31 protein-coding genes and 1 pseudogene (1 of these 32 running past the window's edge) are annotated in these 57,671 nt (G+C 42.3%); 12 read left to right on the forward strand and 20 right to left on the reverse strand.

The window, feature by feature from the left end; all coding sequences use genetic code 11:
* Positions 1–379 precede the first annotated feature (379 nt).
* Both RRG12_RS06690 and RRG12_RS06695 read right to left on the reverse strand, forming a co-directional pair.
* Positions 380–766: a response regulator gene (locus RRG12_RS06690; RefSeq protein WP_069074817.1), complete on the reverse strand. Its 387-nt coding sequence runs from the start codon at positions 764–766 to the stop codon at positions 380–382.
* Positions 738–3,839 carry a response regulator gene (locus RRG12_RS06695; RefSeq protein ID WP_420758751.1) on the reverse strand — a complete coding sequence of 1,034 codons (3,102 nt, stop codon included), beginning with the start codon at positions 3,837–3,839 and terminating at the stop codon, positions 738–740. The genes RRG12_RS06690 and RRG12_RS06695 overlap by 29 nt, the downstream gene beginning before the upstream one ends.
* Positions 3,840–4,169: 330 nt before the next feature.
* Here RRG12_RS06695 and RRG12_RS06700 point away from each other — a divergent pair, with 330 nt between their 5' ends.
* The 3 genes and pseudogenes from RRG12_RS06700 (at position 4,170) to ptsP (ending at position 13,083) form a co-directional block, all read left to right on the forward strand.
* The gene (locus RRG12_RS06700) at positions 4,170–6,116 is read left to right on the forward strand and encodes an amino acid transporter (RefSeq protein ID WP_420758752.1); all 1,947 of its coding nucleotides are present in this window, start codon (positions 4,170–4,172) and stop codon (positions 6,114–6,116) included.
* A gap of 504 nt (positions 6,117–6,620) precedes the next feature.
* Positions 6,621–9,563 (forward strand): annotated as a pseudogene (locus RRG12_RS06705) (beta strand repeat-containing protein); the annotation flags it as partial.
* Between the two features lie 955 nt (positions 9,564–10,518).
* On the forward strand, positions 10,519–13,083 hold the full coding sequence (gene ptsP / locus RRG12_RS06710; RefSeq protein ID WP_420758828.1) for a phosphoenolpyruvate--protein phosphotransferase: 2,565 nt from the start codon (positions 10,519–10,521) through the stop codon (positions 13,081–13,083).
* A 429-nt stretch (positions 13,084–13,512) separates the two neighbouring features.
* On the opposite strand, the gene RRG12_RS06715 is transcribed toward ptsP, so the two are convergent.
* From RRG12_RS06715 to RRG12_RS06725, 3 genes are all read right to left on the reverse strand, one after another.
* The gene (locus RRG12_RS06715) at positions 13,513–13,902 is read right to left on the reverse strand and encodes a hypothetical protein (protein ID WP_420758753.1); all 390 of its coding nucleotides are present in this window, start codon (positions 13,900–13,902) and stop codon (positions 13,513–13,515) included.
* Between the two features lie 455 nt (positions 13,903–14,357).
* Positions 14,358–14,654: a hypothetical protein gene (locus RRG12_RS06720; RefSeq protein ID WP_420758754.1), complete on the reverse strand. Its 297-nt coding sequence runs from the start codon at positions 14,652–14,654 to the stop codon at positions 14,358–14,360.
* A gap of 261 nt (positions 14,655–14,915) precedes the next feature.
* Positions 14,916–17,000 carry a TonB-dependent receptor plug domain-containing protein gene (locus RRG12_RS06725; RefSeq protein WP_420758755.1) on the reverse strand — a complete coding sequence of 695 codons (2,085 nt, stop codon included), beginning with the start codon at positions 16,998–17,000 and terminating at the stop codon, positions 14,916–14,918.
* Between the two features lie 430 nt (positions 17,001–17,430).
* Between RRG12_RS06725 and RRG12_RS06730 the strand changes: the two genes are divergently transcribed.
* On the forward strand, positions 17,431–17,829 hold the full coding sequence (locus RRG12_RS06730) for a hypothetical protein (RefSeq protein ID WP_420758756.1): 399 nt from the start codon (positions 17,431–17,433) through the stop codon (positions 17,827–17,829).
* On the forward strand, positions 17,822–19,456 hold the full coding sequence (locus tag RRG12_RS06735; RefSeq protein ID WP_420758757.1) for a caspase, EACC1-associated type: 1,635 nt from the start codon (positions 17,822–17,824) through the stop codon (positions 19,454–19,456). Before RRG12_RS06730 ends, RRG12_RS06735 begins: the two co-directional genes overlap by 8 nt.
* A 129-nt stretch (positions 19,457–19,585) precedes the next feature.
* Here RRG12_RS06735 and RRG12_RS06740 read toward each other — a convergent pair whose 3' ends face one another.
* From RRG12_RS06740 to RRG12_RS06755, 4 genes are all read right to left on the reverse strand, one after another.
* The gene (locus RRG12_RS06740) at positions 19,586–21,388 is read right to left on the reverse strand and encodes a dynamin family protein (protein ID WP_420758758.1); all 1,803 of its coding nucleotides are present in this window, start codon (positions 21,386–21,388) and stop codon (positions 19,586–19,588) included.
* 8 nt (positions 21,389–21,396) lie between these two features.
* Positions 21,397–22,365, reverse strand: coding sequence for a M48 family metallopeptidase (locus RRG12_RS06745; protein WP_420758759.1), 969 nt, complete (start codon positions 22,363–22,365; stop codon positions 21,397–21,399).
* Positions 22,366–22,446: 81 nt separating this feature from the next.
* A complete protein-coding gene (locus tag RRG12_RS06750) occupies positions 22,447–24,477 on the reverse strand; it encodes a dynamin family protein (protein WP_420758760.1) in 2,031 nt (676 codons plus the stop codon).
* Positions 24,478–25,061: 584 nt separating this feature from the next.
* The gene (locus tag RRG12_RS06755) at positions 25,062–27,134 is read right to left on the reverse strand and encodes a dynamin family protein (protein ID WP_420758761.1); all 2,073 of its coding nucleotides are present in this window, start codon (positions 27,132–27,134) and stop codon (positions 25,062–25,064) included.
* An 820-nt stretch (positions 27,135–27,954) separates the two neighbouring features.
* Between RRG12_RS06755 and glgX the strand changes: the two genes are divergently transcribed.
* Entirely contained in the window at positions 27,955–30,081 is a 2,127-nt protein-coding gene (glgX, locus tag RRG12_RS06760; protein WP_420758762.1) for a glycogen debranching protein GlgX, read from the forward strand.
* Positions 30,082–30,115: 34 nt separating this feature from the next.
* Here glgX and RRG12_RS06765 read toward each other — a convergent pair whose 3' ends face one another.
* From RRG12_RS06765 to RRG12_RS06795, 7 genes are all read right to left on the reverse strand, one after another.
* Entirely contained in the window at positions 30,116–31,651 is a 1,536-nt protein-coding gene (locus tag RRG12_RS06765) for an iron uptake porin (RefSeq protein ID WP_420758763.1), read from the reverse strand.
* A gap of 178 nt (positions 31,652–31,829) precedes the next feature.
* A complete protein-coding gene (locus RRG12_RS06770) occupies positions 31,830–32,810 on the reverse strand; it encodes a phosphotransferase family protein (RefSeq protein ID WP_420758764.1) in 981 nt (326 codons plus the stop codon).
* A 43-nt stretch (positions 32,811–32,853) separates the two neighbouring features.
* Positions 32,854–34,650, reverse strand: a complete 1,797-nt coding sequence (locus tag RRG12_RS06775; RefSeq protein ID WP_420758765.1) for an ABC transporter ATP-binding protein — start codon at positions 34,648–34,650, stop codon at positions 32,854–32,856.
* Positions 34,651–35,811, reverse strand: a complete 1,161-nt coding sequence (locus RRG12_RS06780; RefSeq protein WP_420758766.1) for a glycosyltransferase family 4 protein — start codon at positions 35,809–35,811, stop codon at positions 34,651–34,653.
* Between the two features lie 13 nt (positions 35,812–35,824).
* Complete coding sequence (locus RRG12_RS06785; protein WP_420758767.1) at positions 35,825–37,090, reverse strand: glycosyltransferase; 1,266 nt, start codon at positions 37,088–37,090, stop codon at positions 35,825–35,827.
* Positions 37,091–37,140: 50 nt separating this feature from the next.
* Positions 37,141–38,412 (reverse strand): glycosyltransferase family protein, encoded by a 1,272-nt coding sequence (locus tag RRG12_RS06790; protein ID WP_420758768.1) that lies wholly within the window; start codon positions 38,410–38,412, stop codon positions 37,141–37,143.
* Between the two features lie 363 nt (positions 38,413–38,775).
* Positions 38,776–44,430 (reverse strand): PAS domain S-box protein, encoded by a 5,655-nt coding sequence (locus RRG12_RS06795; protein ID WP_420758769.1) that lies wholly within the window; start codon positions 44,428–44,430, stop codon positions 38,776–38,778.
* Between the two features lie 929 nt (positions 44,431–45,359).
* On the opposite strand from RRG12_RS06795, the gene RRG12_RS06800 reads away from it, so the two are divergent.
* The gene (locus RRG12_RS06800) at positions 45,360–45,905 is read left to right on the forward strand and encodes an Hsp20/alpha crystallin family protein (protein ID WP_181931545.1); all 546 of its coding nucleotides are present in this window, start codon (positions 45,360–45,362) and stop codon (positions 45,903–45,905) included.
* A gap of 122 nt (positions 45,906–46,027) precedes the next feature.
* On the opposite strand, the gene RRG12_RS06805 is transcribed toward RRG12_RS06800, so the two are convergent.
* Complete coding sequence (locus tag RRG12_RS06805; RefSeq protein WP_069074375.1) at positions 46,028–46,387, reverse strand: Rieske (2Fe-2S) protein; 360 nt, start codon at positions 46,385–46,387, stop codon at positions 46,028–46,030.
* A 279-nt stretch (positions 46,388–46,666) separates the two neighbouring features.
* On the opposite strand from RRG12_RS06805, the gene RRG12_RS06810 reads away from it, so the two are divergent.
* The 5 genes from RRG12_RS06810 to RRG12_RS06830 all read left to right on the forward strand — a co-directional run bounded on the left by RRG12_RS06810 (position 46,667) and on the right by RRG12_RS06830 (position 52,933).
* A complete protein-coding gene (locus tag RRG12_RS06810) occupies positions 46,667–48,511 on the forward strand; it encodes a vWA domain-containing protein (protein ID WP_420758770.1) in 1,845 nt (614 codons plus the stop codon).
* Between the two features lie 6 nt (positions 48,512–48,517).
* Positions 48,518–48,685, forward strand: a complete 168-nt coding sequence (locus RRG12_RS06815; protein ID WP_420758771.1) for a histidine kinase — start codon at positions 48,518–48,520, stop codon at positions 48,683–48,685.
* A gap of 127 nt (positions 48,686–48,812) precedes the next feature.
* Positions 48,813–49,850 carry a type I glyceraldehyde-3-phosphate dehydrogenase gene (gene gap, locus RRG12_RS06820; protein WP_420758772.1) on the forward strand — a complete coding sequence of 346 codons (1,038 nt, stop codon included), beginning with the start codon at positions 48,813–48,815 and terminating at the stop codon, positions 49,848–49,850.
* 384 nt (positions 49,851–50,234) lie between these two features.
* Positions 50,235–51,665, forward strand: a complete 1,431-nt coding sequence (gene pyk / locus RRG12_RS06825) for a pyruvate kinase (protein WP_420758773.1) — start codon at positions 50,235–50,237, stop codon at positions 51,663–51,665.
* A gap of 263 nt (positions 51,666–51,928) precedes the next feature.
* The gene (locus RRG12_RS06830; protein ID WP_069074392.1) at positions 51,929–52,933 is read left to right on the forward strand and encodes a transaldolase; all 1,005 of its coding nucleotides are present in this window, start codon (positions 51,929–51,931) and stop codon (positions 52,931–52,933) included.
* 173 nt (positions 52,934–53,106) lie between these two features.
* Here the strand turns inward: RRG12_RS06830 and RRG12_RS06835 are convergent, their stop codons facing one another.
* The 3 genes from RRG12_RS06835 to gyrA form a co-directional block, all read right to left on the reverse strand.
* Positions 53,107–53,481 carry a hypothetical protein gene (locus RRG12_RS06835; protein ID WP_420758774.1) on the reverse strand — a complete coding sequence of 125 codons (375 nt, stop codon included), beginning with the start codon at positions 53,479–53,481 and terminating at the stop codon, positions 53,107–53,109.
* Between the two features lie 208 nt (positions 53,482–53,689).
* The gene (lnt, locus tag RRG12_RS06840) at positions 53,690–55,351 is read right to left on the reverse strand and encodes an apolipoprotein N-acyltransferase (RefSeq protein WP_420758829.1); all 1,662 of its coding nucleotides are present in this window, start codon (positions 55,349–55,351) and stop codon (positions 53,690–53,692) included.
* On the reverse strand, positions 55,332–57,671 hold the 3' portion of the coding sequence (gene gyrA / locus RRG12_RS06845; RefSeq protein WP_420758775.1) for a DNA topoisomerase (ATP-hydrolyzing) subunit A. Its footprint extends 291 nt past the window's final position; 2,340 of the gene's 2,631 nt are visible here — the last part of the coding sequence; the start codon falls outside the window, past its right edge; its stop codon occupies positions 55,332–55,334. The genes lnt and gyrA overlap by 20 nt, the downstream gene beginning before the upstream one ends.

Genomic DNA, 57,671 nt, shown 5'->3' on the forward strand with positions numbered 1-57,671 from the left:
GCTATTTTTGGCTTAAGTTGACACTAATGGTTCCCTACTCCCTACTCCCTCTCCCATACTCCCTCTGAACAAGGGGAGGGGAGCGTTTGCTTCAGCAAATGCGGCGTGGGGTTCTTTATCGAGGATGTTGGACGCAGAGGGCAGGATAGCGCAGCGTTAGCGAGTCCGCGAGCGTCGGCAGGAGGAAAACTGCCCGACGCTCCAGAGGGTCTTGGGTTTAAGACAAGAACTCCAAAAATTCTAGTTTTGTGGCTCTTTTTCAGGAGGGGTTTGAATCCCCAACTGAGGTAAAATCTCCTGCCTCCTGCCTCCTGCCTTCTGCCACCTGCCTCCTGCCTCCTGCCTCCTGCCTCCTTCAATTTTGATTTATGCAAGAGGTCTACTTTTCAAGATTCCAGCCTAACGCTACAGCTATTTCAGCAGCTAATTCTAGGGGATTGAATGGTTTAGCGATCGCACTGATCATTCCCATCTGGGTATAACGACGGCGATCGGAAGCCTGGATTTTGGCGGTTAACAAAATTACCGGAATCGCTTTGGTTAATGGATTGGCTTGTAACTTTTCAAAGGTAGTGATGCCATCCATCTCTGGCATCATTACATCTAGTAAAATTGCATCTGGTTGGTAAGTCTCAGCTTTAATTATCCCCTCTTGACCAGAACTCGCTGTCTCGACTTCCCAGCCTGCGACTGTTTCCAAGCAAATCTTGGCAACTTCTTGAATATACTGTTCGTTATCAACCACTAGAATTTGCTTTGTTGTCATCACTGCTATCCTTTTGTTGGTTGTAAGTAATTCGCTGAAGTAACTCCATCACCTGTTGTTCAGATTCCTGAGTGCTAACACGCCCTTTAGTCAAAAATTCTGTATTTGGATTTAGTTGGCTATTTATACTTGGATCGTAACAATTATGAATCACGGGAATATTGCAAGAGTCTTCTGAAACAGTATTTTGGAAAGTCTCAAATAACGGCAGAGTAACGTAAAAAGTGCTACCTTCGCCCAATGTGCTTTCAGCCCAGATGCGTCCACCGTGCTGTTCCATAATGCTCTTACAAATTGCCAAACCTAAACCAGTACCATCATGATTGCGTGAATCTGAAGAGTCAACTTGTTGAAAACGCTCAAAAATACTCTCAAGTTTGTCAGCTGGTATACCGCGTCCAGTATCTTTAACTGTCAATAAAATTTCATTCCCTTGTTGTTGCGCCCCTAAACAAACCGTAGATCCAGCAGACGAAAATTTAATCGCGTTACTGAGTAAATTAGTCAAGGTTTGGACAATGCGATCGCAATCTGCCAATACTTGACCAGATACGGGACAAATAGATACTTTCACGCCTGCTTTGTCAGCTAGAGGCTGCATGACATTTACTGCTTGAGCAATCAAGTCAACAATATTGCAGATTTCTGGTTCCATCTTCGTCTTACCCGACTCTATCCGCTCAATGTCTAGGATGTCGTTTATTAAGCGTACTAGGCGTTCGGTGCTATCAGTAGCAATTTGCAGCAGACGTTTTCCCTGTTCTGAGTCTGTTGGTAGCAAACCACTGGTTAGCATTCCTAGAGAGCCGTGAATCGAAGTTAAAGGCGTGCGGAGTTCATGACTAACAACAGAAATAAATTCATCTTTCATCCGTTCAATTTGCTTACGCTCTGTGATATCCCGCAAGATAACCGTATAAAATATTTCATCACTCATATCTATTTTGGAGATGGAAGCCTCCGCAGGAAATTCAGTCCCATCCTTACGGCGACCGTAGATTTCACGCCGTTCTCCCATCCGTCGGGCAATATTCGGAGAATGACCAAAGTCAAGCACATGTTGACGATGTGCTTGGAAAAAACGCTGCGGTAAAAGTAAATCAAGCCCCTGTCCAATCACTTCCTGGGCAGAGTAGCCAAAAATCTTCTCTGCTCCTTGATTAAACAAAGTAATGCTTTGGAACCCGTTGATGGAAATAATTGCATCATCAGCAATATCTAAAATCCGTGCAAATCGAGCTTGAGAAAACCGTAATTCTTCCTGTGTCCGCTGACGCTCATCAAGTTGTGACTGCAACTGTCGATTCACGTTAATCAACTCAGCAGTACGCTCTGCAACTCTCAATTCCAATTCGTTAATAGCTTGTAAATTGGGAGAAGCAGGGGGTAAAGGGGACAAGGAGGACAAGGAGGACAAGGAAGAATTTACTTCCCCTGCTCCCCCTACTCCCCTGCCCCTCTGCCCCCCAACCTCCCCACCCTGCGTCACGCGCTGCCGCAATTTCACCCGTTCTAAGCGATTGACAATCCGGGTTACAAGTTCTGGCCCGACAATGGGCTTGCTTACAAAGTCATCAGCACCAACACTAAATACCTGATTTACCATCTCGGCATCGCTATGCACAGTTAGAAATAGGATAGGTAACTCACTCCAGCGCGAATCGTTGCGTACCAATCGGCAAAGCTCTATACCATTTGTATGAGGTAATTCCACATCCAGAATCAGCATATCTGGCGCAACTGCTTCTAAGGTTTTCCAGAACTGAAGTGGATCTTCAAGAGCGATCGCCTTGAGTCCCCAAGGACTAAGTAAGGTTTGCAACAATGCCTGAATTTGCGGATCGTCATCTACAACCAATATTTTAGTTTCTGTATGGGGTTCATTTTGCCGCGGTTGCGTTACTGTTTCTAATACCTGTGGGGTTGACGATGCAGATATTACCGCTGTGTTGTTTCCCTCAATTTCCCGACGCAATAACCTTACCCAACTTTCGAGGTTGCTAATCTCAAATTTACTCAAGGTTTGACCAGAACTTAACAGCAGTTCAATATTGCGTGCCAATTTTGAGCCAAGAGGTAAGCCAAAAGTACCTAAAGATCCTGCCAAAGTATGGGCCTCTTTGGCTGCGCTAGAGAGCAATTTGGGACTTGAAGTATTTTGATTTAAAGTTGCGATCGCTTCCTCCAGCAACCTCAGCTGCTCATCCACCCGCCCTTGAAATCGTTGCCAAATTTCCGCAACTGCCATTAGTGCTTGCTGCTGTGATTTGAGATTAGGCGCTGGGGAAGGAGAAGAAGCAGAGGGGCGGGGTGAAGGATGCAGAGGAGAGGAATTTTCCCCCTGCTCCCCTACCCCTCTGCTCCCCTGCCCCTCTGCCCCCCTGCTCCCTACTCCTTCTTCCAGTGATTTCAGACGATAGCCAATACCATAAACTGTTTCAACCAAATCACTGGGTGCTCCGACAGCTTTAAGTTTGTGTCGTAATCCTTTGATATGGGTACGAACAGCTTCTTCTTGTGGAGTATCTTCATAAGACCAAAGATGTTCTAAAATCATGCCGCAGCTAAATACCCGCCGAGTATTTCGCAAGAATAGCTCTAACAGAGCATACTCTTTTGGAGTAAGTGGCAGCAGATTGCCAGCGTAGATCACTTCACAACTACTAGGATCTAGTTGCAACTTACCATATTCCAGCACAGGTTTCGAGTTTACGCCCTTGCGACGCAACAGCGCCCTAATACGAGCAATTAACTCTTCTTGGTCAAAGGGTTTAACTACATAGTCATCTGCACCAGCATCTAATCCGATCGCTTTCTCATGACCACTATCGCACCCTGTCAATAACAATATTGGCATTTGCAGACCATTAGACCGGATTTGACGACAAAGACTAATGCCATCTAGCTTGGGCAACACTACATCCAGAAGGATTAAATCATAATCGTAAGTTTGAATAAAATCCCAAGCCGCATCACCATCAGTAGCAATTTCAACCGCATAGTTTTGGTTAGTCAAAATGGCACTGAGTGAGTATGCATTTAACTCATCATCTTCTACAACTAATATTTTCATGTTAGAAGCTTTCCAAATTAAAATGGGTACAGCAGTTAATAAGCAAGCAACTTAAATTGCAAAATTAATCTAATATCAATGCAAGATTTTAAAACATCTTCCAAAAGGTTCATCTTTCCGGTTCATATTCATTAACAAATATCAATATTGATTAATTTTTAATTGATTTGTTATATGCTAGCTGCTACACTATTCAGGCGTCAGGAGTCCGAATGAACCCTGTACAACTCTAAGCAGAATGCTATATATTTTTAACTCAAAATTTTATTTAATCAATCATAAAGGCTTAAAAAAATCACAAAGCCGAATTCTGCAACACAATCGTATTTAATGGCTAAATCAATTGTTTCAACAAAACGGGTTGGCAGCCAGTTAATCCACTGGTTGCTTGAAGAAGATCGAGGAGAGAAGGAAGGCCCTTACCGCAAAGAAGAATCACATCGTCAGCATCCTTGGTGGCAGGTGATGTGCTTGACTGGTGTAGATTATTTCTCGACCCTTGGCTATCAACCTGGGATTGCAGCACTGGCGGCTGGCGCTCTTTCTCCTATAGCAACCCTGATTCTGGTTTTGCTGACGCTCTTTGGAGCATTGCCAATCTATCGACGCATTGCAGCCGAAAGCCCTCATGGTGAAGGATCGATCGCAATGTTAGAGCGTTTGCTCCCCTGGTGGCAAGGCAAATTACTTGTGTTGTGTTTACTCGGTTTTGTGGCAACTGACTTTATTATTACCATTACTCTTTCAGCAGCCGATGCCACAGCCCATATCATCGAAAATCCGCTGACGCCAAATTGGCTTCATAATCAGACGATCGCAGTAACCTTAATATTAGTTGCATTACTAGGTGCAGTTTTCTTGAGAGGTTTCCGAGAAGCTATTGGTATTGCAGTAGTTTTGGTAGGAGTTTATCTGCTGTTAAACTTCATTGTCGTTGGTGTCGGTTCGTATCAGATCCTAACTCACCCTGGAGCGATCGCTAACTGGCAGACTGCACTTTTTGCCCGCCATTCCAACCCTTTGCTCCTAATCGGGATTTCTCTGCTTATATTCCCCAAACTAGCACTGGGATTGTCAGGCTTTGAGACTGGTGTTACCGTTATGCCGCTGGTTAAAGGCAGCAGTAACGACACTCCGCAGCATCCCAAAGGGCGGATTCGGAATACACGCAAGCTGCTTACCACTGCTGCTCTGATTATGAGCTTCTTTTTACTTACCAGCAGCTTTATAACTACTCTACTGATTCCAGTGGCAGAATTTGCATCTGGGGGCAAAGCCAATGGACGCGCCCTTGCTTATTTAGCACATCTATATTTAGGCGATGGCTTTGGCACAATTTACGATTTAAGTACTATTTCGATTTTGTGGTTTGCAGGTGCATCTGCAATGGCAGGACTGCTGAATATCGTGCCTCGCTACCTACCACGTTATGGCATGGCACCCAATTGGGCACGAGCAACACGACCTTTAGTGTTAGTCTACACAGCGATCGCTTTTGTAGTCACAATTATCTTCAGAGCAAATGTGGAAGCCCAAGGCGGGGCTTATGCAACTGGCGTGCTTGTGTTGATCACCTCAGCCGCCTTTGCCGTCACCTTATCAGCCCACCGTCACCGACAGAAGCAGGCAAGAGCCGTTTTGGGGATCATTACACTGTTATTTTTATACACCACTATTGTAAATATCATCGAAAGACCAGAAGGGATTAAGATTGCGGGCTTCTTTATCGGCACAATCATTTTTACCTCACTGGTTTCTCGTGTTTGGCGTTCAACGGAACTGCGAGCAGAACGAATCGAAATTGACGAACTTGCTGGCCAATTCCTTGCCGAAGAGAGCCAAGGAACAATACGACTGATTGCAAATCGGTTGAATATGGGCGATGTCCTAGAGTATTTTATGAAAGAGAAAGAGGTACGCGAAGACAACCATATTCCACCCAACGATCCAATTCTGTTTCTTGAAATTATGGTATCGGATGCTTCGGAATTTGCCGATGTGATCAAAGTAAAAGGGGTGCAAGTTGGTGATTATCGCATCCTCCGGGCTGAAAGTGCAGCAGTACCTAATGCGATCGCGGCTTTACTACTTTATATACGTGACCATACAGGTAAAATCCCCCATGCTTACTTCGGCTGGGTTGAGGGAAATCCTATACAATACTTACTGCGTTTTATCTTGTTTGGTGAAGGTGATATTGCTGTAGTCACCCGTGAAGTACTCCGTCGGGCTGAAAAGAATCCCCATAAGCGTCCTGGTATTCATGTTGGGGGTTGAGTCAAAAGTCAGTATTTCTTCTCCTAAAAGATGCTCTGTAGTAATATCCTCCAAAAAACCCTTAAGATACACCACTCTCAATACGGTTCGGTTAAGTCAAGAGACGCGATAAATCGCCGTCTCTACAAAAGATTGATCCTTGTAGAGACGGCGATTTATCGCGTCTTTGGATCTAGAATTTTCATCAAAAAACCTTAACCGAACCGTATTGACACCACTCTCTCTTTCCATTCTTGGAAACAATACTTAGATTTACATCACTTTCAGCCTTAACTGAACCGTATTGGAATGTAAAGAATATACAAAGCTCAGTACTTATATATACATTTCTCAGCAAATAATGTGAAGAGTATACAAAGATGCTTATTTAAGCATAGACATCTCCTCAAGGTTGACGTATAAAACATGTCGAAAACGCCAAAATTTGGCGGTTTCTTTATGCTCTAAAACAGCAGTTTGAGAACTTAAAATTACTGAGAAAATCGATTTAGGAAAGTAAGAGTTATGGCAAATATCATTGGAACAAACGGTAATGATACCCTACTCGGTAGTAACGGTGCGGACACTATTAACGGTAAAGCAGGCAACGATATCATCACACCTACCTATGGCAGCGATACGATCACAGGTGGAGGCGGCAAGGATAAAATTGTCTACAGCTTAAACAACTTACCCAACTACGACACCGATATTATCACTGATTTCAATGGCATAGGTAAAGGAACAAACCCTACGGCAGCAGTCATTGCGGAAGTGGATATCATAAAATTCCAAGGCGATATTTTAACTGCCAAAAATCTGCTGCTCACCCAGAATGGTAACAACCTGGAAATCACTTTTGAAGGAGAGCTTGGTAATGCCAAACTGATCCTGCAAAACTTTGCCCTGGAAAACCTGGAAAACCTCAGCAAATCTACAGGAGCCACTGTAGACTTGGGCAATATTTTGTTTGATGGGCAAACTACCATTACTGACAGCTTTGATGTCTTCGATGCCAACTCCACCCAAAGTACTATCTTCAAGAAGAATACAGTCACCTTCCTTAACGACCTAAACAACAATGTTATCGGCTTTGACAACTCAGATGATGTGATCAATGGTCAAGGGGGTAATGACACAATAGATGCTTTAAGTGGCAACGACTTGCTGCGGGGTGGTGCAGGGAATGATATCCTCAATGGCGGTGCGGGGAATGATACCCTCAATGGCGGTGCGGGGAATAACACCCTCAATGGTGGCGCTGATGACGATTACTTGAATGTTAATAATTTAAGAGGCGATAACCTGCTTTCTGGAGGTGATGGCAATGATTCTCTTAGTACCTTTCGCTCCTCTGGCAAAAACACCCTCAACGGTGGCGCTGGTGACGATACCTTACATGCTGAATTTTCATCAGGCGATAAGCTACTGAATGGGGGCGATGGCAATGATTCTCTCTCCATCCTTGACTTTGAGTACTACGAACCCGGTGTCCCCTCGTCTGACAAAAACACCCTCAATGGTGGTGCTGGTGACGATACCTTGAGTGCTAGTGGCTCATCAGGTGACAACCTGCTCTCTGGGGGCGATGGTAACGATTCTCTTAGTGCCTTTGGCGCCTTTGGTAATAATACCCTCAACGGTGGCAAGGGCGATGATATTCTCATAGGTGACGGTACCAGTGGCTATGGCTTTGATATCCTCACAGGTGGCGGTGGCAAGGATAAATTTGTTTACAGATCCTTAACCTACAGCAGCACTGATATTATCACGGATTTCGGTGGAGTAGGTAAAGGAACAAATCCTTCGGCAGCAGTCATTGCCGAAGTGGATACTCTAAATTTCCAGTCCAATGGCTTCACTGCCGAAAATCTGCTGCTTACCCAGAATGGCAACAATCTGGAAATCACTTTTGAAGGAGAGTTTGGTGGAAGCAAACTCATCCTGCAAAACTTTGCCCTGGAAAACCTGGAAAACCTCAGCAAATCTACAGGAGCCACTGTAGACTTGGGCAATATCTTGTTTTATGGGCAAACTACTATTACTGACAGCTTTGATGTCTTCGATGCCAACTCCACCCAAAGCACTATCTTCAGGAAGAACACAGTCACATTCCTTAATGACTTAAATAATAATGTTAGCGGCTTTGATAACTCAGATGATGTGATCAATGGTCAGGGTGGTGATGACATAATAGATGGCTTAAGTGGCAATGACTTGCTGCGGGGTGGTGCGGGCAATAATACCCTCAACGGTGGTACTGGTGACGATCGCTTGTTTGTTGACTATTTAGTAGGAAATAACCTGCTTAATGGGGGCGATGGCAATGATTCTCTCGTTGCCTCTGGCTATGAGTTCTACAGCAGCTACATCCAAAAAGGCGACGATCTTCGCCCAGAGGGCAATAATACTCTCAACGGTGGTGCTGGTGACGATACCTTGAGTGCTAGCGGTTCAACAGGTGATAACCTGCTCATTGGAGGCGATGGCAATGATTCCGTCTCCGTCTCTGGCTATTACTTATCACTTGGCGGCGACTACTTCGAGCCCTACGACAATCGCTCCTCTGGCAATAATACCCTCTACGGTGGCGCTGGTAATGATACCTTGAGTGCTAGCGGTTCATCAGGTGATAACCTGCTCTCTGGAGGCAATGGTAATGATTTTCTTGATATCTCTGGCTTTGCCGAACCAAATTACGACTCCTACTACAACTCTGTATCCTCTGGCAATAACACCCTCTATGGTGGCGTTGGTGACGATACTTTAAATGCTAGCGCTTCAACAGGCAATAACCTACTGGATGGAGGCGATGGCAATGATTCTATCTATGTAAGCACCCCATCCCCATATCTTGCCTTCTCTTCTTTAGTAACACAAACGGTAGATGGGGGAACAGGTGACGATTTGTTGTCCGTCGATTACCGCGATGCTACAGGGGGAATCACTTCGACTTTTGATGCCACTACTAATACTGGATCAATTACGGCGGGTACGAATCAGGTTAACTACAAGAATATAGAACGATTCAATATCTTAGGGACAGCCTATGACGACAATATTGTGGGGAGCAATGGCAACGATAGGCTCTCTGGGGGCTACGGTTATACTATTTATACTGACAGTTTAGATAATGACACACTTTATGGAGGGGATGGTACTGATACCTTTGCTTTCAATAGTTCCAATGAAGGTATTGATACTATTTCTGATTTCAACGCCACTAATGAACTTATTCAAGTATCGGCTGCTGGTTTTGGTGGCGGGTTATCAAGAGGTTCACTTTCAGCTAGCCAGTTTACCCTCGGAACATCTGCAACGACGATAGCTCAACGATTTATCTATGATAATTCTACAGGTGAACTGTATTTTGACCAAGATGGTAGTGCGTCTGGGTTTACTCAGGTAAAATTTGCACAACTTTTGGGTGGTGTGACACTAACCGAAACCAATTTTGTAGTTGTTTAGCGTTCCACCATCATTCTAGACACGGAATGCAAGGTTCTCTCATAAGCACCTTGCATTCGATTGTTCAATGCAATCTCTGTGTTATGTAGGAATCCGCTTTGATTTCTGAACTAATTTGCATAGGCAGGCAATAGGCAATAGGCAATAGTCAAGAAGGCTTCTTGGTTGTACTGAGTTTTTTCAGAAATCAAATATGCGTCCTATATAGATAGTAAATGTTGAATTTTTTCCTGAACTTTCGGCATTTTCTTGTTTTGTGGCTCTTTTTCAGGAGGGGTTTGAATCCTATAAGTGAAAAACCTCCTGCCGACGCTCGCGGACTCGCTACCGCTGCGCTATCCTGCCTCCTGCCTCCTGCCTCCTTCAATGGCTAAATCAGATCATGTCTGCGTTTGTTATTCTTGCTTATATGGAGATGTCTAGTATAGCGGTAGCCACATAGGTTAGGACATTTTAAGTCAGGACATTTTGAAAACCCCAAGGCTAGGAATAGTAATACTTTTACCTCCTGCCTTCTGCCTCCTGCTATATATGGTCATGCGATCGCAACTCATTAGCCTTAAACAACTTTTTGGGGAATTGCGGTCAAGCAAGGATAAATCCTCTAATCAATTTTTTGCTTTTTTTGCTTCCGATTCTGAGTAGTTTTTGGATTGTCCAAACTTTTAACCGAAGGATCAGCCTTTTTTAATATTGTGGCGGGATAATTTTGATGGTGATGTCTCGATTAAGTTGTACGATGGGAACAAACTTATCCAAAACATTTCTTCCCCTACTGCTAGCGATGGAGTTTATGAGTGGACACCACTTATTTCAGTAAAAGAAGGCTATTTTATTCGTATTGATAGCTGGAAAGACCGGAATATTTTCGGGCAGTTGCAATTGTAGCAGAATGGGAAAATGAAACGGATAACTAGCTAAACGCAAACCTCTCAACAAGGTTGACGCTGTGGCATTGATCGGAATTGTTATTGTTTCTCACAGTAAACAACTAGCCTTGGGTGTGCGGGAACTTGCCGCGCAGATGGTTCAGGGCCAAGTTTCCATTGCTGTTGCAGCAGGTATTGAAGATCCGGAAAATCCATTGGGTACAGATCCCATTCAGGTTTATGAAGCGATCGCTTCTGTATTTTCTGATGATGGTGTTTTGGTGTTAATGGATTTGGGTAGCGCTTTGCTGAGTGCAGAAATGGCAATCGAGTTTCTGCCAGAAACACAGCAGCAAAAAGTGTATTTGTGTGAAGCACCTCTAGTAGAAGGCGCGATCGCTGCTGTAGTAGCTGCGGCAGCTGGTAGAGATATTCACCAAGTTATGGCGGAAGCACGCGGCGCACTCTTAGCCAAAGCGACTCAATTGGGTGTAGTTAGTAGGCCGTTGTCAACTGTCACCCCAGCAACAACTAATGTAGAATCACCAACGCGAGAAATCCGGCTGATTGTCAATAATCGCTTAGGATTACACGCCCGTCCCGCAGCGCAGTTTGTCGCAACCGCCGCCCGGTTTCAATCGCAAATTTTGGTGCAAAATTTAACCAGAAATACTGAACGAGTTAGGGGTGACAGTATTAACCAAGTCACAACTTTAGGGGTGCGTCAAGGACACGAACTGCTGATTACTGCCACTGGTTCTGATGCAGATGAGGCGATCGCAGCATTACAGACATTATTCACAAATAATTTTGGTGAGGCAGCCCGGTCTTGTTGTTCCAACAAAGAGGGACTGCCGAACCCGGAGGGTGAAGATAATGTTGTCTTCAATTCTCCGCCAGCATTTCACCATGAAGTTACCCCAGCAACTCACGGCGAACTTTCAGGAATTGCAGCTTCTCCAGGAATAGCGATCGCACCTGTTATTCATTATCAACGCACTCACATTTCTATTACGGAATATCACGTAGATGATCCTGATGCAGAGTGGCAACGACTACAAGCGGCGATTAACACTGCTAGACAGGAAATTCAAGCGATTTTTTCACAAGCATCTCTGCAAATTGGTGACGCTGAAGCCGCCATCTTCGATGCCCAATTACTATTTTTAGAAGATCCAGTACTGTTAGAAGCGGCTCATCAACGCATTTTAGAAAACCATATAAATGCTGAATCAGCTTGGCAAGCTGTAGTAGATGAAGTAGCGACTTCCTACCGCACACTTGAAGATTCTTACCTGCAAGAGCGAGTTGACGATGTTGTTGATGTCGGGCAAAGGGTACTGCGATTACTAGCTGGGAATGCTGCGGCTAACCTGCATCTTGAGTCACCGGCGATTTTGGTGGCGACTGATTTAACCCCCTCAGATACCGCTGGATTAGATCCGACAAAGGTGTTGGGTATTTGTACTACTTCTGGCAGCGCCACTTCCCACAGTGCAATTATCGCTCGGACATTGGGCATTCCCGCAGTCTTGGGAGTAGATGCCCAGGTGTTGCACTTGGCAGATGGCACACTGATGGCACTTGATGGTGAAAGTGGCAGAGCTTGGGTAGAACCAGAATCAGATATCCTGGATTTACTGGCAACAAAACAGTCAGCTTGGCAAACTGCTCAACAAGAAGCACGCGCGACGGCGCACCAGCCAGCAATTACTCTTGATGGTCGGCAAATTAGCGTTTTTGCCAACATTGGTAGTATAAATGATGTCCAAGTTGCTGTGGCTAGCGGTGCAGAAGGTGTGGGATTACTTCGCACCGAGTTTCTATATTTAGATCGGACAAGCGCCCCCACTGAAGAAGAACAACTAGCAGTGTATCAGGCGATCGCAAAAGTTTTAGATAATCGTCCCCTAATTATTCGTACCTTAGATGTTGGTGGTGATAAGCCACTTCCCTATCTCCGAGTCGGGTTTCCAGAAGCTAACCCTTTTTTGGGTTGGCGGGGAATTCGTTTCTGTTTAGATCATTTGGATTTGTTCAAAACTCAGTTACGGGCAATTTTGAGAGCCAGTGTAGGGCATCAAATTAAGATCATGTTGCCAATGATTGCTACTGTGACAGAGGTACGTGCAGCTAAGGCAATTTTGAGTGAAGTGCAGACTGAACTAAATCAAGCTGGTATTGCCTTTGATGGCGCGATGAAAGTAGGAATTATGGTGGAGGTTCCGTCAGCAGTTGCGATCGCAGATCAGTTAGCAGCTGAAGTAGACTTCTTTAGTATAGGGACTAACGATCTGAGTCAGTATGTCATGGCTAGCGATCGCACTAATCCCCGCGTGGCAAATTTAGTTGATGCGCTACACCCGGCGGTGTTACGCATGGTACAGCAAACTATCAAAGCTGCCCATACGGCGGGAATTTCGGTAGGATTATGTGGAGAATTGGCAGCAGATACTTTAGCAACACCAATTTTATTAGGTTTAGGACTGGATGAATTGAGCGTGAATCCTCAAAGTATACCTGGAGTGAAGCAAGCGATCGCTCGGTTAAGTATAGTTGAAAGTGAAGCGATCGCGGCATCAGCATTACAACAAGATTCAGCAGTTCATGTCAGAGAGCTAATCTCAACTTCAATTACTCCCCCTGCGTAATTCGTAATTCGTAATGACGCTCGTGGACTCGCTACCGCTGCGCTAACGTAATTCGTAATTGAATTAGTTGGAGTCTAAGAGATTGTTTGAAAAGTGTTTCGCTGTGACTTTAGGCACTTTTCGATCCCCCTAAATCCCCCTTAGAAAGGGGGACTTTGATTCTGGTTCCCCCCTTTTTTAAGGGGGGTTAGGGGGGATCTAAAACTATTTAATACCGACAAAAGGACTTTTCAAACATCCTCTAAGCTCGACTTTATCCAAAATTAAGAACTTAGTTTTCTTTCTACGCCAAAAACCTTAAACTGTGTAGGTTGGGTTTCGTTCCTCAACCCAACCTACAATTTTTCTTAACTGAACCGTATTGCACCAAAAAAGACAATTACGCGCGAGTATTTCCCCAATAATTACGAATTACGAATTACGAATTAGTTAAAATCTGATTCCCAGTTGTCCGTTAAAACCACGAATAGAATTGTAACCAGCACCAACAAAAACGTTATCAGTAGCACCTACCTGAACACCACCTGAAACTGCAACACCTTTATCCTCTGAATAAAGTCCAACTCCTACATAAGGTGAAATTACAGGTAAACTGATAAATTTCAAAACATCTACTCCCGTAGCACCATCAGGGCCAGTTCCAATCTCAACCCCGAAATCCAAAGCTCTAGCTCCCACAGCATAGGTTACATCACCATCTTTTCCACCAACTGAAACCCAAGGTTGCGGTATAAGTTGAGCCGATGCTTGACTTGGGGCAAATAAAGCTAACAAACTTATGGCTGTAAATAATGTTTTAGCAATAATCGTTATTTTCACGTTGTTTTCCTACACTAACTGCTGCATTTTAATTGTTTTCTCACAACTACCCTTGCTTCAGCACTACTGTTCACCAGGGTTTGTCTATGATGGCTAATCGTGACGGATTAAACCTCATTTGAGTGCCCGATGAGTTCAAGCATTATTTTGGTAATGTTATATTAATTACAGCGTTACGTAGCTACAATTTTTAATTATCAAGTATATTTGCTGATTACTTTATCAAAAAGCCTAATTGCTGTCTCAAATTACCTGATTGCTTTCTCAAAATACTTAAATGCTTTTTAAAAAAGGCATTTGACTTACTCATTTCGGTGTTTTCTGCAAGCAAAAGCTATGCATCCCAATACTGCTTGAGTTTTGGGAAAAGGTTAAAGGGTAAAGGTTAAAGGTTTTTTCTTTCCCCTTTCCCCTTACCCTTTTCCCCAAAACCCGACAAGTATTGCTATGCATCCTTACTCAAAAGTGGATATATCTCGCAGCAAACTAGGAATTTCCCCTTGAGATAAAGGAAACTCCAGCAAAGTTTCTCTAAGACCCAAATATCCAGATTCAGCAAACGACAAAAGCATTCGTGAAAGCGCTAGCCAAACCTCCGATTCGTATTCCCAATCACGATAACGCGAAGCTTTACCAGCAATTGAACGTAGCGCCCAGAAATAAGAGTTCCGCACCACCGAACCACCCTTCTTAAACTCTGGTAAATCTTCATGGTGAATAAAAAGCACTTTATTTTCAATTCTGGCTCTCATAGCAATTTTGAATTTTAGATTTCGGATTAAAAGTAAATTTTAAATAGGGTGCGTTGATTGATTATTGTAGAGACGGCGATTCATCGCGTCTCTTGCCTTAACCGTAGGGTTTGTTACGACTTTAACCTAACGCACGATGTTATATTGCGGTGCCTCCTCTTTACCAAAAAGCTCCTCTTATCTCTGTGTTCTCTGCGCCTCTGTGGTTCAATAAATAACTTTTAAACCGCAGAGTCACAGAGAACGCAGAGATTTTACCACCTAAAAATTGGCGTTTAAACCCACACGAAAAGTGAATCCAGGGCTATAAATGCGATTAACTCGCTCATATTGCTCACCGAGGAGATTTTCTAAGTAAACTGTCAATCCGACATTGCTAGTTAAAGGTACACGACCGCTTAAATCTAAATTAACGAAAGATGGGGCAAAATCTGTAATCGTGTCACCAGGGTTTGTAAAGAAGGCTCTGCGAGTGCCACTATTGTAGGTAACATACAAATTAGCGTACCAACCGGAATTTTGATAACCCACGCCAGTTTGCAGTACAGAGTAGGGAATCAAACCTAACTGTAAACCTCTCTCTGAGCCTGTTTTTATTTGAGCATCTGTATAAGTGTAGTTGAGGAAAGTTGACCAGCCGGCTGCAATTCTTAATTGCAATGCAACCTCTAAACCATTGGTATCCACTAGTCCAATGTTTTCCCATCTGCCGGCGATGACTCCCAAGCGATCGCTTATACTACTACCAAAGTAGGTAAATTGCCCAATCAGATTTTGAGAAAAATTGACATCTACTCCTGCACTCCAAGTAGAACCAGTTTCCGGTCTTAAATCAGGATTAGGTTCCCAACCATGAACTGTATCATAAACATACAACTGATCTAACCCCGGATTGCGCTGTCCCCCTGCCCAACTTCCCCGCACTGCTACTATTGGTGTGACGGCATAACGTAACCCAACACTAGGATTGAGATAATTTCCAAACTGGCTGTCAAAGCTTTGCCTTAGCCCTAAATCTATCAGAAAATCATCGCTAATATTCCAAGTATTCACAGCAAATAAAGCTGTATTGAACAAACTTCGATCTTCAGTTTCGTTATTGGCAATTCTAGTAGGATTTGTACTCAAAACATCACCGATTAAGTCGGTGTTTTTCAAATCTAATCCCCAGCGCAATTTATTATTGGAAGTAACTTTCCACTCATGATCTACTCTGGCTGTAAGTTGTTGTGTATCTAAAGCTCCTGTACGGTAAAATGCGCCTGTAGGTCCATAAGTGCTGAAATAATCTCGGTTATAACCAATTGAGGTTGTCAGGTTAGAGCTTTCGCCATTACCTAGTCGAGTCTTCCAAGATAAGCCAACATTTAAACCATCATGGTCTAATCTATCTCTTTGGAGAGGAAACCCGAAATAAATTAAGCCGCGACGACTGCTGAGTGCAGTAACATCTAAATTCAATGAATTTTTTTTATCTAAATCTACTCCAATACTACCAAAGTAGGTACTTGTAGCTGTGTCTGCATTCGATAAAAAGCCCTGCTCATCACGATTTGCAGCACCTACAGGGACGCGGTAACGGTTATCTATAAAGAATCTTTCAAAGCTAAAATTATACTTAACTTTATCAGATGAACCACCATAAGTTACTTGCTGATTATTTAAACTCAACGAGCCAAATTCTGCGCTAGCGCTCAATTTAGGTTTGCCATAACCTTCCTTGGTAATGATATTTACCACTCCCCCAAAGGCTGATGAACCATATAATGCGGAGGCTGTACCGCTATATAATTCCACTCGTTCAATCGCCTCTACAGGAATGCTATTTAAATCAGTTCCACCATGATAAGTGTTGACATTATTGTTAATTGGTCTGCCATTAATCAAAAATACAGACTGATTAATTGAAGCTCCGCGATAGTATGTACCTGTGTGAATATCTGCACCATGACCTACATCATTGATTGCAAAACCAGGCATTCTTTTTAAGATATCGGCTAAACTTGTAGCGCCCTGCTTTTGAATTTCTTCTTTATCAATTACGTAAGTTGGAGTAGATTGAGGTAAGTTATCTGGTTCTGCGATCGCTTCTATAGTAATGTCTGTATCATCTGGCTCTGTTTCTGGCTGAGTTTCTGGATTAACTTCACTCGGTGCAGATTGTTGAGTTAATAATTCGGCATTAGTAGCGGGTAGCTCAATTTCACTCAAACTCGGAATATCTGAAATGACTTCGGTTGATTTATCAGTATTTCTCTGCTTAATTTCACTCTCAGTAGCAAAGCCAGGAAACGCTATCAGTAAACTCGGTAAAGCAACTGTTAGCAACAAAAAATCCTTTTTCACGTTCTCTTCCACACCAAGTAAAAACAGTCACCACTTAGCATTGTTGCTGTAATAGTAAAATCGTGTCAAAAGACACGCTGTCATAGTTTTTCTAAGCAGCAACTAACCGTCTCTACAAGTATGAAAAGGCAAAATCAAGGGTAATTAAACTCTTTTTCTCCTCACCTTCTTTCTGAAGTTTCAAGCTAAGGCTCCCTTAGATGGGACTTCTCGATGCCCTCTGCCGATCCGAACCGTATTTGAAAAAGGGGTTGACTGGGGAATATATAATCGTTCGGGCGTGTATGTAAAGTACGGTAATCTGTTAAGTATGGCAAGGGATTATTCAACTTATCTAGCAGTGGAAGAATTTGTCACTGCTATCTCCACCACCATAGCAAGTGAAATAAATAAACTGAATTACAACGATGATAGTACTTAAGGAGCTATTATGACTGCACTATCGAATGTAATCTTTACTATTGCTCTTAACGATCCAGAGTTAGATCCAGAAGAAAAGCAGGAAATAGTACTGAATTTATTGAATCGACTCAGCAACCTGGAGGAAGTAGAGCGAGTTGTACGTACAGAAGACCTGAATCCAGAAGAGGGAAGCAAACCAGGGATTTCTTTTTTGGTAGGAATGCTGACAGCAGAAGTGAGTGTAAAGAATATTAAAGGATTTTTGGGTTTTTTAGGCGATCGCTTGGGTGACAAACCAATCAAGGTGACAGTAGAAGCCAATAATAAGAAGGTTGTGCTTGAAGCTAGTAGCCGCCAAGAGCTATTAGAGGCCGAGAGAATAGCAAAGGAACTGCTAGCAACCGTTCAGGGAGACTCGAATGGCTAAGAAGGTCGCACTGCTGATTGGAGTAAGCGAATACGAAGCTGGCTTACCGCTAGTTCCGACAGCTGATAAGGATGTCAAAGCAATGCAGCGAGTGTTACAAAATCCGCTGTTAGGTAGTTTTGACAAAGTAGAAGCACTGGTAAATCCAGATTTAATGACAATGCAAATAGCTATTCAAAAGCTATTTGCAGATTGTAAAAAGGAGGATTTTACCTTTTTGTTTTTCTCTGGTCATGGAATTACAGATGATCATGATGGCAGGCTTTACCTGGCAACTCGTAGCACTCGCAAAGATGCCTTCCATTCAACAGCAGTGCCAGCTAATTTTGTGCAAGATATTATGAAAAGAAGTCCTTCCAGACAGCAAGTTGTGATTCTTGACTGTTGTTATAGTGGAGCTTTTGCTATGGATTGGCAAGCAAAGTCTACTTGTGAAGGGTGTGCGCTACTTGCATCTTCTACTGCTGCAAGACAATCCTTTGAAGCTGAAGAAGCAGGCATTTATACCCATTACATAGTAGAGGGGATTGAAACTGGTGCCGCAGACCGAGATAAAAATGGCCGAATTACTATTGATGAATTGCATGACTATGCCAAGGAGAAAGTGCAAGCAATCAGACCGACAATGAAGCCAGAAATCCAAACATTTAAAGAGGGCTACAAGATTGTGATCGCTAAAGCTCCAAATCCTAAAGAAAGCTTCAGGATTCCAATTGTTAAAACTCAGGTATGGAGATGTATCTACACACTCACTGACCATTCAGATACAGTCAATAGTATTGCCATTAGTCCTGATGGTCAAATTCTTGCTAGTGGTAGCGCTGATAAAACCATCAAAATTTGGAATCTGAAGACTGGAACACTCTTGGAGACTCTTGAGGACCATTCACATACAGTGAATAGTGTTGTCATCAGTCCCAATGGTCAAATACTTGCCAGTGGTAGCGCTGATAAAACCATCAAAATTTGGAATCTCAACACGAGAAAACTAGTTCGCAACCTTAGAACTTGGTTCTCTACTGCACATTCAGACTCAGTATATTCTTTAGGAATTACCCCAGATAGTCAAACTCTGATCAGTGGCAGTCGGGATCATACGATCAAGCTATGGAATCTAACGACGGGAAAAGAGATTGGAAAGCTACCTGAAGACTCTTGGGCAGCTTCTTCCCTGGCAATCACTCCCAATGGTCAAGCTATTGCCAGCGACAGTTTAGATCGTACTATTAAATTGTTTAGTCTGGACACCAAGGAATTATTGCAAACTTTTGCTGGCAATTCTAACTTAATTTGGGCGATCGCTATCAGTCCAGATGGCAAAACTCTCGCTAGTGGGAGTCAAGAACACACTGTTAAACTGTGGAATTTAAATACTGGGAAACTGCTGCACACCCTCACCGACCATTCCAAACCGATTCATTCCATTACTTTCAGCCTAAATGGACAAATCCTTGCTAGTGGTAGTTATGACAATACTATTAAGCTGTGGAATGTAGAGAATTGGGAACTTATCTGTACCTTGAGTGGACATAGCGATGGAGTAAACTTTGTCGCTTTTAGTTCAGATTGTATTACTCTTGCTAGCGGTAGTGATGATAAGACAGTGAAGATTTGGCAGTTGTGCTGACTAGTAGATATAAAACTCCTATTTGATTTTTGCACAAAACTCAGCACACTTTTATTTCTTCTTCTCTGTTAAGAGTTACCTATCTCTACAAGTGATTCATCAATAAAATCAGGTTGCTATATAGATAATTTAAAGCATATCTTCAGAGCAAAGTTTTTGCTTGAGGTTCTTGAGTCGATTATGGATCTCATTTAAGAGCAATAATGTATCTTGCAACGTTTCATTAGCTGCACTTACTGTCAGTACTTCTTTAGCGTTAACTTCTTGCGCTTGTCGCATTGCTGAGACTGATATTTCAATATCTTGATGATAAGCACTTTCGATTTGCTGCTCAAGTTTAGTTGCAATACTTTTATACAAAGAACGAATTTCTTGAATAATAGCTAGCTTAAAATCTGGCAAGGCGATTTGTAGTTTTTGTTGGTAACTAACCGCTTGCCTTGATGACCCTAACTCTTGCGTTTTCCTGATGATGAGGTCAGCGACAAAAGTAGACGATTCGCACTCTGCCAATATTTCTAAAGCATCAAAGTTTATCCACGGATGCTCATGAGAAGTTACTTTCTCTCCCGAACTTTTACCATCTACTATACTGCTACTGACATCAGTTAAAAGTTGTAAATCCTTGACAATTGCTTTCTGAACTTTCTTAATAGTTTCAAAAAGAGTGGGTTTATGGACACTCAGACAGTTATTAATCGCTTCTCTGAGTGAATTTGTCAAAAATAACTGGAAATGTCGTTTAATCTCCTCAACTTTAAAGTTAGCAATGGCAGCAATTGCTTCAGTTTCTAGGCGGTTCATAAACTCATTCATCCACTGACAAGCTTGATCGCACATTTGATTAATATCATCTGTCATCACCTTTATATGCTGTGCAATCTTAGCGGATAATTCTGAAGATGGGTCTTCGCATTGGTCGATGGCTCGACTTAAACGCTCTCGGTCTGTTTGCATAGCATTACGCAGAAGCAACAAGCTATCGCTAAATTCTTGTAACGTCTGCTCTAGATGATCGGTGGCTCGGTCGAGTTGAATTAAATCACGCTGCAAATGAATACTTTCTTCCAAAGATTTGCGAAATTCATTGAAGGATTTTTCTAATTTTGGTGCAGAAGCAGGATTTGGTCTGGAAAGAGATTCAAGACGACAAAACTCGTCGAAAGCACTGATTCCAAAAAGTTGAGGATTAGGAAACAAGCGGCTAATCTTTTTTTGTGTACTCTTTAATAATCTTTCTGCCTCTTGTTCTGTCTGAATATTATCCATCATATTCAGAGTAAAAAAGACTTTGGGAAAATCTTGAGGTAAGACAGACATTTGCAAAAATTTTTGTTCTGATTCTGCAAACGGAGAGAGGGCTGATACTACGAATACTACTGCATCAGCTTGTAAAAGATAAGTGTGAACTTGACGATCAAAACGCTTAAAAACATCTCCAGTTCCAGGAGTATCCACAAGACGTACCCCTCGCAACCATTCAACGGGTGTCTCAATTTTTAAATGGCTAGCTGTAGGAAGAGTTTCTAAAATTGAACTAAGTTGCTCTGACTTTAGTTCCTCTGTTTCTATTTGAATTTGCCCACCATCACTCAAACAAACATGAATCTTCGGTTCTGAACCATATTGGATGTGATTAATTGTCACTGTTTCTGTTGTCACATCTGTTGTTACCACAGATTGCCCTAATAAAGCGTTAATTAATGTTGATTTACCTCGTTTGAAGTCACCTATAACAACGAGAACAAAGTCTGCTTCCAAACGAGTGAGAATTTGGGAAATTTGACTCTGTATCTGTTTGAGTAGCCTTTTACCTATAGTATTTTGAACTTTTTCTAGGCGCAATCCTTCGGAAAAATCATTGATGATTTCTAGAAACTCTTGGCGCAAATATCTGAAGTCATAGCTGATATATTTAGTTGGTGATTCCATAAAAAGCCTTAATATCCTTTAGGTAGTACACGAATAACCTGTTCGCACAAATTATCAGTTTCTTCTTTGCTGCGTGCATCTTGTAAAGATGATTCCGATCGCCAGGAATGGAAAATATCACACTCAGCAAACAGGTGGAGTGCAGCAATTCGTTTGGGAATCAACGGGTGAGTATTGAAAAGCTCTATCAGATGGAGGGGAGTAGATTGAACTTTACTCAATTGTTTACGAAATTCCTCAATATTGATTTTTCCCAAGGAATTGCCACCACCAGTTATCAATTTTATCAGGACACTTTCAGCCGTATTGATATCACCGGAGCAAATCAATCCGGCGCGATCGCAAGTAATTTCTGCACATCGACTCCAGCGTTTAAAAAATATCGTCAGTCCGCCTTGGATAATTGGTTCCAGCATTCCGTGAGTTGGAACTACCTGTAAAACTCCTTGTGCTAATTGGTTTGTCATAATTTCACAAACAGTGTTATAAACACCATGCAAATTGTGAATATGACCGCATTCATGACCAATGACAAACTTGAGTTCTTCAGGTGTAAAAGATTCGACAATCTGACTTGAAAGAACAATAATTGGTGCAACGTCATCAGTGGCGATGGTGTATGCATCAGAAGTAGAATCTCGGCAAATAAAAATCTGTGGAACACCAATGCCTAATCTGTGAGCGCAATCTTCACCAAGGGCGTGGATTTTAGGATACTGCTGCGGGCCAACAGCAATACTTGTTGTGAGATGTAGTTGCTCGACAACAGGAACCGCCCAACCAACTAACGTTTGCACCATTGCTCTAACTGGCCCCATAGCCATCAATTGCTGGCGTAGTTTTTGATCTAGAGAAAAGGCATAGTCGGGAATTCCACCTACTAAATGAGCAGATATTTGGCGATCGCGTACTTCCAAATAATGACCAAAATTGAGGTCAACAGCCGCAGTTGGATTGGGAACTGATGGATTTTCCATAATTCATATCTAAAACTGTAAAATTCGTTGTATGGAGTGTGAGGTATGATCAAATCTCAAACCTCACAGCCTGGCAAATTTTTAAACACTCATGATTTCCACAAGTTCTTGAGAGCGTCTTTGGGCACTACCAAGAATTCTCTCTGTTTCTGCACGAATTTCATCAAGTTCTTTACGTTCTGCTTCGGTTTGAGTCTCATTCTGCTGCCGTTTCCGGTTAAGTTCATAAAGAGTATTCTGAGTATTATCCAGTAAAGCCTCTACCTCTTGACTTAGTGTTTGTTTGAGATGCTCGAAACTTGTAGAAATGTGATCCTCAACTTTATGATTAATCGGATTTGATTTTAGTTGTTTTTCAATTTCCTTAATAATAGCTTCCTTGTAATTTTCCTTAAAGGTTTCCAATTGCTCACCACCAAACACTAATTTGGTGAGCCAACCTCCTGTGAAAACGGACACAACACTAATAGCAATAGCAGCAGGCCAGGTAATTGGGAATCCGATTAACACTGCTAATACAACTGTACCAACGCTACCAGCTGCACCAACTGCTGCACCTTTAACACCAGCTGTCCGAAAACCTGACCAGATACCACCAAATCCGGTAAATACAGCTAGAGCAGCAGCAATAGCTTCTCCACCTGCATTTCTTTTACGATTAGAGTTAGCTTCAACATCAATAAACTGCATTTCAATGCGATTTAAAACTGTAACTACAGAGTTAGCAAAATCTTTTAATCGGTCTACTTCTTCTGCTAACCCCTGTTGAATCTCTATCTGAATTTTATCTGCCAACTTTTGCCCTGCATTTTGCAAACTAGTAGAAACTTTGCGACCCAGTTTTTCAGCCAAAGCTTTCTTGTTATTCAAGTCCTTGGAGGTTATTGTTGTTGAATCAATGACTTGCAGCGCTGTTTGCTTCAAATCATCTTCTAGCTTATTGAGTAAAGGTCTGACATTATATCTGACATTTTCAGCTGCTTTATCAATGAGTTGCATTTCGTCTTTTTTTCGGCTTCGCAAGTCTGCAATTTCTGCAATGGAGGTTTCGTAGGTTTTCTCAAAATCTTCTAGCTTCATTTTGAGGGCACTTTCTTGAATGTTAATTGTTGATAAAATTTCTCCAGATGTAGCGATCGCTCGATTCAAAGGTACTTGCAGCTCAATTGCTCCCCGTTCCCTAACCAGAAATTGCTCTAAAGCCTTTTCAAATTCAACAAAACGGCTTTTAGCAAGCAATTCATCATCTTTGCTATGCTTCGCTTCCAAAGCTTGGTAAGCAGAAAGACCAAAAACTTTTGGGTCTCCAATCTTTTTCAAGTAAACTTCATATTCTGCCGAGTTTTCACCCCACTGTTGTGCCGCTCGCTCTAACACATATTCTCTAATACGCTTTTTCACACTGGCAATTACTTTGTCAGCATCTCCAGGTCGATTGCAGCGGTCAATTCCAGTAACTACAAAAATCACACGACCCAAGTCATTTGTTAATAGTTTGTTCTCTAAAAAGTCCCGTTCGACTTCTGAAACAGGTGATTGAGCCATGATTACTAAAATAGCAGCATCAACTCTAGGTAACACTGAAAGTGTTACACCAGTCATGCTAGGATCGTCGTTCAATCCTGGTGTGTCAATAATATCTACATTGTTTTTACAATAAGTAGCTGGATAATATACAACAGCCTCTTTCACCGTTGCCGCCTTTGCTTCAGCTTCTGGCGTTAACTTCGTCACATAATTAGCAAGTTCGTCAATAGCTATCTTCTCTTTTTCGCCATCTATAAATTCCACTTCCACATAGGAATTTAAACTATAAGTAACGCGATTGAGAGTAGCGGAACATGGTTCAATATCTGATGGTAAAATTTCCTGACCTAGTAGAGCATTAATAAATGTACTCTTGCCGCGTTTAAACTCTCCAACAACTGCAACCCAGAAAGTCTTCTCCTCAATTCGTTGTAAAACATCATCAATTGATGAAATTGACTGGTGGAGATTAAGCTTTTCCGAAAATGATCGTAGTCTCTTCAAATCAACTACTAAGTTATTCGCTAGTTTGTTGTAATCTGTGAGTGATGCTAGAGGAGCATTATGATTATTTCCAGCTTCCATTTTCAATCCTCTCTAGGTGATTTATTGAATAAATATTTAGGCTTTAAATCATCAAATTCCAGTCTTTGTCGCTAAGTCTGTTAATGCCCAAGAGACTCTAAATCTGGAGCAAAATAAACAAAATTTGCTGTGGCTTGGGCTTAACATCTCTTAGCTGCTGGTCACTTGTTTGGTTGGTGCGATGCCTACAGCGGGCTTTACCCACCCGAAGTTTATTCGCTAGTTACCTTTGCAAGCAGTCTGATGAGTAATACATCTCGTGATGCACTGTTTTCGGATGAGGTTTTGGATTATTGTCAGTATTTCTTGATATAGTCAGCAATTTTATCTTATTAGAAATGCCAAAACCTATGTTACTGAAGGCTTGCTGCTGTTCAGCAAAAATGATAATTTTCTAGACTACTTTACAAAGATCGTGCAGTTTGATACTATTAATTGTTGGTTCTTCAGTTCATTTTATGGAACAAAATAATAAATAAAACCTAAAGATAGGCTACATTTATTGCTGTGCCTGGGTTTTAAGTTTTTGAGCCTTTCTATAAAACTGCGGTTTTAATGCTTTACCATAAAACCAACGCAAGAACCTAATTATTTATATTTAAACGAGTACCACATTTAATACAAAACCTACAATTTGAGTCATTCGCATAACCGCAATTTATACAAGTTTTTTTCTCAAAATTATCGTGCTTATTTAGATTGATACTTTGGTAGAGTTGCTCAGATAAAACCAAAGCATGATTTAGAATAGTTTGCGTTTCGTTACGCATTGTATCGAGTATTTTCTGCTGATTTTCAGCCAAAGCTTGTTGTTTTCCCTGGACTTTAGCAAGTGTGTTCTGAACGTTTTCAATCCAGGAATTAATTTCTTGATCTACTTTAACTTTGAAGAGTTCTAAATGTTTGTATACTTGATAAATGTACTCATCAACTGCTTGTTTAGTTTGGTGCGATATCAATTGATTTTCAATCTCTGCAATCACCTTAGATTTATAATTATTTTTAAAGTTTTTGGCTTTTTGCAAACTGCCAAATCCTGCACCTACAGCTTTTCCTAAAGAATTGAATAAAGAACCAGCTACATCACCGACGACACTAGATAAACCACTCGATTCGGACTTAAAAATAAATGTTTCTGAACTGCAAGTAAATAAAATCAGTAAATTACTAGATTGCTCTCGATTGAATTGCTCAAAAGCTTGATTAAGCGAGTTAATTATTTGCAGTGACGAGGTTTGAAAACCTAAATTATCATCAATTTGAGTTAAATGTATTTCAATACTATGCATCACTTCAGGCGCTATTTCTAGCAAACTCTGCATTTGCCATACTGCTTCTGATAACTCTTGCTTGATGACATTTTGAATTTGCTCTACTATTATTTGGCTAGCGCTTTGCACAGCACTTGAGATGTATTTAGCACACTGTTGCTGTAATTTTATGCCATCGCTAGAATTTACCTCTATTGATTCAATAACTTGCTCAACAGTCTGTTTTAATCGATTTTCTAACTGTTCTATTAATAAATTTACTTGGATTTTAATTTTGTCATTATTAGGATTAACCAGCAATATTTTTTTTGTTTTTATTTTGTTGAATTTTAAAACTATATTGTAAAATTGATAACATTTATTACTAAAAATTTGTTGTTGTATTTCTAATTCATTTTGCTGATTATTAATTATTTGGGTAATTTCTGTAGCTATAGAGCTTACGTGATTAACAACCACTTGTAAAATAATTTTTTCCCGATCTTCTAGCAGAAGCTTCTGTAGCGCCAATTCAAATTTCCCAAAATGGCTCTGGTTTAAAAGTGCGTCATTGTTATTAACTTTAGCTGACAATGCTTGGTAAGCAGAAATACCAAAAACTTTTGGTTTACCAATCTTATTTAAATAAAATTTATATTCCTGAGAATTTGCATCAAACTGTTGTTTCGCCCAATTCTCTACAAAAAATGCGATCCGTTTTTCAATAGTGCTAACTACTTTATCTGCATCTTGTGAGCGTTTGAAGTGGTCAATTCCTGTTGCTACAAATATGATACAACCAAGGCTATTTGTTAATAACTTTTGAGTGATAAAATTTCCTTCAGATTCAGCGAAAGGTGCTAAAGTTGATGTTACCATAATAGCAGCGTCAACCTTTTGAATAATTGAAAGGGTTACTGCCGTCATATTTTCATCGTCACTCAAGCCTGGTGTATCGATAATTTCTACATTATTTCGACAACAGTTTACTGGATAATAAATGACTGCTTCTTTCACAGTCATAGCAACAGCTTCAGATTCTGGTGTTAATTTTGTCACAAAACTAGGCAGTTTATTAATTGCTATCTCACATTGTTCATCATCTTTAAATATTATTTTGACCAGTGGTTGCGATCCATAAATCACACGGTTGAGAGTAGCAGTTGTAGGCAAGACATCAGATGGTAGGATTTCCTGTCCTAATAAAGCGTTTATAAATGTACTTTTGCCTCGCTTAAATTCTCCGACAACTGCAATAGAAAATGAATTTGTTTCTAGCCGATTTATAGCATTGTCAATTAGTTGACAATTATTTTCTAAATGTAGTTTTTCAGAAAAATTTCTTAACTGTTTTAAATTCTCCACCAGTGTAAGCACGACTTGCTTATAATTGGCAGCAAATAACATAGTAATTTTAATAGTGCTATTATGTATAGCATAATTCAAAACTACAAAAAAATCTTAATTTCTTAACTGAATTTTATTCTACGTAAGTAGAAAAATCAATCAAAGGGGTTTGTGATTTAGATGGTATATTTTGTTGCAGAGTCTTCCGCAAATATTAAGTACCATAGTAAAATGGTGTCCAAAGACACGCGGTCATATTTCCACAGTTCAGATGAGACTATTTGTGAATTTACTATGTGTTAAACTCCAGAGCGATCGCATTTAAAGAACGTAGAAGGGGATTTGACCTAGATGATTTGCAGCTATGTAAAGAGCCGTACCTTGCGGGAAGTTGGGGCAACGAAACTGGGCAATAGTGAGGGTTTAAAACCCTTGCTTTTTAGCGTTAGCGCATCCTAACGCAGGCATCGCTTTACTGAAGCAGATTGTGCAGCGTGTTGCAGACACAGCAGTTTCCTGACTTCAGCCTGTTGCTCTCTGCATTAATTTTTCCAACTTAAGGAATAGAAATTTCTATTACTAATGATAGATCAAATAACATTATCTATAAGTTATATTTTAATGTTAGTGATTTTAAAGAATTATGGATCTTCAGTTCTTTTTATGGAGTCGAATAATAAATAAAATCTCATCAGAGCCTATATTCCTTGCTATGACTGGATTTTAAATTTTTGAGCCTTTCTATAAAATGGCTATTTTAATGCTGTACCATAAAACCAACGCAAGAGCCAGAATTATTAGTAACTTTCACTATTAACTAATTATTCAAAAAAGTCAAAGTCAATTATTTACAGAAAAATTAATTATTCAAGATTTACTTATGTATGTAACTTTATGGCCAGGGAATGTATATCCTTTAGGTGCAACTTGGGATGGGAAAGGGACAAACTTTGCTTTATTTTCGGAAAATGCAACAGGGGTAGAGCTTTGTTTATTTGATAATGATGACGAAGAAATTCGCGTGCCTTTGACAGAAAAAAACAATTTTGTTTGGCATGGTTACTTACCAGGAGTTGGCCCAGGTCAAAAGTATGGATTTAGAGTACATGGGGCATGGGCACCGGAGGTAGGTCATCGATTTAATCCAAACAAACTATTGATTGATCCCTACGCTAAGGCAATTGACGGTGAATTTAGTAACGATCCAGCCGTTTTTGGCTACTCTCTAGACGCTCCAGAAAAAGACTTAGTTTTTTCTGAAATAGATGATGCCAAAATAATGCCCAAATGTGTTGTAGTTGATCAATTTTTTGATTGGGAAGATGATAAACGGCTTAATACACCTTGGCATACAACTGTTATTTATGAAACTCACGTCAAAGGTTTTACTAAACTACATCCAGGTATTCCAGAAGAGTTACGTGGCACTTATGCAGGGTTAGCGCATCCGGCTGCAATTCAACACTTACAGCAATTAGGAATTACAGCAGTTGAGTTGATGCCAGTACATCACTTTTTATCTCATCCGGGACATTTAGAAGATAAAGGATTAAGGAATTACTGGGGCTACGATTCCATCAACTATTTTGCCCCCTATTCTAGTTACAGTGCTAGTGGGACTGAGGGACAACAAGTCACTGAATTTAAGCAGATGGTTAAAGCATTACATTTTGCTGGAATTGAAGTGATTTTAGATGTAGTCTACAACCACACTGGCGAAGGAAATCATTTCGGGCCAACGCTATCTTTACGAGGTATTGATAATTCTGTATATTACCGTTTGGTAAAAGATGATCCTCGCTACTACATGGATTTTACAGGCTGCGGTAACTCTCTGAATGTGCGTCATGCTCAAGTTCTGAAGTTAATCATGGATAGCCTGCGCTATTGGGTAATAGAAATGCATGTAGATGGCTTCCGATTTGATTTGGCCTCGGCGCTAGCACGGGAATTATATGAGGTAGATAATCTATCAGCTTTCTTTGATATTATTCATCAAGACCCAATCTTGGCAGATGTGAAACTAATAGCTGAACCTTGGGATTTAGGAGAAGGAGGTTATCAAGTCGGGAACTTTCCACTGCGTTGGTCTGAGTGGAATGGTAGATATCGGGATACAGTCAGAGATTTTTGGCGTGGTGTAGATGATAGTTTAGGACAATTTGCTTACTGTTTTACCGGTAGTCCTGACCTATATCAAACAAACGGGCGCAACCCAAATGCAAGTATTAATTTCATAACTGCTCATGATGGTTTCACGTTAAATGATTTAGTCAGCTACAACGAAAAGCATAACGAAGCAAATGGAGAAGACAATAGAGATGGTGAAAGCCATAATAGATCCTGGAATTGTGGTGCAGAAGGTGAAACCGACGATCCAGAAGTAATGCGTTTGCGCGAACGACAACGACGAAACTTTTTAGCAACCCTAATGCTATCTCAAGGTGTCCCAATGCTATTAGAGGGGGATGAAATTGGCTGTAGTCAACAGGGAAATAATAATGTTTACTGCCAAGATAATGAGATTTCCTGGCGGCATTGGGATTTGCATAAAGCGAACTCGGATTTATTAGACTTTACACGTGAACTAATTAATTTTCGCCATCAACATCCAGTATTTCGACGGCGTAAGTGGTTTCAAGGTCGCCCCATCCACGGTTTAGGCATTAATGATATTGCTTGGTTTAATTCTGATGGCAGTGGAATGACTGAGAAGCAGTGGCTAGTTAGTTATGCCAAAGTAATGGAGATTTTTTTGAATGGGCAGGGAATTGCTACTCCAGGCGATCGTGGTGAGCGGATTATTGATGAAAGTTTTCTGCTATTTTTTAACGCTCATTATGAGTTAATTGAGTTTGCTTTACCCAATGAATTTAAAGAAAAGGTATGGGAGATAGTAATTGACACTAATGAACCTCGCTTTTTAGATAGAGGAAAGTTAGTTTCAGGCTCTCAAACTGTACCAGTTACAGATCGCTCTCTGATGGTATTACGCCTGATCAATTAGTAGTGTGAGGAGAAAAAGATACCCTTTTTTGCAGTTAAAAGGTAAATGTTGTACGAACCGTACCAACATAAATTTTGTCGTTACTATTATTATTTTCGGGATTCGTGATGACAAATAAACCCGGAGTTATCGCTAGATTATCTGTGATTTGCAGGTGGTAAAAAGCTTCTAGATGTAAAGATGTATCCTCATCTTCAAAGGTATCACCGAAACTATTATCAATCACTTTAGGCGGTTGACCCACCACAAATCCGGCAAAGCTATCTTCTTGCCCAATATCTTTGATCGATAGTAGTAACGCCCATGTGGAGATAAAAGCATTTGGGGTTGCTGCTAAATCTTCTGCTTTGGCATGAATAAAACCAACTCTGCCCCCAAGGGTGATACTTTGGTTAAGTTGCCAAGCGGCTTCTGCACCAAAGGAATTCGCAGTAATGGCATCTGCCTGATTATTAAAAGGATTGTTAGTTAATTCGCTGCCAGTTCCGGTATTCACATTATTGTAAGAGTGGATATAGGTAACGCTAAGTGCTGTTGTTTTGGTGGGTTCAAGTGTGATTTGAGCGATCGCACCATGAGGACTAGCAAAAATTCCCCTCTCTGGATTAGCTGCATCGCTGGTGACGTATGCCAATGACAGATTCAGAGAGTCATTTAAATTATGAGAAATACCGATACCTGCACCGCCACCTTGTCGTCGAATTGGATTTTCTCGTCCAAATGTAGAAATCGATCCGTCTCCACTACCGCTAAAAAGAGGATTGACACTAGGAACAAAATCGCCTAATCCTCCTCCCAAAGCGTACAAGGTTATGCGAGTTTGCTTACCTAGTGGAAATTTATAATCTATCTCATCTACTTCCATCTCATTGTCATCGTCGCCATCAAATCCCAAATTGGCCATTTTAGTTCCAGTAAAATCTGCCAATTCTGGCGTATTTCGACCTTGTAAGCGTATTTGTAAGTTGTCTTTACCTGTAAAACTTGTTTCTAAGCTAAGACGGACGCGATCGCTCAACACTAAATTATCATTGATTGGCTTGGTTCTACTGTTGGCTTTTTTTCCACCAGCAACTCCAGTCATCGCAAAGATAATCTCTCCCTCTAACTCGACTTGAGGCGAAAACTGTTGTGCTTGCAATGCAGCCACTTTGTTTTCTAATAAATCGATGCGATTTCTAAAAGTTGCTAATTCTGCCGAAAAGTCTACTTGTAATTTTTGAATGGTAGTTAAGGTTTCTCGATTTATTTTACCATTACTGATTAACTCATTTATGTGTATGATGCAAGCATTTAAATTAGTAGCAAATTGATATCTAGTCAGAGTTTGATTGTTAGTTATTTTATTGTGGTTAGCGCAGTTATATTGCTCAGTCAAAGCTTGTAGTGTTTTAAATTCCCAACTCTCAGCACTAATATCAGATAATTGAGAAACTGATGTGATTTTATTTAATTGATTATTTTCTCTTATCGCTGCCTTAGTCGTTGCATTAGCTTTATTTAGGCTGCTCAAAGTAAGGAAGATAATTAAACTAATCAAGCGAATTTTCTGCCAAAAAATCAAACCCATCAATACTATCTCCTGAAAATACTACCAGTTTGCAAAAATAGGGTGACAGGTCTTTCAAGACGTGATGAATCGCGTCTCTACATGAGGGTGAGGGTTTTGTTGCTCATTCTGAACTTTATTTAAATTGGCTGGGTGTTGGTCTGTATTGCACTTAACCCAGAAGCTCTATAATTACGAATTACGAATTACGAATTATCCCAAGTCGCTGTTCGCACAGATTTAATAGTGCTTCTGTAAAAGGACGACGTTCTGCAAATTGGGTGCTGATATGAATATGTCGAACTAAAGTTAGGGTTGTATAGGATTGAATTGCAGTGAGGAATTTATCGCTTGTAAGCTGAATAAATCTTTCAGTTAAAACATTTTCATATTCTTGTAATACTTTGGAGTTACCAAAAGTACGAAGGCTGTATTCTTGAATATGAGCAATAAAATTACCGATATCAAGCGCCGGATTACCTTCACAATATAAATCTAGGTCGATGATATACAACCGAGAATTATTAATAATCACTTGATCGGGATAAAAATCACGATGGATACCACAGCGTTTTGGTTCTGGCGTGTTTTCTCCTAAATGATTACTTGCTTCTAATATTCTCTCTAAGCGTTCTTGCCATTGTGGATATTGTTGCGTAACTAATGGAATCCGCTCATGCAAAATTCGTAGTTCATCTGACATAGTATGAGAACGACGAGGAGGAATATTAGCTTGGTGCAATTTATGGGCAGCTTCAGCAATTAGTTTTAAGGGTAAAATACTGTCGGTTTGTGATAAAAATTGAGTAGCAATAACCCCTTCAACTTTACGCTGCAACCACATTTGCCATTCAGGAATTACCCCGACAGGTTCAGGTACAGAAATTCCATCAGGACTATCATCACCAAATCCCGCAGACCATAGAGATTTCTGTAACTCATAACTATGAAAATCCGTTCCCTTAGCCCTAACCTTACCAATCAGCGTAATTATTTGTCCATCATCATTAATCAATTCATATTCAATCAAACAACGCCGCCCCAACTTATGACGAATAACCCGGACTTTCTGCACACGACAATTTGCAGCGATCGCTAAACACCGTCCAAAACACTCTTCCACCCGCAACCGATCAACCGCATCCGCCAAAAAAGGCATCTTCCCATCACTAAAGTCCATACTCTGCGTACCTCTGCGCTTACCTCAGCGTCCCTCTGCGTCTCTAAACCCTCAAAGAACCCTGCACTTGATACAAAGCCGCATAACGCCCATTCTGTTGCATCAATTCCAGATGAGTACCTTGTTCCACCACCTGCCCATTTTCCAGATAAAGAATCATATCTGCGCGAGTTGCCAGATAAAGATCGTGAGTAATTAAAAAAGTCGTGCGATTTTCCGACAATTGTTGCAGCGCATCAATCACAGCCTTCTCATTACCCTTATCTAACCCCGTAGTAGGTTCATCTAAAATCAGGATAGGAGCTTGACGAATGGCAGCACGAGCGATCGCAATTCTTTGTCTTTGTCCCCCAGAAAGGGTTGCGCCTCTTTCCCCTACAAGGGTGTCGTATCCTTGCGGTAAAGCTTGGATAAAATCATGAGCATTAGCTAAACGAGTCGCGTCTTCGATTTCGGCATCAGACACTCCGGCAATCCCGTAGGCAATGTTTTCTCGAATACTAGCAGCGAATAAGAGACTATCTTGCAAAACTACACTAATTTGTGGACGTAATGATGCCAATGTGTATTCTCGAATATCCCGCCCATCAATCATTATGCGCCCTGCTGTTGGATCGTAAAGCCGTAATAATAGACTGACTAATGTAGATTTACCACCACCAGAAGTCCCAACGATCGCTACTTGTTGTCCCGGTTGAATGTTTAAGTTGATGTCTTGCAGTAAAACTTGTCCTGATTCATAGGCAAAGTGGACGCGATCAAAACGCACTGCACCTTGGAAAATCGGGGCTGGGATTGCATCCGGCAAATCATAGACATCGGGTTGCTGATTTAATACGTCTAAAATGCGCTCACTAGAAGCCGCAGCTTTTGCCAGTCGTCCGGTGTATTTAGCGAAGTTCTGCACTGGCTTAAAGGCATTCTTTAAGTAGGTGAGAAATACAAGCACATCCCCAGGTGTTAAAGCATCCCGCAGCGCCAACCAAGAGCCGTACCATAAAACGATCGCTGTTCCCAATGCAATCACAGCATCAACAGTACGTTCTAAGTGAGCCGCCAGCCGTTGAGTTTTGACGCTTTCTTTGAGACTACGCTGATTTTGTTGAGCAAATACTCGTGCAAAAGCATCTTGCAAGGATAAGGCTTTCACTAATTTAATGGCAGCAATGGACTCAGCCGCCGTCGCCGCCACAGCACCTTCTTGGTGGCGTTGCTTCAACGAGGAATCTTTAATTCGCTGGCTGAGTCGGTTAGTAACTAGCCAAAATAACGGTAGCGTGAAGAGTGAAAGTAGGGTCAGGCTGGGATTCATCCAAAACATCACCCCAATCATCCCAAATAGAGTCAGAATGCTGACTACTAGCGGTAATGCTGCCGTAATCATAATTTCTTGGAGACGGCTAGCATCGCTACTGACACGGATAATTAAATCACCGCTACGCGCTTTGGTGTGATAAGCCAAAGATAAATCTTGCAGATGGCAATACAAATGATTACGCACTTTTGCCATGACTCGGCTACCAACTGTTGCTAATCCGACGGTACTCCAATAGGCAGCAAGGGCGCGTAAGCCTGTAATAAGTAAGACGGCAACGGCTGAAAATGTCAGTAATGTTATCGGTTCTAAACTAGCAATGATCGGAATATTATTTATCTTGTCGCCACGCAAGAGAACATAATCAAAGACAAACTTGAGCGGCCAAGGTTCTAATACGCGTAGTCCGACATCTGCAATTAAAGCGATCGCAGAAATCAAAATTAGTCCATATTGTGGACGAATGTCAGGCCAGAAATAAACTAATATTCCCCACAAACCAGGCACATTTTGAGCTTTTGGCATTTATCGTTTCACCTCCATCGGCAATGGAGATGCTATGCGGAGAATTTTTTGAGCGATCGCATCCCAAGTATGATTTGCTATAACCGTTTGCCGCGCCGCCTGTCCTAAAGTATGACGGAGAGTAGGCGATCGCCACAATTTTTCTAAAGCCTCTGCTAAAGCGATCGCATCACCTGGAGGACAAAGAATACCATTCACCCCTGTATCAATTAAGTCTGCCAATTGCCCAATCTGACTCACGACTACAGGCAAACCAGCCGCCATATATTCATACACTTTCAATGGTGAGAAGTAAAAATCAGATTGCGCGGCGTAGGGTGCAACGGCGACATCCATTGCTGCTAATAATTGAGGAACTTCATCAGGATTTACCGCACCTGTAAATTGAGCATGAGCATCTAATCCCCGTGCAGCTAATTCTATTTGCAGATTTTCCCGTTCCGGGCCATCGCCAACAATTAAAAGTTTGGCATTAGGAACACGTTGATGCAGTAAACTAAAAGCTTCTGTGAGAATTGGCAATCCATGCCACGGTTTCAACGTACCGACAAATCCCACTGTAAAGGTTTCAGGTTGAGTTGTAGGACGAAGGGTAGAAAAGCGGTGAGGATTGACACCATTAGGAATGACATGAACTTTGCTACCGTCCACATACTTCATTAAGTAAGTTTTCACTGCATCTGAAACAGCAATCAGTGCTGTAGCTGCTGAAAACACCCGATTTGCCACTTCTTCGGCACTTTGGCGATCAATCAAACCCCGATGCTGTGCTTGTTCTGTAATCAGAGGCGAATTTACCTCCAACAAACCCGGAATTCCCATAGCTTGGGCATATTCCATCGCGCTATAACTCCAAAGAGAATAACGCTCATAAATGAAGTCAAAGGGGCCAAATCTTGCCAAATTTAAACGTAAATCAGGATTCATTGCTAAAGCAACTTGCTCTCGCACCGCCCGTTCTAATTTAGGGATAACTGGGAGTTGATGAACAACAACATTAGCTAAATCTGCGGGTAATTCTCCTCCAATCCGAGTAGCAAACAATGTGACTTGGCTACCTTGCTTTTGCAACGCTCGAATCACCTCTTGGACATGAATCGAACATCCTTTTTGACCAAATACAGGTATACCCGGATCGGCACAAATGTATGCAATTCGCATTTTCACATCTCCTTTAAGCTTTTGCGCCTACTTTGCGAGTTCCGCTTGCGGTATGCGTGAGAAATAATTTCCGTAAAATTGCAGTATTACGATGAATATCAAACTCAGACTCAATTAATTGCCTAGCCTGGGTTGACAACTTAACCCGCAAAGCAGAATTAGTCAGAAATTGCCCAAGTGCGATCGCTAATTTCTCGGCATCATGTTGTGGCACAATCAACCCAGTCTCGCCATCACGCACCAATTCAGGAATACCCGTCACATCAGTACTTACACAGGGAGTTCCCAAAGCCATAGCTTCCAGTAAAACTGTTGGTAGTCCATCCCGATTACCATCTTTGCCAATGACATAAGGTGCGGCAAACACAGCAGCTTTTTGTACTAATTGAAACACTTCATTTTGTGGACGCGGGCCGACAATTTCCACAATAGATTGCAGTTCTAAATCTATAATTTGCTGACGCAAGGTCAATTCTAAAGAACCAGTACCGACAATTTGACACTGAAACTGATAATTTCTCTGCTTGAGAATGGCACAAGCATCAATCAAAACAGATAGCCCTTTCTTCTCAATTAACCGACCGACTGAGATAATTAATGGCGGACGTTCAGCCGGAGAAGAATATTGTAATTGTCGTAAATCTAAACCGTTGTAAATGCGCTGAACTTGATTTGCGGGTAAATTATATGTATTGTGCAGATATCTGAGATTATAGTCACTGACAGTTACTATACTAGCGGCATCCTGTAGCTTACGTTGCATATCCTCAAATTCCACGCTTTCATGAAATATGTCTTTAGCATGAGCCGTAAAGGTATAAGGAATGCCTGTAAAGTGAGATGCTAGCCGAGCGACACTAGTAGCCACAGTCCCAAAATGAGCGTGTAAATGAGTAATGCCTTTGATTCGCGCTTCTCGTGCTAACCATGCGGCTTGGTAGACAGTGCTAGCTTGTTCACCTTGAGCAAAGGCCAGTTTTGGCCAAAAGTCAGGGATAACTTTACTTGCTTCTTGTAACTCTGCCCAAAAATAGCTAGCGGCTGTAGGTGCGAGACTATTGAGTGATTCACTAACTCGCCCTTGAATTGGCCTCCGAATGTAACTTACAGACGCACGGACTTGGGAAATAATATTTTGAAAGTGAGTATCACATAGTGGCCGTAAGGCGAAAATTTCTATATCTAAGCCAGCCGCTTCATGAGCCAAAATTTCATTGACGACAAAGGTTTCAGAATAGCGGGGATAACGTTTGAGAACATAACCAATACGGATTGACATAATTCGTAATTCGTAATTAATGAGATGAGATTTTTGTCTTTGACTAATGACTAATGACAAATAGCTGATATGAGGATTTCATTAACGAATTGGGGAATGCGGGTAAGTCCTTTGAGATCGACGAAATTACGGACTTGTGATGGCTCTACCTCAAGCTTTAGCCAGTTCGTTAATGCAGCAGGTGTCAGTTGATGTGGGTGCAGTACATCGATTAAGCCTAGTGCTTGTAATCGTTCAGCACGGATTAATTGTTCTCGTCGGGGTTTGATGCGGGGTAAAATTAGCGATCGCTTGGCAAATGACAACAATTCACAAGTTGTGTTGTAACCACCCATTGCAATCACACGTTCGGCTTGATTTAATAACAGCGTCGGCTCGGCTAAATATTCCAACACGCGCAAGTTATCACGTTGCGCTGCATACTTCTGGAGTTTTTGCCGGACTTCTCGCGGCATAAACGGGCCTGTCAAGATGATACCGTTCATCTCTGGTGGTAGTTCAGCATGAGCAAATGTTTCTGCTAACTGCGCTCCGTCTTGTCCGCCTCCCACTAAGCACAATACCAATCGTTCAGATGGCAAATTGAGCGATTTAAATGCTTGAACGCTGTCTAAATCCAGATGTTTGAGGCGACTACGTTGGTCAAGATAGCCCGTGTAGCGGAATTTGGCAACAGTTTTTGGCTGGAAGTGATACTCTTTTGCTAGGTCATAGATGTTGCGATCGCCATACACCCAAACCTGATCGTAGTAAGTTTGAATCGCCTCTTCATTAGCTGCTCGCTTCCAATCTCGACGCACAGAAGCGGGTTCATCTAAGATATCCCGTAAACCTAAAATGCAGTGTGTTTTTCCTTGAGCACGCAAGTAATTTAGGGTTGGATCTAGCTCTCTGACCGCTCCTCGCGGTACATTATCCACAATGAAAATATCAGGTTTAAATGTTTTGATGGTGGTTAGTATGACTTGCGATCGCAGTGTAATAATTTCCTGCAATGATAGATCCAATCTTCTGGCGTGATATTGCCCATCAATGCTTTTATGCAAAGCCGGGAGCGTCAAACAGTCTACCCCTGGAGGTGTTGGTACATTACTGGCATCTTGAATGCCACTAATCATTAAAACATCGGTTTTTAGGGGTGAACATCCTAAAGTTTGAGCAATCAACAAATTACGGCGTTTATGTCCTAGCCCCATTGTGTCGTGGGAATATAAAGCAATACGCCACTTTCGAGTATTGCTAGATAAACTACTATCCTCTGAAGATACGATACTACCTGATGTTCTGATAATTTCTCCAGGGTGAGGTAACAAGTTGTTCATTTGCACTCCTGACTAATTTTTCCCACAGTATCTAATCCCCTTTTTTATCTAGCAATCTGAAATAATTCATTGAGAACACATGGCTCTATACCCAGAGCTAAAGTTTTCATTGATACTGATTTTCTTCCACTCTCTACCTTTCTTTGTTAAAAATTTTGTGTGTCACTTAACTTGAACTTAATGTAAGTTTAACCAAGGTTTTATGAGAAGACAATGAAGGTTACATGAGAACTTTCTCATGTAACCTCCACCGGATATCAAATATTGCCTATTCGCTTTCAGAAACTATTTTTACTCGTAACTCTAATTAAAGTACGCTTTATAATCATTAGTATTGATATGAATGGCAATCCACAATTCTTATTAACTGGATAATACTCCTGAAATACTCGTCAATTCCATAATTCTCTCAAACTGAAAATCATGAGCTAAATTTTTAATAAAAGTTTGCAAAATCACATTTTCTGAAGGTATTTGCTCAATCAATTCTAAAATCAGGTCATCACTACATTGGGCGGCGGCGGTGTACACTTTTTTCACCCATTCCGGCGACATTTCAGCAAATAGAGTCACTAAATCTGTAAAGGTCAACATTGATTCTATTTCCTGTTGCGTTGCATCTGCTATCTGATAGCTTTCTTCTTGATAAATATATTGAACTCCTAAATATTCGCTCAGTTTTTCTAATAATTTCTCCTCGCGGAAAGGCTTGTTAATATAATCATCACAACCCGCTTTGATCATTACCTCTCGTTGTTCCTCAAAGGCATTAGCGGTTAAGGCGATAATAATGGTTTTGCAATTTTCGATTGAGGTTTCTTCTCTAGCTTTAATAATTCTTGTGGCTTCATAGCCGTCCATAATCGGCATCCGCATATCCATTAAGATTAGCTGTGGTTGCCATGTCTGCCAAAGTGCGATCGCTTCTTGACCATTTGTCGCTTCCTGGACTGCAAAACCGATAGATGTCAGAATTTTCATTAATACTAAACGGCTGTCTGTAGAGTCATCAACCACCAAGATGCGGTATTCGCTTTGATCGGCCGCTAAACTAATAACTTGGCGTCTAGTTTTTTTGATCTGGATTTCGCTAGCTTCGGCTAAACCAATTTGAATATCAAAAGTAAATTTACTTCCCTCGCCAACAGTGCTGATGACGCTAATATCTCCCCCCATTAGTTCCACGTATTTGCGGCTGATTGCTAAACCTAGTCCTGTTCCCTGTTGAGATTTCCTGCCGGTTTCAGTTTGCCCAAAAGCTTCAAACAGCAAGTCAATTTCTTCTGGAGCAATACCGCGACCAGTATCTTCTACCTCGAAGATTAGGGATTGGGGATTTATTATTCTCCTTTGCTCCCCTGCCCCTCTGCCCCCCTGCTCCCCCTGCTCCCCGTCTTCGCTGCTCCCTGCTCCCCAATCCATGCCTACATACAGCGTCACTCTTCCAGTATCGGTAAATTTGATCGCATTTCCCAGAAGGTTAAGCAAGACTTGACGCAGTTTACTTTCGTCAGCTTGGATGTACTGGGGGAGATGAGATGTATATTCAAATACCAATTCTAATCCTTTAGATGTGGCACGGAAGCGCAACATCTCTTTGAGGTTTTCCAACAGACGAATTAAGTCAAAACTGTTGAGATTTAATGTTATTCTACCGGCTTCAATTTTAGACATTTCCAGAATGTCGTTAATCAAGTTGAGGAGATGTTCGCCGGCCCGATTGATGATTGTTAGATTTTGCTGATGTTCAGTAGATAAATTACGATCATGGCTCATGACTTGGGTAAAACCAAGGATGGCATTGAGTGGGGTACGCAGTTCGTGGCTCATGTTGGCGAGAAATTCGCTTTTGGCGCGGTTGGCAGCATCAGCAATAATCACAGCTTCTTGCAATGCTTGTGACTGCCTTTGAGTTTGTGCTAGTAATTGTGCCTGCTGTAAAGCAACACCTAACTGATTACCAATTTGAACTACGATATTGATTTCTCCTGCTTTCCATTGGCGGGAATCGGAATTTTGATAACTCGCCAGTAATCCCCAAAGCTGAGTACCATACAAAATGGGGACAATAATGTAGGCTTTTGCCTGAAAGCGCTCTAAGAGTTTGATATAAGCAGGATGAAACTCAGCGTTGTAAATGTCTGGGACACAGCGGAAACTTGCACCTTGGGTTGTTTGCAAATAAGGATCTTCCAGTTGGTTATCTGCGTCGTCCAAAATTTTCGCTAGGCAACGGCCATCTTGTAAGACACCTTCTGTGAGATGTGGATGATTGTTGTGTTCTTCTATTAGAGAAATCCAACCCTTACCCACCGACTCGGAGACAAATTCGCCACTCCATTGGGGATTGAAACGATAGACAACAACCCGATCGCAGTTGAGTACTTGGCGTAATTCTTCGGTTGTAGCCGCAAATATCGTTTCTAAATCGAGTGTTTGGCGCATTCTTTGAATTACTTGGGCGATCGCTCTTTCGCGTTCTGCACTCTCACGCAAGGCTTCTTCGGCTAACTTTCTCTCGGTAATATCTGTAATTGTACCGATGTAACCTTTAATTTTTCCATCTTCTCCAAATTCTGGTAAAGCCTGACAAATTACCCAGACGACTGTACTATCAGCACGCAAAAAACGATGCTCGTACTTATACATTTTTTTAGTGGTTCTTGCTTGATTCCATACCAACAAGAACTGCTCGCGGTCGTCTGGATGTACGGCATTTGCCCAACCTGTTCCCAGAGACTCTTCTAAACTGCATCCAGTAATCTCACTCCAGCGTTGATTAAAATATAAAATATTGCCATCTACGTCAGCGTGAAATATACAAGCTGGTGAGGTTTCTGCTAAAAGTTGATATCGCTGCTGACCTGACTGCAAAGCTATTTCTGCCAATTTGCGATCGTTAATGTCTGCCCAATAACCAACGCATTCTATAGGATAGTTAGCTTCGTCATAAATTAACCTCATCTTTTCGTAGAACCAGTGATAGGTTCCATCAGCGTGTAACCAACGATATTCGTAGGAAATGTACTCCTGCTCAACAAGCTGCTTAAATTTTTCTGAGATGAGTTTAATATCTTGTGGGTGGACGTGATGAAGCCAGAAACTAGAATTCTCAATAAAAACACGCGCTTCGTAGCCCACCATTTCTTTAACGTTCTCACTGATAAAGGTCGTGCTACAATCCTCTGATGTTTTGCTGCTATAAATGACTACAGGACTAGAGGTGAGCAGATATTGTAGGCGTTCGTTAGCTGAACGCAGTTCTTGTTCAATGTGTTTGCGATAGCTAATTTCTACTAAAACTGTGCCGACACCAGAGGGGCGATCGTCTTCACCAGGAATCGGAAAATAAGAAGCTAAGAAGTGGCGGGTAATATTTGGTTGTTGAATTGATGCGCTGCTTAATTCTTGATTGAGAATGGGTTTACCTGTCAATAAAACCTGTTGATAAATTGGTTCCACTACGGGGGACATCTGGGGTAAGACTTCATAAATTCTCTGGCCAATATGATCTTGCTGGGGTAGTCCATTAATCTCCGCTAGCAGTTGGTTGATTTGCACAAACCGTAGTTGATTATCTACGATGTTCATGCCAACGGGGGCACTACTAAAAAAGGCATTGAGGCGAGCTTCTCTGAGTGCTAGTTCTTGTTCTAGGGTTTTGCGCTCAATCAACCCACCCAACTGAGCAGCAACGGCACTGACTAGCAAAAGCAAACGTCGATCTACCAATACTGAACTACGTTTAAAAAATACTAAAACCGCTAATACTTGCTTCCCAGAGACTATGGGAACACCAAAACCAGCTTTTAATCCTACTTTGGCTGCTTGTCGCGATCGCAAAAAAATTGGTTGTGTAACTTTAGAAACATCTTCTATCCATTCTGGCTCCTGGTTCTGCCAAACTCTTCCTGGTAGTCCCACTCCCAAAGGAAATTTCACGGCTTGACTTTGGCGGCAAAATTCTTCTAAACTACTCTGCTCACCGTACCAGCCCAGACTGTGTTCTAAAACAGTTCTGTCTTCATTAGGTATCCATGCTTCACCAAAATCCCAGCCAATGGTATGACAAATTAAGCGCAATACCACCATTAAGGCGCTGTTGACATTACTACCGCGAGTGATGGCTTGGGTTGTCAACAGTAACAAACGACTTTCATTTTCTGCCTGCTTGCGTTCAGTAATATCTTTGGCGGTGCCTAGTACGTACCATTGTCCATAAATCTTGATCATTTCCGCACTCAAAAGTGTTGTCCTGATTTCTCCTGTTGAAGTGCAGACATCAATCTCATAGTTGCGGATGGCTTTTGTTTGTTGCAAGATATGAGTGAGAAAATTATATTCTTCTGGATTCACCCAAATATTCAATTCTTGATCGGTGCGATTGATCACCTGAGAGCGAGAATAACCAAAAAATCGACAAAAACTGTCGTTAACTTCGACATAGCGTTTATTGAGAACAGTAATTAAGGCAATTGGATCGGGAGATGACCGAAAAGCTGATGCTAACTTTTCTTCAGAAGCCCGTCGCGCTGCTTCTGCGCGTTGGCGTTCTTTTGCCTCCAACACCAAGGATGTTAAATTGCCCAGAGAGCGAGCGAAATTTTGGTCTTCTAGCGTCCAATGATGAGTAACTCCCACTGCTTCCAGACATAAAACTCCTACGGTCTTTCCCTCCAGCCTAATGGGTGTATCGAGTATAGAGGTGATGTTTAATCTTGAGTAAGACGCAGAAAATTCTTTAGTTCTAGAATCAGTATGAGCATCATCTGCGGCGATCGCTTCGTCTTGTTGCAAAGCTGCAAAATAAGCTGGATAGTTGGCTGCTGATAAGGAAAGTCCTTCACTATGTTGATTGCGACTGGCCTCAAATAGATCGAAACACTGAATTTTCGTGCCTGTTTCGTCATAGAGCCAAATACTGGTTCGTTCCACCCCAATATTCTTGACAGCCGTTTCAGTGATTTTACAGAAAGCTGCTTTCAAGTCACCCTGATAAAGTGTTTGATTTTGCGCCAGTTGTGTTAGCACTAGATTATGATTGCGGAGCTTAATTGTGCTTTCTTGGAGTAATTTTTCTACTCCTCGACGCTGTGTAATATTACTAGCAGTACCAGTCATACCTATAACCAGACCCTCTTCATTGTGTAATGCGATCGCATTAAACATCAGATAAAGTAAGGTACCATCTTTCGCTACACAGCTAGTTTCATGTTGAAAGATCGGTTTTCCCTGAAGAACGCAGTCAAAGGCTACTTTATCTTGAGCAACTTGTGTAGGTGAGATGAAATCAGTCAAGGCACGCCCGATCATTTCTTGGGGTTCGTAGCCATAAATCTGCTTCACTGCCGGGTTGACAAAGGTAATTAGTCCATCAATATCTACTGACCAAATCATATCCTGGGATGTTTCTACTAGGTGGCGATACTGACTTTCACTCTTTTTCAGGGCAGCTTCGACTAAAAGGCATTCGCTTTGGTAAACTTCCCTACAAAAGGCTTTGCTAATGTTAGGGGGAATTTCTTGAAAAATATCTTCTATTTGTTTGTTACGAATATTTAACTTAGCTACAACTTCTTGACGCTTTTTAATCTCCTGTTGCAGTTGCTCATTTTGCTCTTTTAACTGTTTTTTCAGTCTTTGGATAGTGAGTTGATTTTGTACGCGTAATAAAACTTCTGTAGTTTGGAATGGTTGATTAATATAGTCAATATTGCCTAAATCAAAGATATTTATCTTCTCAGATAATTCATCTAAATTACCGAAAAAGATTATTGGAATATCTTGAGTTTTATCGTTAGCTTTCAAATGTTGACAAATGTCATAACCATCCATATCTAGCATAAGAACATTTAGCAAAAGCAAATCAGGGAGAAAAGCAAGCGCTGTATTGATTGCCGATTGTCCCGAAATGACACTTTGCACCTGATAACTTTGGTGCTGAAGGATGTCTGATAAAAAATGTAAATTCTCTAAGTTGCTATCAACTAATAAAATTTTGATTTTTTGAGCATCCATATCAGTTCCTAAGTTAATTTTCAATCAAGACTAATTTGTTGAATCAAACTGAACATAAAATCAGAAAGCAAAACTCTGTTACCAAATTGTAAATAAAATCATCGTTGCTTACCACCATACTTCAGCCCAAGGTGTATGGAAAAGTTGCAGATGAAGTAGAACAAGTGGTTAATACTGCCAAATCTCTGCGGTGAAAAATCGGAATAGAAAGATACACCATATAACTTGCTGTTTCGCTGGTTTGGCATTCACTGTACTTTCTTTTCCATAAAGGACTTCCAAAAAAAATACTCAACTACTTCTTGTGGGGTGGGTGTCTCGCGCCCGCAACCAAAGGTGGGTAAGCCTTAGCGAGGCTTGTATACGGCAAACTATCAGGACTTACGCAAACAATAGCCGAAAAGAATGATTTTTTGTAGGGGCCATACCCTGCGGGTGACGCTCCTTCGTCGCTATCGCTGCGCTAACGCTGAAAGCGTTTTCGTAAGAGTAGCCGTTTCTCTACTACCTATAGTTTTGCGTAAATCCTGGCTACGTGCAGCGTCACCGTCAAGAGAAAAATCAGCTGCTCTAGCCCTTAGAATAGGCTGGAGCCTTTGAATACAAGTGAATTTAATTAACTTTACATTACGTAATCATAGTTTAATTTATTATTGCCTACTTACCTTGATATCAACTATTCTCAAGCTTTTCACCCTTCTTTTGTTTGATACGGTAAATCCAACCTATGTCTGTACGGTTTACCCAACTGTTTTTAGATTTTGATTTTATTAAATTACTTACTAGAGAGAAAAAACAAAGCAAATAAAGCTCCTCTCTAAACAAAATAGAGGTTCGATGATTGCTTAAATATCTAAAACCTCTAAATACCTCTAAAACTTTGTTTGATTACCCAAAATTGAATTAGAAAGTTAAGGAGAGATTCAGATATGGCACTCATTCGTTGGGAACCATTCCGTGAAATGGAGATTCTGCGTCGTCAAATGGATCAACTTTTCTCTGAGCTTACAGCAGCCGAGCGTGGCAACTCAGATATTTCTTCTCCATCACCGAGAACAGCATGGGTTCCTGCTGTTGAGTTATACGACAATGGTTCAGAGTGGCTATTAAGAGTTGAGATTCCAGGTGTAGAAGCTAAAGACTTGGATATTCAAGTCACTCAAGATGCAGTTTCAATTACAGGTGAGCATCGTTACGAAAAGCATTCCCAATCTAACGCTAAAGTTCATTCTGAATTCCGGTATGGTAACTTTACCAGAGTAATTGCTCTACCAAGCAAAGTTCAGAATCAACAAGTTAAGGCAGACTTGAAAGATGGGATTTTAATTTTGACTTTACCCAAACTTGAGCAAGAGCAGAGCAAGGTATTCAAAGTGAATTTGGGACAATCTCAAAGTGCCACAGCTTCTATAGAAGCCGGCAACGGTAACACACAACCCAATATTACATCACAGCAAAGTGTTCAAACTGCTTGATTCAATGGTTTCTATATCTCTGCAATAGGTAAATTTGGATATAAACCCCAGCTAAACTCATCTGCTGGGGTTTTTATTGCTTTTTTACTCAGTACTATTCCAGTCAATTCAGGGAGAGGGTGCTATTCCTCTTGTACATCAACCCAAATACTGCCTTCTTCCACACGAATTGGAAACACTGGTAGTGCCTTTGGTTGTGAAACCAACGACAGTACCTTACCTACACCAGGTGGCCAGGAACACCAGTCTTTTACTTCACCAGTCCGCAGGTCAAAAGCACTGTGATGGAAAGAACAAACAATTGCCCCACTTTCATTGATTTTGCCACTTTTCAGAGGCAATTTTAAGTGAGGACAGGTGTTATCTACAGCATAAAGCTGATTTTCGTGATTCAAAAGCAGAATTTTCCGGTTCCCAACTTTCACCACTTCTCGCGCACCTGGGGAAAGTGCTGCGACTGCAAGAACTTTAGTCCAACTCATTAGGTTCTCCTCTCCTAATATATCTGCTTTCAGTTTCCCGCAATAGTGACCAGTGCGATCGCCTTTTAGTACCGGAGAGTGGAGAAGGATCAAGTCAGTAGCTCACAAACTTTTCCCAAAAAAGCGATTCCTAATGAGATATCAAAACTATAAAATCTTACATTAAATTCTATTTTGACACTGAACAAACTAATTTCTGGGTAAACTAAGTAAAGCACTTACTGTCTCGTCATCATAGGGCTTATAGCTTATAACAGACAATTTTGAGGGATATAAAAAATGATTAAGACAAGTTATGAATTTGACCAGTCTATTCTCCCCACAGGATCTTCATTAAAGACTAATATTCTGCTACGTTTTCGTGCTGACATAGCTGAATCTCCCCGACGTCACCTTAACCTTTCTCTTGTAATTGACCGTTCCGGCTCAATGGCTGGCGCTCCCTTGCATCACGCGCTCAAAGCCGCTGAGTCTGTGGTCGATCAACTTGAGCCAGATGACATTCTCTCAGTAGTTGTTTACGACGATGAAGTGGACAGTGTTGTACCACCCCAAGCTGTGACTGACAAGGCCGCACTGAAAAATTCTATCCGCAAGGTGAGGGCAGGCGGTATTACTAATTTATCAGGTGGATGGCTCAAAGGCTGTGAACACGTAAAGACGCGACTTGATCCGCAAAAAATCAACCGTGTTCTCCTGCTTACCGATGGTCACGCCAATATGGGCATTCAAGACCCGAAGGTACTGACAGCGACATCGGGGCAAAAAGCTGAGGAAGGCATTACTACAACTACGTTAGGTTTTGCTCAGGGTTTTAATGAAGACCTGCTGATTGGGATGGCAAGAGCCGCCACGGGCAACTTCTACTTCATTCAAAGCATCGATGAAGCAACTGAAGTGTTTAGTATTGAGCTAGATAGTCTCAGAGCAGTAGTGGGACAGAATCTCAAGGTGACGCTGGAATTAGCTGATGGTGTCAGCCTTGTTGATACCTTAAGTCTTGCTAAAGTTACCCAGAATGACGCTGGTCAAGCTGTTCTCACTTTGGGAGAGCTTTACGAGGGTGAAGACAAACTTCTCGGCTTGAGTTTGGAGATATCAAGCGCTCAAATTGGTGATTTACCAGTAATGAAGTTGCATTACAGCGCCGATGTTGTGCAGAATAACCTGATTCAAAGCGTATCAGGTACAGCCGATGTCGTCGCCAAAGTTGGCACCATTGAGGAAGCAGCTTTTGCTTCTACGAGCCATATCATTCTTGAACTGAGTCGCCTCAACATCGCTAAGGCCAAAGAGACAGGACTCAATCTAGCTGAACATGGCAGACATGAGGAAGCTGAACAAATCCTGCGGGCGCTGGTGAAAGATTTGCGGGATAAAGGGTTGAATGAGAATTTTGAAATTGCTGAAGAGATTGATCAACTTGAGTATTTCGCAGGTCGGATCGCCCAAAAAGCTCTAGGCAATGCCGGACGGAAAGAAATGCGCGATCAGACTTACCAGACGATGACGCGCAATCGTAGCGATTTGGTGGGTCGCGGTGTCACAGCTGGCGATGAAGTGTACGCGATGCCGATTGTGAATGAAGTCGGTTCAGGTGTTGAATTGTACTGCGTTCGTGAAGGCGGTAAGCTGCGGGTAAAAGTCGTTTCCGAAGGCTACGATTCAACCAAAAACGTCCAGTTTCCCCGCGCCATTCGTGCCGAGGGGGCACGCTATGTTGTTGAAGGATTGGAACTCTCAACTGATGCCACTTTCTACCGTGTACGTGGTGATATCACCCGTTTTGCTCAACCCGGTGAAGCAGATATTTTCGTTGCCCCTAGGCGATCGCATCCAACTAACACAGGCAAAGCTTCCAAAGGCCCTGCCAGTGCCGCCGATCTTCCCACAACTGACACTGTAGGGGACAGCATTTTAGTTCAGTGTGTCAAAGATGGCAGCAAGCTACGTGCTAGGGTAGTTTCCGACGGATATGAACCGGATTGGAACATGCGTTTTCCGCGATCGGTTCGCGAGGAAGGTATGCTTTACATCGTTGATGAAGTCAAAACCGCACCTGATGGCAAGTCTTATATTGCCTGTGGTGAAATTAAGCGATTTGTCCAACCTACTACTAATTGAGTTGAATTGGGGACTGGCGAAGAAGCAGGGGAGCAGGGGAGCAGGGGGGCAGGGGGAGAAGAACCAATACTGAATACTTCTCAACGAGAGGCTGCGCCAACGGCTTTGCTCAGTACAAGTGCCCAATGCCCAATGCCCAATGCCCAATGCCCATGCCCAATGCCCAATCCTTAAAATATGCCAAGTAAATATGCCTTAGCTGACTGAGACTGTCAGGATCAAAGAGTAAAGAGTAAAAGGCAATCTATTTTGACTTTTAACTTGCTCCTTTTGTTCAACTTCCACAACGGGAGGTTTAATCTTGACTAAATTGAAAGTTGGTATCAATGGCTTCGGTCGAATCGGGCGACTTGTGCTTCGTGCTGGCATCGATAATCCCAACATTGAGTTTGTGGGCATTAACGACCTAGTACCACCAGATAATCTTGCTTACCTATTAAAGTACGATTCAACCCACGGCAAATTAAAGCAGAAGGTTGAAGCCAAGGAAGACGGCATCCTGATTGATGGACATTTCATTCCTTGTGTGTCAGTTAGAAATCCAGCAGAGTTACCTTGGGGAAAACTAGGTGCAGATTATGTCGTGGAAGCGACCGGACTCTTCACCGACTACGAAGGAGCTGCAAACCACCTGAAGGCAGGTGCAAAGCGAGTGGTAATTTCCGCTCCCACCAAAGATCCAGATAGAGTTACTACCCTGTTAATGGGTGTCAATCATCACCTATTTGACCCCGCCCAGGATATCATTGTCTCCAATGCTAGCTGCACTACAAACTGCCTAGCTCCCATCGCTAAGGTCATTAATGACAACTTTGGGTTGACTGAAGGGTTGATGACCACAGTCCACGCCATGACTGCCACTCAGCCAACTGTAGACGGCCCCAGCAAAAAAGACTGGCGGGGTGGTCGAGGTGCATCCCAAAATATTATTCCCTCCTCCACAGGCGCAGCAAAAGCTGTAGCGTTGGTTTTACCAGAATTGAAGGGCAGGTTAACTGGGATGGCATTACGAGTTCCGACTCCCGATGTCTCTGTAGTTGATTTAACTTTCAAAACTGCCAAAGCCACCAGTTACAAGGAAATCTGTGCTGCCATGAAGGAGGCTGCCGCAGGTTCACTAGCGGGTATTTTGGGTTACACAGATGAAGAAGTAGTTTCCACAGATTTTCAAGGAGATACCCATTCCAGTATTTTCGATGCGGGCGCTGGGATTGAGTTGAACTCCAACTTCTTCAAGGTAATTGCCTGGTATGACAACGAGTGGGGCTACTCAAATCGCGTGATTGACCTAATGTTGTCTATGTCACAGAAGGAAAAACTCGCACCGACAGCTGCTTGATAATTCGTAATTCGTAATTCGTAATTTAATAGGGGTTGAAACTCACGAATAATAAACAGCTTGTATGTTATTAGTCGGGGTTGAAATCCCCGTTACAAAATATAATTACGAACTACGAATTGTTTAATTGTCATTGGTGATTAACCTTTGACTTTTGGGATTTGGGTCAAATGGGAAAGAAAAGATAACAAAATGCAATCTAGTATTTTTATTTAGCAAACCGATGATATGAAGCACATGTGATTTTTGGCTCGTAATACTAATTCTTTGAAAGAAGGCTAAAGATTTAAACCCGAAAACCTAAATAAAATCTGAAGTCTCTAAATTACGAATTACGAATTACGAATTACGAATTCACAGGTTACTCCTCAACCCCCAATCCCTATGCGTCGAACCAAAATCATTTGTACTGTTGGGCCCGCTACATCTGCACCTGAAAAGCTGCAAGCCTTGGTAAAAGCTGGAATGAATGTGGCACGGCTGAATTTTTCCCACGGAGCTTATGAATTCCACGCCCAAACGGCTCACTATCTCAGACAGATTAGTACTGAGCAGCAAAAGCCGATCGCAATTATGCAAGACTTATGTGGCCCCAAGATTCGTTTGGGAACTTTACCACCGGAAGGGTTAAATTTAGAAGCTGGTACTGAAGTCACCTTTGTTTTGCAAGAAAAGGGCGAGAGTATTGACGAACTCCCCCTACCATTGCCGACTTTGTTCGCAATGGTGCGACCAGGTGAACCAATTTTAATTAATGATGGTCGCGTCAAATTGATTGTGACCGATCGCGATGCCGATCGCATTCGCGCCCAAGTGAAAATTGGCGGGTTAATTTCCACGCACAAAGGAGTAAACCTACCCCAAACTCCTTTACCTGTTAGTTCGATCACCGAAAAAGACTTGCTGGATCTGCGCTTTGGGATTCAGTTGGGTGTAGACTGGGTAGCGGTGTCCTTCGTGCGATCGCCACAAGACTTAGAACCCGCCAGACGAATGATTGAAGCTGCTGGTGCTTCCATCCGCCTAATTGCCAAAATCGAAAGAGCAGAGGCAGTAGAGAATTTTGACTCTATTCTAAAAGTTGCGGACGCGATTATGATTGCCCGTGGCGATTTAGGGGTAGAAGTGCCAATTCACGAAGTACCCTTAATTCAAAAAGATATTATTCGCCGTTGCAATCGTGCTGGCAAGCCGGTGATTACAGCCACCCAAATGCTAGAGTCGATGATTAGCGCCCCTGACCCCACCCGCGCCGAAGCCACCGATGTAGCCAACTCCATTTTAGATGGTACAGATGCGGTAATGCTTTCTGGTGAAACCGCTGTCGGACAATATCCTATCGCCGCCGTCCAGATGATGCACAACATCGCCGTGCGGACAGAACAAGCTCTAGATGAGGGTAGCAAACATGCTTGGTGTCATGAAGCAGGCAGTCTTAGCGTTACCGAATCTGTGGCAGAATCCGTCTGTCGCATCGCTTATGAAACAGGCTCACGGGCAATTCTCTGTAACACTTCATCAGGAAGTACGGCGCGAATGGTGTCTAAATACCGGCCGACTTCTCCCATTATTGCCCTCACCTCCGACATCACCGCTTATCGCCAACTAGCGCTTTCTTGGGGTGTAGAAGCTTTGCTGATCCCACCAGTCCACAATGCCGAAGAGATGTTTACCAATGTGGTGAACACAGTTGTAGACATGGGTTTAGCGAATAAGGGCGATAAAGTAGTAATTACCTCTGGTGTTCCAATTGGTAAATCGGGCACAACTAGTTTAATCAAAGTGCATTCCATTGGACAGCCAATTTCAGCATAAGGCACTTAGAATAGGGCTGTGGCTCAAGATAGTAAGCAAAATTGGGCAATGATTAAGAAAAATTGCCAGAATCAGAATTGAAGGGACTGGGAATTGGGCATTGGGCATTGGGCATTGGGCATTGGGAATGGGGCATTGGAAATGGGGAGAATACTCCTAACTCCTAACTCCTAACTCCTAACTCCTAACTCAGCACCCAGTACTCAGCACTTGGCAAAAACTGGGGAATAAGTAAATCCTAAACAAACATCACGGAGTCTTTTATGTCTAAGAATTTACTGGAACAATTGCGAGAAGTGACTGTTGTGGTCGCAGATACAGGGGATATCCAGGCAATTGAAAAGTTCAAACCCCAAGATGCCACCACTAATCCTTCTCTGATTACTGCTGCGGCGCAAATGCCAGAATATCAGGGAATTGTCGATCAAACTTTACTTCAGGCAAAGAAAGATGCTGGAGCCGGAGCCACCCAAGCACAGATAGTTTCTTTGGCTTTTGACCGTTTGGCGGTTGCCTTTGGATTAAAGATTTTGCAAATCATTCCCGGTCGCGTGTCTACAGAAGTGGATGCTCGCTTGTCCTACGATACCGAAGCTACTCTTACTAAAGCACGGGACTTAATTGCCCAGTATAAAGCTGCCGGAATTGGCCGCGATCGCGTTTTAATTAAAATTGCTACCACTTGGGAAGGCATTCGCGCTGCGGAAATTCTCGAAAAAGAAGGTATTCACTGTAACCTTACCTTGTTGTTTGGTCTTCACCAAGCGATCGCTTGTGCAGAAGCCGGCGTCACCCTAATTTCTCCCTTCGTCGGTCGAATTCTCGACTGGTACAAAAAAGATACCGGACGCGATAGCTACCCAGCAGCCGAAGATCCAGGAGTTTTGTCAGTCACCAAAATCTACAACTACTACAAGAAATTCGGCTATAAAACCGAAGTTATGGGAGCTAGCTTCCGTAACCTTGGTGAAATTACTGAACTTGCAGGTAGTGATTTGCTGACCATTTCACCATCACTTTTAGCTGAATTGCAGTCAACTGTTGCAGAACTGCCACGTAAACTTGACCCCGCCAAGGCAGCAAGCTTGGAAATCGAAAAGATATCCATTGACAAAGCTAGCTATGACAAAATGCACGCTGCTGACCGCATGGCAACTGACAAATTAGATGAGGGCATCAAAGGTTTTACCAAGGCACTAGAAGACCTTGAGAAACTTTTGGCAGACCGACTAGTTCGCCTTGAAGGAGAGGTAGTAGCAAGCCATTAAAAGATAATAATAATTAGTGGTTAGTGGTTAAACCACTAACCACTAATTAGTTACATCAGCCGCAATACTACTTAGGTTTTGCATTTTAACTAAGAATTTGGTTTGGGGAAAAGGTTAAAGGTTTTTTCTTCCCCTTTTCCCCAAAACCCGACAAGTATTGACATCAGCCGTCGTTAATAACGACGGCGAATATTTTCGTATCGTCCGTAAGGCTGCCGTCGTTGGATAATCTGCCGTTGTCTTAACTGCTGCCGTCGGATACTTGGGTATCGTCTTAAGGACTGTCGGCGTCGGATACTTGGGTATCTTCTTAAGGACTGCCGCCGTCGGATAATCTGCCGTCGTCGGATCATTCTGTATCTTCCTGGCCGCCGTTGAGCAATTAAAAGCTCTCCAGTTTTATCTCCAACTAGGTTAGCTTCTGGTGCAGCGCTCTGTTCATTGCGAGCATTATCTAAAGAAATATCTTTTGCTTCAGCTAATGAGGGCGGATACACAAAGGCACATAGCAATAGCGCTATTGAGGATAACTTCCTAAAACCTTTCATGTTTTTGCTTCTACTAGACTTTCGGTAATAACTTTATTAAAACACCTTAAAGTCAGCAAATTATCGCTTATATAGTTTTTTTTAACTTAATTTGGTATGAAATATTGTATTTAAATTTCAGCCTTATGGATAATTGTAAGTTGGAGCAAGGTGTGTATATAAATAGTCATAATAATACTGAAACTTTTTCCTTAAATCTCCAATATTGCTAATTACTCAATTTCTTTGTATTGCTAAATTTAATTACCAGCCAAACTCCTCCAGAGGATATCAACAATAACGGTGTTAACCAATCACCCCAACGCACATATAAAGTTTGTGTTTGTCGCCGATAAATTGTTTCGGCATGAGTTTCGTAGGTATTATATCCAGATATCCACAATGTTCTACCATGAGGATCTACAAAGGCTGAATATCCGGTATTAGTTGCCCGTGCTGACCATCGATCAGTTTCAATTGCCCGCATGATATCCTGTGCATGGTGCTGAAATGGCATGGATGCACTGTAATGGGCATCGTTAGAAGAACTGAGGATAAATTGCCCACCCGCCGCAGCTTGATAGCGAAATTGCTCAGGAAAAGCAGATTCGTAACATATACTAGCGATCGCACGACCAAATGGAGTGTCAAATATCTGATTTGCTGAACCGGGAACTTGGTGTGCCTCCAAAGGTGACAAACGCTGAACTAGTCCGCCTAAAATTTCTTCAAAGGGGATATATTCTCCCAATGGTACTAGTTTGGCTTTATCGTAGCGGCTGACAATTTCACCCTTACTGTTGAAAGTAAACAAGCTAATTGTATAACTGTCTCCCCGTTCGCCAAAAGCCCCAATCCAAGCAACTACACCTTTTTTCTTCACTGCTGCGACTAAAGCAGTTTCCATCAAGTTGCGCTGGAAAATAGGTAAGGCTCCTTCTGGGGTGAGGACTGCATCTACACCTTGGTCTGCTAAAGTTAGATACCCATTGGTGTAATTTTCTTGGGCGCGACGAAACCCTTCGGAACTTCGTAAAAGTCGGTTTGGGATATTACCCTGAACAATCCCCACTTTCAAGGCTGCTTCTGGTACTTGGGCGATAGGACGGCTATATAAGATAAAACCAATCAGATGTAAGGTAATTAATAATCCCGTGGCGACAACTAAGTATTTATTAACGAACCGCCTTCGCATAGCGTCTCGTAGAGAAGACGCAGAGGACATGTTGGTATCTTGGCGGTTGATATACGCTTCAGCAATTAAACCATTAATAGCAACGATCGCAGCTGTCACAGTATTAGGCCCAGAGAGTTGCCCAAGATGTACAATTACGAGATTATGCGGACTTTGGGTGTAAGCAAGGGAACTCCACCACAGAGGCCCGGCACTCCATAGACTCTCTAAACCGCACCAGACGGCTGTACCAATCAGTATGCGTAGCCACGGTTTTTGTCCAGCTAGGCGAACCATCACAGCCGCCCAAATAGTAAGGAATACCCCTCCCAAGAGGCTGATAAATCCCCAACAAAAAAGAGTAATTGCCAAACTCGGCAACCAAGGAACGCCCAACCATATCATCGGATGAATTCCGGTAATCCACGATAGGGCGACACCGTGATAACCGATACCCCAGAGGAGGGCAGGGGGGGCAGGGGGAGATGGAGGAGCAGGGGGGGATTGGTTTTGGTTTTTGGCTGAAGTGACAATTAGCACCCATAAGGGAACTAGGGCAATCCAAGCCAAGAACCATGCGCCTACTGGGGCGACGGTTAGCCCCATTAAAATGCCACTAGCTAAGGCAATCAAGTAAGGGAGTAAGGCGGTTAATTTCTCCCCCTGCCTCCCCTGCTTCCCCTGCTCCCCCTGCTTTTTACTCTGCTTCTTCTGCATCGACAGCATCAGGTGGAACTATTGCTACTCCGGTAATAGCGTCATCTTCGTCTAAACGCTGCACTCTGACTCCAGTTGCCGATCGCGATTGGATCGAAATCGCATTTACCGCTTGACGGATGATAATACCGCGATTTGTCACCATCATGATTTCATCATCATCGTTGTTCACAATGCGTAGGGTTGCTAGCTTGTCCTTGGTTTTGCGGTTTTTGAACTTGGTTGCCATTAAACCCTGACCAGCACGATTTTGCAGGCGGAATTGGGCAACGGGTACGCGCTTACCATATCCTCCCATTGTAATTACCAACACCCAAGGGCCAACTACGCCACTGCTAGGCACTTCTACCGACTCTTCATTAATTTCGGTAATTTCGATATCTTCTGCTTCGATTGCTTCGATTGTTTCGACTGCTTCGACTGTTTCGATATCTTCAATTTCGGCTTCTGTAACATCCAAAGTTTCAAGAATTGCTGCGGGGAGAATATCCATACCCACCAGTTCATCTTTATTCTTGAGTTTCATGGCTTTCACGCCACGAGTCGCCCTACTTAAAGGACGCAGTTGTTCGTGGTTGCACCGGAAGTTAATCGCCATCCCGTTACGAGAACCAATGATTACGCTGTCCTCTACTCTCGCACGTCGAACCCAGCGCAGTTGGTCGCCTTCTTCTAAGGAAATGGCAATCAAACCATTGGCGCGAATATGACTAAAGGCTGCCAATTCGGTTTTCTTGATATTGCCGCCCTTAGTGAGCATGACCAGATATTCTTCGTTGCTAAACTCGTCAACTGGTACAATCGAGGTGATTTTTTCCTCTTTGGGAATCGGTAGCATTTGGACGATTGGTGTCCCGCGACTGGTACGCGAACTCGCTGGAATTTGATAAGCTCTCAGGCAATAAACGACACCACGCTCACTAAAGAATAAAATACTGTCGTGATCGCAGCAAGTTAAGAAATGCTCAATAGTGTCATCATCTTTCACCTTGGCTGCGGCTTTACCTCTGGTAGCACGGCTTTGGGCTTCAAAGGTGTTAACTGGCATCCTTTTGATGTAGCCTTGCTCTGTCACCAAAATGATCGCTTTTTCATTGGCAATTAGATCGCGATCGTCTAATTCCCCCTCCCCTGGTAAAATTATTGTGCGGCGGGGTGTAGCAAAGCTAGTTTTCAGTTGCCCGACTTCAGTTTCAATGATTTCCAGCACTCTCTCCCGGCGTGCCAAAATATCTTGTAAGTCGGTAATCTTCGCTTGCAATTCATCGTGTTCCAGACGAATTTTGTCTGCTTCTAAAGCAGTCAACCGCCGTAATTGCATTTGCAAAATCGCATCTGCTTGCACTTCTGAGAGTCCGTAAGTTGTGATTAATTCGCCTTTGGCTGTGGGCGCATCTGGCGCATGGCGAATCAAGACAATAATCGGATCTAACTGGGACAGGGCAATCAATAACCCTTGCAAGAGATGGTCACGTTCCTCGGCTTTCCGCAGTTCGTAGCGGGTGCGTCTGGCAATGGATTCGATCCGGAAATCCAAGAAGACGGTTAAGAACTGCTTGAGGGTGAGGACTTGGGGTTCGCTATTCACCAACGCCAGCATATTTGCGCCGAAGTTGGCTTGCAGTGGCGTTTGCTTGTAGAGGTTGTTCAGAACGACGCGAGGATAAGCATCACGCTTGAGTTCGATGACAACTCGCATCCCGTCGCGATCGCTTTCATCCCGGATATCTGCGATGCCTTCTAGCCGTTTTTCGTTCACCATTTCGGCGATTTTTTCAATTAGCGCCGCTTTATTGGTTTGATAGGGCAATTCGGTAATGATAATTGCTTCTCTATCTGGGCGTCCCCGTTGTTCAACGGTTTCAATGTTAGCGACACCACGCATGGTAATGGAACCACGCCCGGTAGTATAAGCTTCTCGAATGGCAGATGTTCCTAAAATTTGCGCCCCAGTCGGAAAGTCTGGGCCGTGGACATACTGCATTAATTCGAGATCGGTGATTTCTGGATTGTGGATTACAGCCACCAAAGCATCAATCAATTCGCCCAAATTGTGCGGCGGAATGTTGGTTGCCATGCCCACGGCAATCCCAGAGGAACCGTTGAGCAACAATTGGGGAATCCGTGCTGGTAAAACTGTGGGTTCTTGCTGAGAACCGTCGAAGTTATCGGCGAAATCTACAGTTTCATACTCAATGTCGTGGAGTAAACCGGCGCTAGTTAAAGCTTGCAACCGACATTCGGTGTACCGCATGGCGGCTGGCGGATCATTGTCTACCGAACCGAAATTACCATGCCCGTTAACTAGGGGCGATCGCAT

The organism is Nostoc sp. CALU 546 (assembly GCF_048836525.1).

Coding starts and splice junctions, on each gene's coding strand:
- RRG12_RS06690 (WP_069074817.1), bottom strand. CDS start 766: ATGACAACAAAGCAAATTCTAGTGGTTGATAACGAACAGTATATTCAA.
- RRG12_RS06695 (WP_420758751.1), bottom strand. CDS start 3,839: ATGAAAATATTAGTTGTAGAAGATGATGAGTTAAATGCATACTCACTC.
- RRG12_RS06700 (WP_420758752.1), top strand. CDS start 4,170: ATGGCTAAATCAATTGTTTCAACAAAACGGGTTGGCAGCCAGTTAATC.
- RRG12_RS06720 (WP_420758754.1), bottom strand. CDS start 14,654: ATGAGAGCCAGAATTGAAAATAAAGTGCTTTTTATTCACCATGAAGAT.
- RRG12_RS06730 (WP_420758756.1), top strand. CDS start 17,431: ATGACTGCACTATCGAATGTAATCTTTACTATTGCTCTTAACGATCCA.
- RRG12_RS06735 (WP_420758757.1), top strand. CDS start 17,822: ATGGCTAAGAAGGTCGCACTGCTGATTGGAGTAAGCGAATACGAAGCT.
- RRG12_RS06740 (WP_420758758.1), bottom strand. CDS start 21,388: ATGGAATCACCAACTAAATATATCAGCTATGACTTCAGATATTTGCGC.
- RRG12_RS06745 (WP_420758759.1), bottom strand. CDS start 22,365: ATGGAAAATCCATCAGTTCCCAATCCAACTGCGGCTGTTGACCTCAAT.
- RRG12_RS06750 (WP_420758760.1), bottom strand. CDS start 24,477: ATGGAAGCTGGAAATAATCATAATGCTCCTCTAGCATCACTCACAGAT.
- RRG12_RS06755 (WP_420758761.1), bottom strand. CDS start 27,134: ATGTTATTTGCTGCCAATTATAAGCAAGTCGTGCTTACACTGGTGGAG.
- glgX (WP_420758762.1), top strand. CDS start 27,955: ATGTATGTAACTTTATGGCCAGGGAATGTATATCCTTTAGGTGCAACT.
- RRG12_RS06765 (WP_420758763.1), bottom strand. CDS start 31,651: ATGGGTTTGATTTTTTGGCAGAAAATTCGCTTGATTAGTTTAATTATC.
- RRG12_RS06770 (WP_420758764.1), bottom strand. CDS start 32,810: ATGGACTTTAGTGATGGGAAGATGCCTTTTTTGGCGGATGCGGTTGAT.
- RRG12_RS06775 (WP_420758765.1), bottom strand. CDS start 34,650: ATGCCAAAAGCTCAAAATGTGCCTGGTTTGTGGGGAATATTAGTTTAT.
- RRG12_RS06780 (WP_420758766.1), bottom strand. CDS start 35,811: ATGCGAATTGCATACATTTGTGCCGATCCGGGTATACCTGTATTTGGT.
- RRG12_RS06785 (WP_420758767.1), bottom strand. CDS start 37,090: ATGTCAATCCGTATTGGTTATGTTCTCAAACGTTATCCCCGCTATTCT.
- RRG12_RS06790 (WP_420758768.1), bottom strand. CDS start 38,412: ATGAACAACTTGTTACCTCACCCTGGAGAAATTATCAGAACATCAGGT.
- RRG12_RS06795 (WP_420758769.1), bottom strand. CDS start 44,430: ATGGATGCTCAAAAAATCAAAATTTTATTAGTTGATAGCAACTTAGAG.
- RRG12_RS06800 (WP_181931545.1), top strand. CDS start 45,360: ATGGCACTCATTCGTTGGGAACCATTCCGTGAAATGGAGATTCTGCGT.
- RRG12_RS06805 (WP_069074375.1), bottom strand. CDS start 46,387: ATGAGTTGGACTAAAGTTCTTGCAGTCGCAGCACTTTCCCCAGGTGCG.
- RRG12_RS06810 (WP_420758770.1), top strand. CDS start 46,667: ATGATTAAGACAAGTTATGAATTTGACCAGTCTATTCTCCCCACAGGA.
- pyk (WP_420758773.1), top strand. CDS start 50,235: ATGCGTCGAACCAAAATCATTTGTACTGTTGGGCCCGCTACATCTGCA.
- RRG12_RS06830 (WP_069074392.1), top strand. CDS start 51,929: ATGTCTAAGAATTTACTGGAACAATTGCGAGAAGTGACTGTTGTGGTC.
- RRG12_RS06835 (WP_420758774.1), bottom strand. CDS start 53,481: ATGAAAGGTTTTAGGAAGTTATCCTCAATAGCGCTATTGCTATGTGCC.
- lnt (WP_420758829.1), bottom strand. CDS start 55,351: ATGCAGAAGAAGCAGAGTAAAAAGCAGGGGGAGCAGGGGAAGCAGGGG.